At 70.0% G+C, this 54999-nt stretch carries 57 protein-coding genes and 1 other RNA gene (2 of these 58 running past the window's edge); 22 read left to right on the plus strand and 36 right to left on the minus strand.

What is annotated here, in order from left to right:
- A protein-coding gene (locus JOD31_RS13570) for an MFS transporter (protein ID WP_204950872.1) crosses the window boundary here: on the minus strand, nt 1–8 show its 5' portion. The gene continues 1291 nt to the left of window position 1, outside the view; only the first 8 of its 1299 coding nucleotides appear in the window; the start codon lies at nt 6–8; its stop codon lies off the left edge, out of view.
- Nucleotides 9–164: 156 nt separating this feature from the next.
- On the opposite strand from JOD31_RS13570, the gene JOD31_RS13575 reads away from it, so the two are divergent.
- Together JOD31_RS13575 and JOD31_RS13580 are read left to right on the plus strand one after the other, a co-directional pair.
- Nucleotides 165–890 carry a GntR family transcriptional regulator gene (locus JOD31_RS13575; protein ID WP_204950873.1) on the plus strand — a complete coding sequence of 242 codons (726 nt, stop codon included), beginning with the start codon at nt 165–167 and terminating at the stop codon, nt 888–890.
- Nucleotides 891–1129: 239 nt separating this feature from the next.
- Nucleotides 1130–1600, plus strand: coding sequence for a hypothetical protein (locus JOD31_RS13580; protein ID WP_204950874.1), 471 nt, complete (start codon nt 1130–1132; stop codon nt 1598–1600).
- A 63-nt stretch (nt 1601–1663) separates the two neighbouring features.
- Here JOD31_RS13580 and xth read toward each other — a convergent pair whose 3' ends face one another.
- A complete protein-coding gene (xth, locus tag JOD31_RS13585) occupies nt 1664–2491 on the minus strand; it encodes an exodeoxyribonuclease III (protein WP_204950875.1) in 828 nt (275 codons plus the stop codon).
- A 159-nt stretch (nt 2492–2650) separates the two neighbouring features.
- On the minus strand, nt 2651–4648 hold the full coding sequence (locus tag JOD31_RS13590; RefSeq protein ID WP_204950876.1) for a calcium-binding protein: 1998 nt from the start codon (nt 4646–4648) through the stop codon (nt 2651–2653).
- Nucleotides 4649–4960: 312 nt separating this feature from the next.
- Here JOD31_RS13590 and JOD31_RS13595 point away from each other — a divergent pair, with 312 nt between their 5' ends.
- Entirely contained in the window at nt 4961–6208 is a 1248-nt protein-coding gene (locus tag JOD31_RS13595) for a sensor histidine kinase (protein ID WP_204950877.1), read from the plus strand.
- Nucleotides 6209–6317: 109 nt separating this feature from the next.
- On the opposite strand, the gene JOD31_RS13600 is transcribed toward JOD31_RS13595, so the two are convergent.
- Both JOD31_RS13600 and JOD31_RS13605 read right to left on the minus strand, forming a co-directional pair.
- Entirely contained in the window at nt 6318–7361 is a 1044-nt protein-coding gene (locus JOD31_RS13600; RefSeq protein WP_204950878.1) for a ketopantoate reductase family protein, read from the minus strand.
- Nucleotides 7362–7672: 311 nt separating this feature from the next.
- Entirely contained in the window at nt 7673–8329 is a 657-nt protein-coding gene (locus JOD31_RS13605; RefSeq protein WP_204950879.1) for a Spy/CpxP family protein refolding chaperone, read from the minus strand.
- 216 nt (nt 8330–8545) lie between these two features.
- On the opposite strand from JOD31_RS13605, the gene JOD31_RS13610 reads away from it, so the two are divergent.
- From JOD31_RS13610 to JOD31_RS13620, 3 genes are read left to right on the plus strand one after another with little or no spacing between them, the layout of a single operon-like run.
- Nucleotides 8546–9274, plus strand: a complete 729-nt coding sequence (locus tag JOD31_RS13610; protein ID WP_204950880.1) for a response regulator — start codon at nt 8546–8548, stop codon at nt 9272–9274.
- Nucleotides 9271–10563: an ATP-binding protein gene (locus JOD31_RS13615; RefSeq protein WP_204950881.1), complete on the plus strand. Its 1293-nt coding sequence runs from the start codon at nt 9271–9273 to the stop codon at nt 10561–10563. The genes JOD31_RS13610 and JOD31_RS13615 overlap by 4 nt, the downstream gene beginning before the upstream one ends.
- Nucleotides 10560–10865 carry a hypothetical protein gene (locus JOD31_RS13620; RefSeq protein ID WP_204950882.1) on the plus strand — a complete coding sequence of 102 codons (306 nt, stop codon included), beginning with the start codon at nt 10560–10562 and terminating at the stop codon, nt 10863–10865. Before JOD31_RS13615 ends, JOD31_RS13620 begins: the two co-directional genes overlap by 4 nt.
- A 4-nt stretch (nt 10866–10869) precedes the next feature.
- Here the strand turns inward: JOD31_RS13620 and JOD31_RS13625 are convergent, their stop codons facing one another.
- The gene (locus tag JOD31_RS13625; RefSeq protein ID WP_204950883.1) at nt 10870–11370 is read right to left on the minus strand and encodes a GNAT family N-acetyltransferase; all 501 of its coding nucleotides are present in this window, start codon (nt 11368–11370) and stop codon (nt 10870–10872) included.
- Between the two features lie 246 nt (nt 11371–11616).
- Here JOD31_RS13625 and JOD31_RS13630 point away from each other — a divergent pair, with 246 nt between their 5' ends.
- A complete protein-coding gene (locus JOD31_RS13630; RefSeq protein WP_204950884.1) occupies nt 11617–12597 on the plus strand; it encodes a glutathione S-transferase family protein in 981 nt (326 codons plus the stop codon).
- 17 nt (nt 12598–12614) lie between these two features.
- Here JOD31_RS13630 and JOD31_RS13635 read toward each other — a convergent pair whose 3' ends face one another.
- On the minus strand, nt 12615–13076 hold the full coding sequence (locus tag JOD31_RS13635) for an NUDIX domain-containing protein (RefSeq protein WP_204950885.1): 462 nt from the start codon (nt 13074–13076) through the stop codon (nt 12615–12617).
- A gap of 175 nt (nt 13077–13251) precedes the next feature.
- On the opposite strand from JOD31_RS13635, the gene JOD31_RS19650 reads away from it, so the two are divergent.
- Both JOD31_RS19650 and JOD31_RS13640 read left to right on the plus strand, forming a co-directional pair.
- Entirely contained in the window at nt 13252–13377 is a 126-nt protein-coding gene (locus JOD31_RS19650) for a hypothetical protein (protein WP_271206187.1), read from the plus strand.
- 123 nt (nt 13378–13500) lie between these two features.
- A complete protein-coding gene (locus JOD31_RS13640; RefSeq protein ID WP_204950886.1) occupies nt 13501–14382 on the plus strand; it encodes a metallophosphoesterase family protein in 882 nt (293 codons plus the stop codon).
- 8 nt (nt 14383–14390) lie between these two features.
- Here JOD31_RS13640 and JOD31_RS13645 read toward each other — a convergent pair whose 3' ends face one another.
- The 7 genes from JOD31_RS13645 to JOD31_RS13675 form a co-directional block, all read right to left on the minus strand.
- Entirely contained in the window at nt 14391–15032 is a 642-nt protein-coding gene (locus JOD31_RS13645) for a hypothetical protein (RefSeq protein ID WP_204950887.1), read from the minus strand.
- A gap of 69 nt (nt 15033–15101) precedes the next feature.
- Nucleotides 15102–18578: a pyruvate carboxylase gene (gene pyc / locus JOD31_RS13650; protein ID WP_204950888.1), complete on the minus strand. Its 3477-nt coding sequence runs from the start codon at nt 18576–18578 to the stop codon at nt 15102–15104.
- Nucleotides 18579–18746: 168 nt separating this feature from the next.
- Nucleotides 18747–19988 (minus strand): OpgC family protein, encoded by a 1242-nt coding sequence (locus tag JOD31_RS13655; protein WP_204950889.1) that lies wholly within the window; start codon nt 19986–19988, stop codon nt 18747–18749.
- 175 nt (nt 19989–20163) lie between these two features.
- Nucleotides 20164–21339 carry a fumarylacetoacetate hydrolase family protein gene (locus JOD31_RS13660; protein ID WP_204950890.1) on the minus strand — a complete coding sequence of 392 codons (1176 nt, stop codon included), beginning with the start codon at nt 21337–21339 and terminating at the stop codon, nt 20164–20166.
- 77 nt (nt 21340–21416) lie between these two features.
- A complete protein-coding gene (locus JOD31_RS13665) occupies nt 21417–22808 on the minus strand; it encodes an MFS transporter (RefSeq protein WP_210341536.1) in 1392 nt (463 codons plus the stop codon).
- Between the two features lie 56 nt (nt 22809–22864).
- Nucleotides 22865–23860, minus strand: a complete 996-nt coding sequence (gene galE, locus JOD31_RS13670) for a UDP-glucose 4-epimerase GalE (protein WP_204950891.1) — start codon at nt 23858–23860, stop codon at nt 22865–22867.
- A 101-nt stretch (nt 23861–23961) separates the two neighbouring features.
- Nucleotides 23962–24663, minus strand: a complete 702-nt coding sequence (locus JOD31_RS13675; protein ID WP_246482501.1) for a Crp/Fnr family transcriptional regulator — start codon at nt 24661–24663, stop codon at nt 23962–23964.
- Between the two features lie 303 nt (nt 24664–24966).
- Here JOD31_RS13675 and JOD31_RS13680 point away from each other — a divergent pair, with 303 nt between their 5' ends.
- From JOD31_RS13680 to JOD31_RS13715, 8 genes are all read left to right on the plus strand, one after another.
- Nucleotides 24967–25761: a response regulator gene (locus tag JOD31_RS13680; protein ID WP_204950893.1), complete on the plus strand. Its 795-nt coding sequence runs from the start codon at nt 24967–24969 to the stop codon at nt 25759–25761.
- 189 nt (nt 25762–25950) lie between these two features.
- Nucleotides 25951–26460 carry a Dps family protein gene (locus JOD31_RS13685; protein ID WP_204950894.1) on the plus strand — a complete coding sequence of 170 codons (510 nt, stop codon included), beginning with the start codon at nt 25951–25953 and terminating at the stop codon, nt 26458–26460.
- 41 nt (nt 26461–26501) lie between these two features.
- Complete coding sequence (locus tag JOD31_RS13690; RefSeq protein WP_204950895.1) at nt 26502–26849, plus strand: hypothetical protein; 348 nt, start codon at nt 26502–26504, stop codon at nt 26847–26849.
- Nucleotides 26850–27008: 159 nt separating this feature from the next.
- Nucleotides 27009–27209 carry a NepR family anti-sigma factor gene (locus JOD31_RS13695; protein WP_204950896.1) on the plus strand — a complete coding sequence of 67 codons (201 nt, stop codon included), beginning with the start codon at nt 27009–27011 and terminating at the stop codon, nt 27207–27209.
- The gene (locus tag JOD31_RS13700; RefSeq protein WP_204950897.1) at nt 27206–27769 is read left to right on the plus strand and encodes a sigma-70 family RNA polymerase sigma factor; all 564 of its coding nucleotides are present in this window, start codon (nt 27206–27208) and stop codon (nt 27767–27769) included. Before JOD31_RS13695 ends, JOD31_RS13700 begins: the two co-directional genes overlap by 4 nt.
- A 51-nt stretch (nt 27770–27820) precedes the next feature.
- Nucleotides 27821–29176, plus strand: a complete 1356-nt coding sequence (locus JOD31_RS13705) for a histidine kinase dimerization/phosphoacceptor domain -containing protein (RefSeq protein ID WP_271206188.1) — start codon at nt 27821–27823, stop codon at nt 29174–29176.
- 41 nt (nt 29177–29217) lie between these two features.
- A complete protein-coding gene (locus JOD31_RS13710; RefSeq protein WP_204950899.1) occupies nt 29218–31029 on the plus strand; it encodes an ABC-F family ATP-binding cassette domain-containing protein in 1812 nt (603 codons plus the stop codon).
- Nucleotides 31030–31045: 16 nt separating this feature from the next.
- A complete protein-coding gene (locus tag JOD31_RS13715; RefSeq protein ID WP_204950900.1) occupies nt 31046–31864 on the plus strand; it encodes a TrmH family RNA methyltransferase in 819 nt (272 codons plus the stop codon).
- Between the two features lie 193 nt (nt 31865–32057).
- On the opposite strand, the gene recQ is transcribed toward JOD31_RS13715, so the two are convergent.
- Nucleotides 32058–33899, minus strand: coding sequence for a DNA helicase RecQ (recQ, locus tag JOD31_RS13720; RefSeq protein ID WP_204950901.1), 1842 nt, complete (start codon nt 33897–33899; stop codon nt 32058–32060).
- Nucleotides 33900–34067: 168 nt separating this feature from the next.
- Here recQ and JOD31_RS13725 point away from each other — a divergent pair, with 168 nt between their 5' ends.
- A complete protein-coding gene (locus tag JOD31_RS13725; protein WP_204950902.1) occupies nt 34068–35420 on the plus strand; it encodes a PepSY-associated TM helix domain-containing protein in 1353 nt (450 codons plus the stop codon).
- A gap of 48 nt (nt 35421–35468) precedes the next feature.
- Here JOD31_RS13725 and JOD31_RS13730 read toward each other — a convergent pair whose 3' ends face one another.
- From JOD31_RS13730 to tolQ, 9 genes are all read right to left on the minus strand, one after another.
- Nucleotides 35469–35963, minus strand: a complete 495-nt coding sequence (locus tag JOD31_RS13730) for a copper chaperone PCu(A)C (RefSeq protein WP_204950903.1) — start codon at nt 35961–35963, stop codon at nt 35469–35471.
- Between the two features lie 62 nt (nt 35964–36025).
- Nucleotides 36026–36391, minus strand: coding sequence for a hypothetical protein (locus JOD31_RS13735; RefSeq protein ID WP_204950904.1), 366 nt, complete (start codon nt 36389–36391; stop codon nt 36026–36028).
- 9 nt (nt 36392–36400) lie between these two features.
- Nucleotides 36401–37423: a tRNA lysidine(34) synthetase TilS gene (gene tilS, locus JOD31_RS13740; RefSeq protein WP_204950905.1), complete on the minus strand. Its 1023-nt coding sequence runs from the start codon at nt 37421–37423 to the stop codon at nt 36401–36403.
- 84 nt (nt 37424–37507) lie between these two features.
- Nucleotides 37508–38545: a tol-pal system protein YbgF gene (gene ybgF / locus JOD31_RS13745; RefSeq protein WP_204950906.1), complete on the minus strand. Its 1038-nt coding sequence runs from the start codon at nt 38543–38545 to the stop codon at nt 37508–37510.
- Nucleotides 38546–38667: 122 nt separating this feature from the next.
- On the minus strand, nt 38668–39183 hold the full coding sequence (gene pal, locus JOD31_RS13750; RefSeq protein ID WP_204950907.1) for a peptidoglycan-associated lipoprotein Pal: 516 nt from the start codon (nt 39181–39183) through the stop codon (nt 38668–38670).
- 296 nt (nt 39184–39479) lie between these two features.
- Nucleotides 39480–40799, minus strand: coding sequence for a Tol-Pal system beta propeller repeat protein TolB (tolB, locus tag JOD31_RS13755; RefSeq protein WP_204950908.1), 1320 nt, complete (start codon nt 40797–40799; stop codon nt 39480–39482).
- Nucleotides 40800–40952: 153 nt separating this feature from the next.
- Nucleotides 40953–42254, minus strand: a complete 1302-nt coding sequence (gene tolA / locus JOD31_RS13760; protein WP_204950909.1) for a cell envelope integrity protein TolA — start codon at nt 42252–42254, stop codon at nt 40953–40955.
- 9 nt (nt 42255–42263) lie between these two features.
- Nucleotides 42264–42713: a protein TolR gene (gene tolR, locus JOD31_RS13765; RefSeq protein WP_204950910.1), complete on the minus strand. Its 450-nt coding sequence runs from the start codon at nt 42711–42713 to the stop codon at nt 42264–42266.
- Nucleotides 42714–42740: 27 nt separating this feature from the next.
- Complete coding sequence (gene tolQ, locus JOD31_RS13770; RefSeq protein WP_024816461.1) at nt 42741–43418, minus strand: protein TolQ; 678 nt, start codon at nt 43416–43418, stop codon at nt 42741–42743.
- A 259-nt stretch (nt 43419–43677) separates the two neighbouring features.
- On the opposite strand from tolQ, the gene JOD31_RS13775 reads away from it, so the two are divergent.
- Complete coding sequence (locus JOD31_RS13775; RefSeq protein WP_204950911.1) at nt 43678–44418, plus strand: trypsin-like serine protease; 741 nt, start codon at nt 43678–43680, stop codon at nt 44416–44418.
- Nucleotides 44419–44578: 160 nt separating this feature from the next.
- Nucleotides 44579–45361 (plus strand): S1 family peptidase, encoded by a 783-nt coding sequence (locus JOD31_RS13780; protein WP_204950912.1) that lies wholly within the window; start codon nt 44579–44581, stop codon nt 45359–45361.
- 13 nt (nt 45362–45374) lie between these two features.
- Here the strand turns inward: JOD31_RS13780 and ybgC are convergent, their stop codons facing one another.
- Both ybgC and ruvB read right to left on the minus strand, forming a co-directional pair.
- Entirely contained in the window at nt 45375–45815 is a 441-nt protein-coding gene (ybgC, locus tag JOD31_RS13785) for a tol-pal system-associated acyl-CoA thioesterase (protein ID WP_204950913.1), read from the minus strand.
- Complete coding sequence (ruvB, locus tag JOD31_RS13790) at nt 45815–46858, minus strand: Holliday junction branch migration DNA helicase RuvB (protein ID WP_204950914.1); 1044 nt, start codon at nt 46856–46858, stop codon at nt 45815–45817. Before ruvB ends, ybgC begins: the two co-directional genes overlap by 1 nt.
- Before the next feature lie 66 nt (nt 46859–46924).
- On the opposite strand from ruvB, the gene JOD31_RS13795 reads away from it, so the two are divergent.
- Complete coding sequence (locus JOD31_RS13795) at nt 46925–47518, plus strand: Uma2 family endonuclease (protein WP_246482502.1); 594 nt, start codon at nt 46925–46927, stop codon at nt 47516–47518.
- A 3-nt stretch (nt 47519–47521) separates the two neighbouring features.
- Here the strand turns inward: JOD31_RS13795 and ruvA are convergent, their stop codons facing one another.
- The 10 genes from ruvA to JOD31_RS13840 form a co-directional block, all read right to left on the minus strand.
- Entirely contained in the window at nt 47522–48139 is a 618-nt protein-coding gene (gene ruvA / locus JOD31_RS13800) for a Holliday junction branch migration protein RuvA (protein ID WP_204950915.1), read from the minus strand.
- Entirely contained in the window at nt 48136–48657 is a 522-nt protein-coding gene (gene ruvC, locus JOD31_RS13805) for a crossover junction endodeoxyribonuclease RuvC (RefSeq protein ID WP_020186394.1), read from the minus strand. The genes ruvA and ruvC overlap by 4 nt, the downstream gene beginning before the upstream one ends.
- Before the next feature lie 476 nt (nt 48658–49133).
- Nucleotides 49134–50393 carry an Hsp70 family protein gene (locus tag JOD31_RS13810; RefSeq protein WP_204950916.1) on the minus strand — a complete coding sequence of 420 codons (1260 nt, stop codon included), beginning with the start codon at nt 50391–50393 and terminating at the stop codon, nt 49134–49136.
- A 183-nt stretch (nt 50394–50576) separates the two neighbouring features.
- Nucleotides 50577–51323, minus strand: coding sequence for a YebC/PmpR family DNA-binding transcriptional regulator (locus JOD31_RS13815; RefSeq protein WP_204950917.1), 747 nt, complete (start codon nt 51321–51323; stop codon nt 50577–50579).
- A gap of 134 nt (nt 51324–51457) precedes the next feature.
- Nucleotides 51458–52279 (minus strand): TIGR00282 family metallophosphoesterase, encoded by an 822-nt coding sequence (locus tag JOD31_RS13820; protein ID WP_204950918.1) that lies wholly within the window; start codon nt 52277–52279, stop codon nt 51458–51460.
- 108 nt (nt 52280–52387) lie between these two features.
- Nucleotides 52388–52513, minus strand: a complete 126-nt coding sequence (locus JOD31_RS19655) for a hypothetical protein (RefSeq protein ID WP_255400843.1) — start codon at nt 52511–52513, stop codon at nt 52388–52390.
- A 91-nt stretch (nt 52514–52604) separates the two neighbouring features.
- On the minus strand, nt 52605–53186 hold the full coding sequence (locus tag JOD31_RS13825; protein ID WP_246482503.1) for a 5-formyltetrahydrofolate cyclo-ligase: 582 nt from the start codon (nt 53184–53186) through the stop codon (nt 52605–52607).
- A 25-nt stretch (nt 53187–53211) separates the two neighbouring features.
- A non-coding RNA gene (ssrS, locus tag JOD31_RS13830) (6S RNA) lies at nt 53212–53370 on the minus strand.
- A 107-nt stretch (nt 53371–53477) separates the two neighbouring features.
- Complete coding sequence (locus tag JOD31_RS13835) at nt 53478–53849, minus strand: cell division protein ZapA (protein WP_204950920.1); 372 nt, start codon at nt 53847–53849, stop codon at nt 53478–53480.
- A gap of 5 nt (nt 53850–53854) precedes the next feature.
- Nucleotides 53855–54127: a DUF4164 family protein gene (locus JOD31_RS13840; protein WP_204950921.1), complete on the minus strand. Its 273-nt coding sequence runs from the start codon at nt 54125–54127 to the stop codon at nt 53855–53857.
- 345 nt (nt 54128–54472) lie between these two features.
- Here JOD31_RS13840 and tkt point away from each other — a divergent pair, with 345 nt between their 5' ends.
- Nucleotides 54473–54999, plus strand: the start of a protein-coding gene (gene tkt, locus JOD31_RS13845) for a transketolase (protein WP_204950922.1). The gene runs 1462 nt beyond the window's last position; the window shows 527 of its 1989 coding nt (coding positions 1–527); it begins with the start codon at nt 54473–54475; its stop codon lies beyond the right edge, outside the window.

Consider the following 54999-nt stretch of genomic DNA (forward strand, 5'->3'; position numbering starts at 1 on the left):
GAAGCCATCATGTACCCTCCCCAGCGGCCCCCTCGGTTCGATGTGGGAGGCCATTTTGGTATACCAAAACTGACCCAATGCGGCCGTGACGTCAACGTCTCGTTACAATCTGCTCTAACCTCCGGCATGTAGGCCGATCTCGATGTTGTTTTATCGGTATACCAATGAGTGACACGCTGAGGACCGCCCGCCAGCCTGAGCCGGAGGCCGCGCCTGCGGGATCCCCGCTCGCGGCGCATGTGGTCGAGCGTCTGCGGGACCTGATCGTCACGGAGGAACTGCCGCCCGGCGCGCCGCTGCGGGAGCGGGCGCTGGCCGAGCGGCTCGGCGTCTCCCGCACCCCGCTCAGGGACGCCCTGAAGGCTCTGGCGACGGAAGGGCTGGTGACGATCGAGCCGAAACGGGGCGCCGTCGTCGCGCCCTTCTCGGAAGCCGCGGTCGCCGAGAAGCTCGACGTGCTGGCCGCGCTCGAGGGTTTCGCAGGCGAGCGCGCGGCGGAGGCGGCGACGGAGGCCGAGATCGCCGAAGTGCGGGCGCTGCACCACGACCTGCTGGCCGCGTTCGAGCGCCGCGACCGCACGGCCTACTTCCACCTCAACCAGGCGATCCATCGCGCCCTGGTCGCAGCGGCGCGCAACGCCACGCTGACGGCGCTGCACGCCCAGCTCAACAGCCAGCTCTACGCCTACCGCTGGCGCGGCAGCGCCGACCTGACGCTCTGGACCACGGCGATCGCGGAGCACGCGCAGTTGGTCGATCTGCTCTCACGCCGCGACGCCGCCGGGCTGTCGGCCGCGCTGCGCGCGCATGTGGGCAGCACCTGGCGGCAGCTCCGGCGCAAGGGGGACGCGGGCGGAATCCCTCAGGCCGGAGCGAGCGTCGGCGACTGAAGCGCCTGTTCGCCGTAACTGGAGCACGTGAACCACCGCCGTCATGCCGGCCGTAGTGCCGGCATCCAGAACCGCGGACGGCGCGTCATGACTGGATACGACGGGGTTTATGGGTCCCGGCGCTTCGGCCGGGACGACGTGGAGCGTGCTTCAGCCACGAACCGTCGAAGCGCGGCGGAACCGCTCGCGACCGTCGCTTGAGGCAAGACTTCATAACTTATCGGACGTCGGAGGACTTCGTGCGCACACTCTATGAAGGCGAGATCTTCGCGGACTACTTCCAGATCTATCTGCGCGACGAGGATCACGCCGAGCTGCCTGAGGATTACTCGGACGAGAGCATCGCCCGCCGCGTCGTGGCGGGCGCCCATGGAATCGTCGTTCACACCGCCCGCAACATGAGCGTGCCGGTGCGCGTCGAGTGGCTCGACCAGCGCCCCGCGCCGGATATCGACGCTTTTGACCACGTGGCCGACGCCGGGTTCAGCTCTCCGACCGGACGCCTCGTTCTCGCCGGCATGACCGACGATGAAGCGACGGCGCCGCGCCTCGCCGTCCCCGCAGGACCGATCGGCCTGCGCGTGAGCTTTTCCGGCCTCGACACCTTGAGCGACGACGGGCTCGACGGCGCGGATCGATACCTCGTTCAGCTTTGGCCGGAGTCGGAGTGTCCGCCCCTGCTTGTCCTGAAGGCCTCGCCCCTCGGGTAAGAGCGCAGTCGCGCCGGGATGACGCCCGCCCACCTCGACCTTCCACGACGATAGGCCTCACCGTCAGGCGTCCGGCGGGGTCCGCCTGGACGCGCGGGGCTTCCGCTTCGCCTTGGCCGTCGGGGCCAGCCTGATCCAGGCCGGCGCATGGTCGCTGGCGTGCTCCCAGCCGCGCACCTCGCGGTCGACCCCGGCCTCCGTCAGCCGGCCCGCCACCGCGGGGCTCAGGAGCAGATGGTCGAGCCGCAGGCCGGCGTTCCGGTCCCAGGCGTTCCGGACGTAGTCCCAGAACGTGTAGATGCGCTCCTCCGGATGCAGCGCCCGGATCGCGTCGAGCCAGCCCTGCTCGACCAGCTCCCGAAACGCGGCGCGGATCTCCGGCCGGAACAGCGCGTCGTCGGTCCAGCGCTCGGGCTTGTAGACGTCGAGCTCCGTCGGCATGACGTTGAAGTCGCCCACGAGCGCCATCGGGACCTCGGCGGCGAGCATCTCCGCGGCGTGGGCCTTGAGACGCTCGAACCATGCGCGCTTGTAGTCGAACTTTGGGCCCGGCGCGGGATTGCCGTTGGGCAGGTAGAGACAGCCGATCAGGACGCCCTTGACGGCCGCCTCGATGTAGCGGCTCTGCGCGTCGTCGGGATCGCCCGGCAACGCGCCGCGGGTCTCGATGGGGTCGGCGCCGCGGGCCAGGATGGCGACGCCGTTCCAGCTCCTTTGCCCGCGCCAGACCGCGCCGTAGCCCGCCGCGGCGATCTCGCGGACCGGGAACTTGCCCTGCGGCGCCTTCAGCTCCTGCAGGCAGACGACGTCGGGCTGCGCCTGCTCCAGCCACCGCAGAAGCACGGCCAGGCGGCCGTTCACGCCGTTGACGTTGAACGTCGCGATCTTCATCCGTCGCCTGGGCCCGCGCTGCGCACCCAGCGCGAGATAGGTCCCGGACGGCCGACGGCGAGCCTTCTGGCGCGGAGGCGAAACGGCCGAAAGGCCCGCTCGGGAGAGCGGGCCTTTCGGGGCGTGTCCCTTTAAGCTCCGGGAGGCTCGCCTTGCGCCTTACGCCACCAGGAAGTCGGCGGCGGAGAGCGTCGGGGTCGAGGTGAGCGTCGCGAACAGCAGGGCCGCGGAGCCGCCGACGCCGTCGGCGTCGTAGAACAGCGAGCCGGTGCTCGAGTCGTAGAGGATGTGGTCATCCGCATCGAGCGCGGCCGAGCCGAGGACGAACGAGCCGGCGTCGAGCGCGCCCAGCCCGAGCGCGCTGAACACCTTCGAGCTCAGCTCGATCGAATCCTCGCCGGAGGTGAAGTCGGAGATCAGCGCCGCGCTCTTCCGCACGTCGACGGTGAACACGAAGGTGTCCTCGCCTGCCCCGCCGGTGACGGTCTTCTGCCCGGCGTAAGCGTCGAGACGGTTGTCGCCGTCGGAGCCGATGAGGGTCCGGACGTACCGATTCGCCGTCAGATCCGCGTCGGAGCCGTCCGCGGCGATCAGGGATTCAACCGCAACGCGGGCCCCGAGCTTGAAGTCGGCGGAGGCGACGATCGTGTCCCTGCCCTCGCCGGCCGCTTCGATCACCGTGTCGCGCGAGTTGTCGACATAGTAGGTGTCGTTGCCCAGTCCCCCGCTCAGGGTGTCCGCGCCCAGGCCGCCGTCGAGCGTGTCGGAGCCCGCGCCGCCCTCGACCAGGTCCGCGAAGGCGCTGCCCACGTAGACGTCGTCCCCGTCGCTGCCGATGAAGTGCTGCGCGCGCCCGGCGATGAGGTCCTCGAACGCCGAAGCGTCGCCCGCCCGCGCCGCGTTGTGCAGCAGGTGGACGGGGTTGGACGAACCGGCGCCCGGCGCGGCGTCCAGTCCGAGGCCGGTGATCTTCAGCGCCTCGTACAGATTCTGGATCAGGCCGGAGGAACCGACGCCTTCCGTGCCGGTGGTGTCCGCGGTCCAGGCCCCGAACGTCAGGCTGTCGAGGGCGCCGGTGATGCCGTGGCCGTACTGCGAGCCGTGGTGGATGAAGTCGTAGGCGAGCTCTTCGCCGCCGAACACCAGGCGCGCGTCGGTCGCGACGCCGCCTTCCGTGTACTCGTACGCGAGCTGGTCGCCGTTCATGTAGTAGGTGCCGCCGAAGGCCTGGTCCGGCGTGCCGCCATAGAACTTGTAGGCTGCGCCGGAGGCGACGCCCGCGAAGAAGTCGGCCAGGAAGGTCGTCATGTCGACGCCGGTCGACGCCCCGCTGGCGTCCAGGGTGAGCATGCCGCCCGCCGCGATGGTCGAGGCGTCGAGCGCGCCGTCGGCGAATTCGAGCTGCTCGACGTCGACGAGCTGGTCGGCGCCGTCCGAGGTCGCGCCGGTGCGCAGATCGACGACGTGCACGACGCCCGCCAGGTCGCGGGTGATCGCGTAGTCCGCCCGGTTTCCGCTGTAGACCGCCGTGTCGACGCCGCGGCTGCCGTAGATCTTGTCGTCGCCGCCGCCGCCGGTGATGCGGTCGTCGCCGGCGTTGCTCCGGATGACGTCGTTGAACGCCGTTCCGACATAGACGTCGTCGCCGCGCGATCCGAGGAAGGACTGCGCCTGGGAGTCCAGCGCGTCCGCGAAGGTGTCGAAGCGCGCCTGGTCGCCGGAGGCGCCGTACATGTGGGCGAGCGCGAAGTTGTGCACCGGCCCGGTCGCCTCGATCCCGACCGCTTCGGTGTTGTCCGCCGGGACCGGGTTGCTCAGGTCGAGGCCCGTGATCGTCAGGGCGACGTTGCCGCCGGTGAAGTAGCCGTCAGCGTCGTAGGAGCCGTCGCCGATCGTGCCGTACTCGATCGTGTTGATCGTGCCGGCCACGGTGTGCGTTCCGAACGCGTATTCGACCTGGCCGTGCGCCAGGACGTACTTCGACGTCGCCTCGGTCCCGTAGCCGATGAACATCTCTTCGCCGGTGAAGGCGCTGCTGTTGTCGAACACGGGGAAGCCGGAGCCGGTGGTGTCGGCGACGAACTGACCGCGGACGTAGGCTTCGAAATCGATGCCCGTGGCGTCGAAGGCCGCCGATTTGGCGTTGATCGTAATCATGACAGCTCCTGAGAAGGCGGATGTGCCGTAGCGTCCAGATGAAAAGCGCGATCAGATCGTGCGGAGCCGCCGCCAGACCCGCGCGCTCTTCGGCGTGCGGCGTCCGGTCATGGAAGCTGTGCCCTAAAAACGAGCGAGGCCGGCGGATGCGAACGCGCGGCCGGCGACGGCGATCGATAGGGTCGGCTCCGCTGGCGAAGCGGCGCGTAAGTGTGGTTATTGGAGCAACGACCGCAGGCCGATCCGGCGTCTCTCACGAGAGCGGGCGTCCTCCAGAACCGCGCCGCGGCTCCGGGCCCACGAGAACGCGCCATGCATGACGACCCCACGACCGCTCCGGCCGTCGCCCCGGAAGAGGGCGGCGGGGCCGCGGAGGAATTGGCCTACCGGCTTCGCCAGCAACAGCTGACGGCCGAGTACGGGCATTTCGCGTTGCGGACCTTCGACACGCTGGCGTTGCTGCAGGAAGCGACGCGGGTGTGCGCCCTCGGTCTTCACAGCGAGTACTGCAAGGCGATGGAGTTCCTGCCCGAGGAGCAGCAGTTTGTCGTGAGGGCGGGGGTCGGCTGGAAACCGGGCGTTGTGGGCCACGCCCGCATCGGCGCCGACGTTGAAAGCCCGACCGGATACGCGTTCCAGACCGGCGAACCCGTGATTTCAAACCACCTGGAGGGGGAAACCCGCTTCCGCACGCCAAGTCTCCTGCTCGAGCACGGCGTCAGGCGGGCGATCAACGTCGTTGTTCAGGGCGAGGGCAAGCGGTTCGGCATCCTCGAAGTGGACAGCCCGACGGAGGGGCGCTTCACCGAAGCCGACCTCGCCTTCATGCAGGGCTTCGCCAATCTGTTGGGCGTCGCGATCGAACGCCAGCAGTTCGAGGCGGCGCTGATCGCGAGCGAGGCGCGCGCCCAGGCCGGCGAGGCCGAGCTGGAGCGGGCGCTGGCGCATCAGGAGGTGCTGACGCGCGAGATCAGCCACCGGGTGAAGAACAGCCTGTCGATCGTCGCCAGTCTGCTGGCGCTGCAGGGGCGGATGTCGTCCAACGCCGAACTGAAGCAGTCCCTCGCCGACGCGCAGGCGCGCGTCCAGACCATCGCCCAGGTGCACGACAGGCTGTGGCGGCAGGACGAGGTGAAAACCATCAATCTCGCCGATTTCATGGGAGACCTCTGCAACCAGATCCGGTCGACGGCGGCCCCCGGCCTGACGCTGGCCTATGACTTCGCGCCCGTCAGCCTGCCGACGGATCAGGCGGTGCCGTTGGCGCTGCTCATCAACGAACTGGTCACGAACGCGTTCAAATACGCCTACCCCGAGGGAAAGGGCGAGGTGCGCATCGCGATCAAACCGACGCGGGCGGGCCTGCTGCGGCTCGAGGTTCACGATCAGGGGCCCGGCCTGCCCGAAGCCTTCGACGCCCAGACATCCTCGAGCCTGGGCATGAAGCTGATCGCCAGCCTCTCGGGGCAGATCGGCGGGCGGCCGGACTGGCGAAGCTCCGGCGCGGGCGCGCATTTCGCGCTCGACTTCCCGGCCGAAGACGCGCCGCGCGACAGATAGGGCGCGCGGCGACGTCGATTACGTCCTGAGACGGTCCGCCCGGAACGCCGTTCCGCAGCGGCCCGCGGTGATCGGTCGCCGCTGCGGCTCGGGTCAGGTCCGGCGCAGCTTAAACGATGCTCTCGTTCAGCCGGCCGTCGACGGTCCGGACGGTCTCGTCGATCGCCGCGTTGGGCAGGCCGAGCTGGTGCGACACCAGCTTCACCAGCAGGTCCACCCGTTCGATGAACGGGGCGCCGCTCGCCACGGCGCGGGCCGCGGACGAGGGCTTGAGCAGGCTTTCCGCCGCCTTGGCGTACTTCTCGAACGGCACCTGGTCCTGGGGGTCGGCGCCCAGACGGCGGGCGACGGCGTCGACGTGCTCGTAGATCGACCGCGACAGGTCGATGTCGCCGTGCACCGCCTCGCGGATCGACTGGGGCTCGCCGGCGGTGATGCAGCGGTAGTTGCCGGTGAGCAGCATCGACCACTTGGCCAGCGGCACGAACAGCGAGTCGAACACCTTGAGCTTCACGGGCACGTCGTGGCCGTCGAGCCGGACGGCGTCGATGTCCGCCTCAAGCTCGCGAAGCATCCGGTTGTGCGCCTCGTCCGCGAAGGTCGCGGCCTTGAAGTTGGTGGGCAGGCCAACGTGCAGGACGTTCGCGCCCTCTTCCGGGGGCCGGAAGGCCTGCGGGTCCGGCGAGCAGAGCGACATCAGGCCCGGCTCGAAGCGCTCCCAGACCTGCGCGTTGGTGAAGGCCTCCTCGAGATCCATCCCCTCAAGGCCCGGGATCCGCTTGAGGTAGGGCAGCGGCGGCATGTTCATGATCGACAGGCACGGCAGCTTCGCCTCCGCGATCTTGATCATCAGCACGCGGATCGTGTGGTTGGCGTACTGCGGCTCCTGCATCGCAAGGCCGACCAGATCGTAGCGCGAGACGTCGACGTCCTGGGGCGTCGTGGCGTCCAGCTTTCCCGGCAGGTCGCGCGAAAAGATCGCGCGGTGCGTCGGCTCGTCACGCAGCTTGATGCGAACCTCGGTGCCTTCGTCGTTGATGAGGTCCGCGGTCTTCCGACGGCACACCAGGGTGACGTTGTGCCCGGCCATCAGCAACTTCGTCGCGAGCAACGAGCCGTAAGACGCTCCAAGAATTAGAATGTTGTGCGCCACGTTCCCACTCCCGACATTTATGCGGCAAATCTCGTCCTCCCTATCGCAAGGGGATAGGGGGAACAATGAGAGAGCGCCTCGCACGCATGTCATACTTTCGACGGCCCCTGCGATCCCGCTCCGCGACCGCAACCCTTCCGCCGCGACCTATAGCTGCAAGGACGAGGAGCCCGACCCCCGCCCAGCCGGGGGCGGTCCCGACCGCTCGTGGGGACGCCCTCAAACGCAACGGAGCCGACGACCCCGGACGGGGGACGTCGGCTCCGAAACGAGCGGGCGCGCTTAGGACGACGCCCGCTCGGGAAACCCGGTCAGCGGGGGGACGATGGACCGGGTTCCGCTCCCCCAAGGCCCTCGTGCGGGCCTGCGGGAAACTCATGCGGCGCCATACCGGGCGGCGGCGGAGGCGGCGCCATCACCCTGGCCGCGCGAACCACTTGCTCCGGCGTGAGCTGGCTGCGCAGCGTGGCGACCGCCGTCTTGAGCGCCGTTCCGGCCTTGCCGCGCTCTTCGGCATGCGAGGCCAGAGCCTCCGGCAGCGCGAACGGATCCTTCGCCACATCCTTTGACGGCGGAGGCGGAGGCGGCGGCGCGAGCACGGCCTGAAGCGCGTCGGCGTAGTCGCGCCAGGCGTCGAGCTGCGCGGCGCGAATGCCGATCGCCGTCTCCTCGACGCTCAGCTTTGCAGCAAGGCCAAGCGGCCCAAGAGGACCAAACGGACCGTGCGGACGTCCGTGCGGACCGGGCGGCGGACCTTCGCGCCCCGGCGGAGGGAAATCGGCGCCGGGCCCCATCATGCCGCGCGAAGGACGCCCCTCGCCGCTATCGAGCTGGGCCACCTTCATTTCGTGAACCGACGTCTGATCCTTCGAAGCCTCGATGGCCGGGGCGCCCGACGCCACGGCGACGGCCGCGAACGCGGCGACGCCCGCGGACGCGCCGAAAAGAATGGAACTGAGCGTTTTCAACGGAACGCTCCTCTGCTGTTGATTCCGGACGCCGTCACCTTCGGCGTCGACGGTTTCACGCAGAGGTCGTAGCATAATAATACATGTCCGTTTTGTTATAAACCATGTCCGAATGTTGCTCAGGGCCGATCCGCAAGCTTCGGTTACACAAAATCTGGCGCCGCGTGTCCGCGGCGGGCTAGCGATCCTCCGGGACGATCAGCGAGACGGACGATCATGGCCGACGCCACACACATCCTCGTCGTCGACGACGACGAAGAGATCCGGAAACTCCTCAGCCGCTATCTGCTGACGCAGGGCTTTCGCGTCTCCACGGCTTCCGACGGCAAGGAGCTGCGGGAGCGGCTCGGAGACGGCCGCATCGACCTCATCGTGCTGGACGTGCTGCTGCCCGACGCGTCCGGGATCGACCTCTGCCGCGACCTGCGCAAGACCTCGACGGTGCCCGTAATCCTCCTCACGGCGCTGAAGGAGGACGTCGACCGCATCATCGGCCTGGAGATCGGTGCCGACGACTACATCGGCAAGCCGTTCAACCCGCGGGAGCTGGTCGCCCGCATCCGGGCGGTCCTGCGCCGCACGGTCGAGCGCTCCGCCGCCGGGACGACGGCGCGCGGCAAGGTGTTCCGCTTCGCCGAGTTCGTCGTCGACAAGGACGCGCGCCGCGTGGCCGACACCGCGGACGCCGAAATCCCGCTCACGGCGGCGGAGTTCGACCTGCTGATCGCGTTCCTGGAGCGGCCGGGCCGCGTGCTGTCGCGCGAGCAGTTGCTCGACATCACCCAGGGGCGCGGCGCCGGCCCCTTCGACCGCTCGATCGACGTGCTGGTCAGCCGGGTGCGCCGCAAGCTCGGCGACGGCGGCACGTTCCAGATCCTCAAGACGCTTCGCAATGGCGGCTACCAGCTCACGGCCCGGGTCGAGACGGACGGCGCCGACGCATGAGCGGCCTCGGCATCCGCATCGCGGCGCTGCTGACGATCGCGATCGTCGTCGTGATCGCGCTGGTGACGCTTCTCGCGGTCCAGTTGCTTGGCCCTCCCGGCGGGCCGATGGGCGGCGGCTACCGCGCGTTCGACCGCCTCGCGCTCGCAAGCGCGCTGCTGTTCGACGCCTCGCCGGGCGACGCTGATCGGCTGGCCGCCATCCACGGCCTGCAGATCGCCGCCGCGCCGCCCGACGGTCGGGAGCTGCGCCAGGAAAGCGACGCCGCCTCCGCTCTGCTGGCCCGACGCGGCGTCGAAACCTCGGTCGTGATCCTCGAGGCGGAGGACGGGCCGCCGCTGTCGGCCGTCAGGCTGCGGGACGGCCGATGGCTCACCTCCGCCGAAACGCTGCGCGGCGGTCCTCCTCGCAAGGATTGGATCGTGTTCGCGTTCTGGCTGCTCCTGATCGCGACCGGCACCGCCGGCGTCGTCACCTTCGCGGTGCTGCGGGTCACCCAGCCGCTGCGCATGCTGGAGCGCGCCGCCGCGGCGGTCGGCCCGGACGGCGAACTCGCCCCCCTGCCCGAGCGCGGCCCGCCCGAGGTGCGCGCCGCGGCGCAGGCGATCAACCGCCTGTCGTCGGGCCTTCGGAACGCGATGGAGAGCCGCATGCGGCTGGTGGCGGCGGCGGGACACGACCTCCGAACGCCGATGACCCGCATGCGGCTTCGCGCCGAGTTCATTCCCGAGGGCGAGGACCGCGACCGCTGGCTGGCGGATCTGGCCGAACTGGACCGGATCGCCGACAGCGCCATCCGCCTTGTGCGCGAGGAAGTCGACCCCGACGCCCGACATCCGGCGCGGATCGACGCGATGATGGGCGACATCATCGCGGAGCTCGCCGAGATCGGGCTCGACGTGCGGATGACGCGAGCGTCCCCCGCCGTCTCGGATGTCCGTCCCCACGCCATGAAGCGCGCGCTTCGCAATCTCGTCGTCAACGCCGCGACCCACGGGCAGGCGGCAGCGGTCGCCGTGACGGTCACCGCGCAGTCGGTTATCGTCGCGATCGAGGACTCCGGGCCGGGCATTCCGGACGCGCTGCTCGAACGGGTTTTCGAACCGTTTTTCCGCGTGGATCCCGCACGCAAAGCGCCGACGCCCGGCGCCGGCCTCGGCATGGCGATCGCCCGCGAGATCATCCGCCGCAATTCCGGCGAGCTCGCCGTCGCGAACCGTCCGGCCGGCGGGCTTGTCCAGGTCGTCACGCTGCCGCTGTGGCGCGCATCCGAAGAGGCGACGGCATGATCCGCTGCACCACGCTGTTCCGGCTGCTGCTCTGCCTGTCCTGCCTCGCCGCGCCGCTGCGCGCTCCGGCCCACGCCGGCGTCGCCGCAGCCCCCGCCCTGGTCTCGCTCATGGCGGCCGAGGAGAAGAAGGACGACGGCTGCCGCCAGGGCGAGCGGACCAAGGCGTTCGGCTGGATGCTGGTGAGCTACGGGATCGACACGCTGAAGTACGTGGTCGGGCTGTTCCTGATCCCGATCGGCTTGCTGCTCGTCTGCATCGGCGCCGTGATCGCGCTCGCGGAGGCGGCGACCTGCGGCTGAGCCGTCAGGCGGCGCGCCGCGCTTCGCCCGCGACGCCGTCCTCGGCGCCCTCGACAAGCGCCCGCCACAGCACCCGCCGCGGATCGACCGGCCCCGGGAGCGAGACCCGACCGGCCGGCACCCGCGTGAAGCCGACCCGGGCGTAATAGGGCTCGTCGCCGACCAGCATCACGAGACGGTGGCCGTTGGTCGCGGCCGCCTCGAGCGAGGCGTTCAGCAGCGCGAGGCCGATCCCCTTGCTGCGGAAGGCGGGGTCCACAACCAGCGGCCCGAGCAGCAGCGCCTCGCGGCCGCCGATCAGGATCGGCGTCATCCGGTTCGACCCCACCAGGAAGGTGCCGACGCGGGCGACGAACGAGAGGTCGCGCGCCGGCGCCACCCCCTCCCGCAGCCGGTACGCCGAACGGGCGAAGCGGCCGGGGCCGAAGGCCCGCTCCTGCAGATAGTCGATGGCCGCCTCGTCGGACGGCTGCTCGTGGAGGAGCGCTAGCGGAAGCGAAGTCATGGGACGCTCGGACGGATGAGGGAGGCGATCGACCGGCCGGGCGCTCCCCGGCGGTCAGGCGTACGGACGGGGCGCGCCGGCGAGGGCGCGGCGGACGATCCGTCGTCGGGAGATGAGCCTGAGGTCGAGCGTCATGACGGCCGAGCGCGTAGCACGCCGCGCACGCGCACGCAAAGCCCTGCGCCGCCGCACGCCCGTTAACCCGGATGTCGCCTTATGTTAACCCGATCGCTCAGGGAGGATCGCATGGGGTTGCTTGTCGACGGCGTCTGGCGGGATCAGTGGTACGACACGTCGAAGTCCGGCGGGCGGTTCGAGCGGCAGGCCGCGAGCTTCCGCAACTGGATCACGCCCGACGGCGCGCCCGGCCCGAGCGGCGACGGCGGCTTCAGGGCGGAGGCGGGGCGCTACAGGCTCTACGTCTCGCTCGCCTGCCCCTGGGCGCACCGCACGCTGATCTTCCGCAAGCTCAAGAGTCTCGAGGACCTGATCCCGGTGGCGGTGGTCGATCCCCGCATGGGCGGCGACGGCTGGGTCTTCGGCGACTTCCCCGGGGCGACGCCGGACGAACGCAACGGCGCCCGGCGTCTGTCCGACATCTACCTCAAGGCCGATCCCGGCGTGACCACGCGCGTGACCGTCCCGGTCCTCTGGGACGACCAGCGGGCGACGATCGTCTCGAACGAGAGCGCCGAGATCATCCGCATGTTCAACTCGGCCTTCGACGGGCTGACCGGCGACACGACCGATTTCTATCCCGAGCCGCTCCGCGCCGAGATCGACGCCGTGAACGCGCGCGTCTACGACCGGGTGAGCAACGGGGTCTACAAGGCCTGGTTCGCGACCACGCAGGAGGCGTACGCGGAGGCGTTCGAGGCGCTGTTCGCCGAACTCGACGCGCTCGACGCCCGCCTCGCCGACCGGCGCTACCTGCTGGGATCCGAGGCGACGGAGGCCGATTGGCGGCTGTTCACCACGCTCGTCCGGTTCGATCCCGTCTATGTCGGCCACTTCAAGTGCAACCGGCGCCGGATCGCGGACTACGCCAACCTGTCCGGCTATCTGCGCGATCTCTATCAGACGCCGGGCGTCGCCGAGACCGTGAACCTTGCGCACATCAAGACGCACTATTACTGGTCGCACACGACCATCAACCCGACCCGGGTGATCCCCCTCGGCCCGGCGCTCGACTACGACGCGCCGCATGGCCGGCAGGCGCTCGGCTAGCGTCCGGCCGCTTCCCCTTACCAGCGCGGGGCGCCGGCGCCAGCCTCGCTGAGTTCGAGCAGCCGCCTCCGGGTCGCCGGCGTGACGCCCTCTGGCAGGTCGTCGAGCCGGCTCCACCGCCGCTCCACGATCTCGCGGTTCGGCGCCGGCTCCGGCCCGATCCGGACCGCCCGCGTGACGAAGGTCGCGACGTGGTCGCGGCCGCCGAATCCCGGATTGAAATGCAGCCCGTGCAGCGCGAGGTCGTCGCCGGCGACGACGCCGGTCTCCTCAAGCAGTTCGCGGACCGCCGCCTCATGCGCGCTCTCACCGGGATCCACCGCGCCTCCTGGTAGGTGCCAGCCCGGCGCGTACCCGTGACGCACGAGCAACACGCGCCCCTCCGCATCGAACGCCGCCACCCGGACGCCGAGCGTCATGGCGCGCCGCATCCGTCCGTAGCGCGCGACCAAGTAGCTGAGAACGCGAGACTTCAGCATCGAGAACGGCCCGCTTTTCGCATCAGATCACGACGCCGTGAGCCCGCACGGCGAATCCGCATATCGGCCAATCTCGGGCAAGACTGGTGAAAATCGAGGCGGAATGCCTATTTGGGACGCAGGAGATCGAAGGACGCCCCACCGACGGCGCGTCTCTCCGCAAACGAGGCTTATGATGTTTTGGCTGTTTTCGTTCCGTCGCGGCGCTGAAAAGCGGACGGCGGAGTTCGTGTGGCGCCCCTCGCTGAGCGCCCCCAACGGCCGCGCGATCGCCGCGCTGATGACCTTCTCGGGCAACTGAGACCCCGGTCTCGCGCACTCAGTCCCCGTTGAGCGCCGGCCATGCGGAACGCATGCGCCGGCGTCGTCGTTTTTGGAGCGCGCCGGATGCGCATGTGATCGCGAAGCAGCTATAAGGGCGTCCGTGACCGTCATCGCCCACCTTTCCGATCCGCATCTCGGCCCCCTCCCCCGCTTCACCGTCTTCGAGCTCATGTCGAAGCGCGGGCTCGGCGCGATCAACTGGTTCCGCCGCCGACGACGCTGGCACGACATGGCGGTGCTCGACCAGATCGTCGCCGACGTCGTCGACGAGGCGCCGGACGCCGTCGCGGTGACGGGCGACCTGACGAACCTCGGTCTCGAGTCCGAGTTCCTGCCGGCCGCGGCCTTCCTCGGCCGCTTCGGCCCGCCGGACAAGGTGGCGGCGATCCCCGGCAACCACGACGCCTATGTCCGCCGCGTGGCGAGCGCGCCCGCACGCGTCTGGGGCGCGCACATGTCGAGCGACGACGGCGCGCCAGGCTTCCCCTATGTCCGCCGCCATGGGCTGGTGGCGTTGATCGGCCTGTCCTCCGCCGTCGCGACCCTGCCGCTCGCCGCGACCGGCGAGGTCGGCCGGCGCCAGCGCGACGCGCTGGGCCCTCTTCTGCGGAGCCTCAAGGCCGAGGGCCTGTTTCGCATCGTGCTGGTGCATCATCCCGTCGCCGAAGACGGCACGCCCTGGATGCGTCGCTTGCGCGACAAGAAGGAGCTGCGCGCCATTCTCGCGGCGGAAGGCGCCGAACTTGTCCTGCACGGGCACAATCACGAACCGGCCCGGCAGTCGGTCGAAGGGGCGGACGGCGCGATCCCCGTGATCGCGGTGCCGTCCTGCTCCGCCGGGCCGTTCAGCCACGAGCCGCCCGCGGCTTACAATCTCTATGTCGTCTCGGGCGAACCCGGCGCGTGGCGCTGCGAGGCGATCACCCGCGGGTTGAAGCCCGACGGGACCATCGGCGAGACCGACCGTTTTACGGTGGCCTGACGCTCAGCTCAGATGAACCAGGGCATCAGGCCCTTGGCGGCGGCCACAATGACGGCGATCACAAGCGCCGCCCCGAAGGCGCCGCCGACGCCGAAGGCGAACAGCACCGCAAGCAAGCGCGCCCAGACGGGCGAAGGCCGTTTCGGGACCGGGGGCGGAACTGGAGCTGCGGCCGGCTGGTCCACAACCGCGGGGCCGGCGTCGTCGAAAGCGTCGTCCGCCAGCAGGCGCTCGCGCTCCACGAGACGGCGAGCGACATAGGACGTCACGGCGTCGACGATGGGTTGGACCTCAGCGCTTTCGGCGATCGCCGCGCGACCATGCCGGCCGTCGCGCAGGAAGCGGTAGGTCTTTCGATCGCGGGCCATCTCGACGAACGCGACCATATCGACGAAGAGCCGCGGCCGGTCGCCAGGCACGAGGCCGACGTCGAAGATGTCGATCTCGGCGGGGAGATCGGCGAAGACAGGCGCCAGCGCGTCGCGCAGCGCCTCCAGTCGCCCGAACTCAGCTTGCTTGAGGCCGATCACCACGTCGGTTCGTTCCGCCGCTTCGACCCGCGCGCGCCTCAGCGCCTCGCGCAGCGGCGGAACGCCGCCGCGCCGGCCGCCGTTCGCGCATGGGATATCTTGAGGACGCTCGTCACGCATGGCGCCACGATAGCAAGCCGCAGGCCCGCCGCGAAGCCGGGCTGATTCGTCTGCGCACAGGCGCGCGCGTCATTCCTCGATCACCACGAGCAGATCCTTGGCGTCGACCGGCGAACCCGGCGTCACCAGCACCTCCTTGACGATCCCGCCGCGGTCCGCGTGGATCGAAGTCTCCATCTTCATCGCCTCGATCGAGAGCAGCACGTCGCCCTGCGCGATCTGCTGGCCGGTCTTGACCGAGACGGTCGAAATGATCCCCGGCATCGGCGCGGCGACCTGAGCGGGGTTGCCGTCCTCCGCCTTGCGCCGGGCCTCGCGCACGTTGGCGGCGAAGCGGTTCGGCACCTTGATGATGCGCGGCTGGCCGTTGAGCTCGAAGAAGACCTTCACCTGGCCCTCCTCGTCCGTCTCGCCGACGCCGAGGTTGCGGATCATCAGCGTCTTGCCGCGCTCGATCTCGACCGCCAGCTCGTCGCCGGCGGCCAGGCCGTAGAAGTAGACCGGCGTCGGCAGCGCCGAGACCGGGCCGTACTTCTTTTCGGCCAGCGCATAGTCGACGAAGACCTTGGGATACATCAGGTAGGACGCGAGCTCGAAGCTGGAGACCTCGCGCTCGATCTTGGTCTCCACCTCCACCTTCGCGGCGTCGAGATCGGTCGGCGGCATCAGCGCTCCGGCCCGGCCCTCGATCGGCTCTTCACCCTTCAGCACCTTCTGCTGAATGCCCTTCGGGAAGCCGCCGGGCGGCTGGCTGAGCTCGCCCTTCATGAGCTGCACGACGCTTTCGGGGAACGAGACGTCGACCGCCGGATCCTCCACCTCGGCGCGGGTCAGCCCGGCCGAGACCATGGTGAGCGCCATGTCGCCGACGACCTTGGAGGTCGGCGTCACCTTGATGATGTCGCCGAACATGTCGTTGACGTCGCGGTAGATGCGGGCGACCTCGGTCCAGCGGCTCTCCAGCCCCATGGAGCGCGCCTGCTCCTTGAGGTTGGTAAACTGCCCGCCGGGCATCTCGTGCAGATACACTTCCGACGCCGGGGCCAGCAGGTCGTTCTCGAAGGCGGCGTATTGCGCCCGCGCCGCCTCCCAATAGAGCGAGATCGCGCGGATGGCGTCGAGGTCGAGGCCGCTGTCGCGCTCCGAGCCCTTCAGCGCCGCGACCACCGAGCCGAGGCACGGCTGCGAGGTCATGCCGGAGAACGCGTCCATGGCGGCGTCCACCGCGTCGACGCCGGCGTCGATCGCGGCGAGCAGCGTCGCGCCGGCGATGCCGGAGGTGTCGTGGGTGTGGAGATGGAGCGGGAGCCCGGTCTCCTCCCGCAGCGTCTTGACCAGCAGCCGGGCCGCTGCGGGCTTCAGCAGCCCCGCCATGTCCTTGAGGCAGAGCACGTGGGCTCCGGCGGCCTCGAGCTGCTTCGCGAGATCGACGTAGTACTTGAGGTCGTATTTCGCCCGCGACGGATCGAGAACGTCGCCGGTGTAGCAGATCGCGGCCTCGCAGATCTTCCCGGCCTCGTTCACCGCATCCATCGTGACGCGCATGTTGTCGATCCAGTTCAGGCAGTCGAATACCCGGAACAGGTCGACGCCGCCGTTCGCAGCCTGGCCGATGAAGTAGGCCACCGCGTTGTCGGGGTAGTTCGCGTAGCCGACGCCGTTCGAGCCGCGGACCAGGCACTGCAGCAGCAGGTTCGGCGCGGCCTCCCGGATCTTGGCGAGGCGCTCCCACGGATCCTCGGTCAGGAAGCGCATGGCGACGTCGAAAGTCGCCCCACCCCAGCATTCGAGGCTGAGCAGTTCCGGCAGGCCCTGCGCATAGGACGACGCGGAGGCCGCGATGTCGAAGGTGCGGACGCGGGTCGCGAGCAGCGACTGGTGGGCGTCGCGCATGGTGGTATCGGTGAACAGCACGCGGTTTTCCGCGCGCATCCATTCGCCGAACTTCTTCGGCCCGAGCTTTTCGAGCAGCTGGCGCGAACCGGAGGACGGCTGGCCGCCCCCGCCGAACACCGGCGGCGTCGGAACCTGCGCGCCGGGCTTCGGCTTGGCGCGGCCCTTGGCCTCCGGGTGGCCGTTGACGGTGACGTCGGCCACATAGGTCAGCAGCTTGGTCGCCCGGTCCTGCCGCTTCTCGAAGGCGAACAGCGCCGGCGTCTCGTCGATGAAGCGGGTGATGGTCTCGCCGGCGAGGAAGGTCGGGTGCCGAACCACGTTCTCGAGAAACGCGAGGTTCGTGGCGACGCCGCGGATGCGGTACTCGCTGATCGCGCGCTGCATGCGCAGGCACGCCTCCTCGGCCGTCGGCGCCCAGGCCGTCACCTTCTCCAGCATCGGATCGTAGAAACGGGTGATCACGGCCCCGGAATAGGCCGTGCCGCCATCGACGCGGATGCCGAAGCCCATGGCGCCGCGGTAGGCGGTGATCCGGCCGTAGTCCGGAATGAAGTTGTCTTCCGGGTTCTCGGTGGTGATCCGGCACTGCAAGGCATGGCCGTTGAGGCGGATGTCGCCCTGCAGCGGCACGCCTGATTCCGGCGTCCCGATCGTCTCGCCTTCGATCACCTTGATCTGCGCTTTCACGATGTCGACGCCGGTGACGACCTCGGTCACCGTGTGCTCGACCTGGATGCGCGGGTTGACCTCGATGAAGTAGAACTCGCCGGTGTCGGCGTTCATCAGGAACTCGATCGTGCCGGCGCCGAGGTAGTCGGTGGCGCGGGCGATCTTGAGCCCGCTCTCGCACAGCGCCGCGCGGGTCTCGGCGTCGAGGTAGGGCGCCGGCGCGCGCTCCACGACCTTCTGGTTGCGTCGCTGCACCGAGCAGTCGCGCTCGAACAGGTGGACGGTGTTGCCGTGCCGGTCGCCCAGTACCTGCACCTCGACGTGGCGCGCGCGCTCGACCAGCTTCTCGAGATAGACCTCGTCCTTGCCGAAGGCCGCCTTGGCCTCGCGCTTGGCGTTCGTCACCTCCCCGATGAGCTTCGCCATGTCGCGGATGACGCGCATGCCGCGGCCGCCGCCGCCCCAGGAGGCTTTCAGCATGACGGGCAGGCCGATCTCCTCGGCCGCCTTGCGGATGGCGTCGGGATCGTCCGGCAGCGGGGCGGTCGCAGGCATCACCGGCACGCCAACGCTTTCCGCCAGATTGCGCGCCGCGACCTTGTTGCCGAGCGAGCGCATCGTGTCCGGCGACGGCCCGATGAAGAGGATCTTCGCCTCCGCGCAGGCCTCGGCGAACTCCGGGCTCTCGGACAGGAAGCCGTAGCCGGGATGGATCGCGTCGACGCCAGCCTCGGTCGCGACACGGATCACCTCGGGGATCGAGAGGTAGGCCTCGAGCGGGCCCATCCCATGGCCGACCTGGTAGGCCTCGTCGGACTTGAAGCGGTGGAGCGAGAGCTTGTCCTCCTCCGCGTAGATCGCGACGGTGCGGATGCCGAGCTCCGCCGCGGCGCGAAACACGCGGATCGCGATCTCGGAGCGGTTCGCGACGAGGAGCTTACGGATCTTGCGGGGCGGCACGACGGGCGCAGGGGCGTTCATTGAGACGTTCGACCTCCGGATCGTGACGGAAAGCGGCCGAGGCGGCCGGCGGAGCGAAACTCGGATCGCAGGAGACGGGCGGTCGCGCGCACGAGGTTCGTGCCTCGCCTCCGTCGTCGGAGGCGAGGTTATACGAACGCTTCGCGGGATAAAGAGGCCAGCCGCGTGTCAGCTGCGGCGCGGCGCCGGCGGAGCGTTCGCCGGGACGACCGGGGCGCCCTCGCGGGGCTGCGGCGCAGGCGCTCCCGTCGGCGCACGCGCGGGCGTCACGCGCTTGGTCGTCCGCAGCTCCTCGGACACGTAGGCGAGGCCCACGAGGATCAGCGCTCCCAGCAGCGAGAACGTCACCTGCGTGACGACGCCATGGCCGAACCAGTCGAACACGCCGTGGCTCATGGCCGCGAACACCGTGGAGATCACGAACAGCGGCAGGCTTTTGCGGCCGATCAGCACCATGGAGCGGCCGAGCAGGGTGTCGCCCAAACGGCTCTCCTTGCGGATGAACAGCGCAGCGAGATGGGCCATGGCGAGGAAGTGGGCCAGCCGAACAGGTGACGCGTTGGCCTTGTCCGCGATGTCCGTGATGAAGCGGAGCGGCCGCCATTCGTAGAGGCCGAGCGTGGCCCAGGGCGCGGCGGCGATGAAGGCCAAGATGACGATGGTGATGGACAGCGCGATCGCCGCGGGCGCCGCCATCACGTTCCGGAACCACGGCTCCTCGCGTGCGAGGAAGATCGCGAACCCCGCAAGGAACACCGCCTGCCAGGCGAAGGGGTTGAAGGTCCAGAGCCGGGTGTCGGGATAGGACGACAGGGTCGCGCCGGAGACCTGAGCCCAGGTCCAGACCCCGACGGCGAAGGCCGCGTAGAAGAACCACCGGTCCCGGAACAGCCAGAACAGGACGCCGACCATGATCGTGAGCAGGATGTAGAGCGGAAGGATGTCCAGCAGGGGCGGCAGGTAGCCGAGCGTCGCGAGCTTCGGCAGCACCGTCTCGGTCGCGACCAGGAAGGGGCGCACGAACAGGTCCCGCTCCATGATGCTGGAGCCGGCGTACTCGCGGTACAGCACGGCCAGCGTCGCGATCACGACGAAGGCTGCGATGTGGTGGAGGTAGAGCGTGAAGGCGCGCTGGAAGCCGTAGGGAATCGCCATGATCGGGCGATCGAGGAACTTGCCGACGAACATGCTCGCCATCGCGAAACCGGACAGGAACACGAAGAGCTCAGCGGAATCCGAGACGCCGTAGTTCTTCGTCGTGAGCCAGCTCATGACGTTGTTGACGCTGTGGTTCCAAAAGATGAAGACGATCGCGAGCCCGCGCCAGAAGTCCAGCCGCCAGTCCCGCGACGAGACCGGCGCTCCAACCGGGCGCTTCGCAGCCTGCGTCGTCGCACTGCCTTCCGCCAAGACGCCATCCTCGCTGGTTTGAGACGACGTTCGCGCCGCAAGCGCGCCAATCCGCGCGACGAATCGTGCGCGGTCGCGCACAGAACCCTATAATCGGGGACCAAACGTCGCGAGTGTGGCGAAAGTTTCTCCCGGGCGTACGCCTATGGACGCAGTCCCGGTCAAACCTGCGGGATCAGAGCAGCCCGCGCGCGGCGAGGTTCCGCATGAGATGGCCGGCGCCGAAGGTCCAGCGCTCGGCGTCGGGGCACCGGACGACCCGGTTCACCAGCGCGCCGAGGGTCGGGGTCGCGATCGTGACCACGTCGCCCACCTTGTGGGTGAAGCCCTCGCCCGGGGTGTCGCGATCCTCGATCGGCGCGAACATCGTCCCGAGATAGAGAACGAAGCCGTCGGGATACTGGTGGTTCCGCCCGATGGTCTGGCCGACGAGATCCTCCGGATCGCGTGCGATCTGCTCCATGTGGCTGACGCCGCCGAGCGTGAAGCCGTCGTCGCCGACGACCTCCAGCGTCACCGCCGCCTTGCGCACGTCGTCCAGCGTGAAGCCGGCGTCGAACAGGCGGATGAAGGGTCCCACGGAGGCGGAGGCGGTGTTGTCCTTGGCCTTGCTCAGCAACAGGGCGGAGCGGCCTTCGACGTCGCGCAGGTTGACGTCGTTGCCGAGCGTCGCGCCGACGATGCGGCCCGCGCTCGAGACGACGACCACCATTTCCGGCTCGGGGTTGTTCCAGTTGGAGATGGGATGAATGCCGACGTCCGAGCCTGATCCGACGCTCGCCATCGCCTGGGTCTTCGTGAAGACCTCGGCGTCCGGCCCGATGCCGACCTCGAGATACTGCGACCACAACCCCTTCGCGACGAGCACGCGCTTCAGCGCCGCGGCCTCCTCGGACCCGGGCTTCAGAGCGGCAAGGTCGGCGCCGATGGTCGCCGCGATCTCGGCGCGAAACGACGCCGCCTTTTCGGGCGCGCCCTTCGCCTGCTCCTCGACGACGCGCTCGAGCGTCGAGATCGGGAAGGTGACGCCCGCGGCCTTCACGGCCTGCAGGTCGATGGGCGACAGCAGCCACGGCCGGCTGGCGTCGCGACCGTCGGGCGGGGTGTTCGCGAGGATGTCGGCCAGCGCGCCGATATCTTCGCCGGGCGTCGCGGCCAGTTCGCCCGCGGGATCGACCGCCTCGCACAGGTCCCGCGAGGTGGCGAAGGCGGCGGTTACGTCCAGCACGCGATCGTCGCGGACCGTGACCACGCTCGGGCCGCTCACATCCGGCCGCCAGACCCGACCCGCGAGAACCGCCGTCGCGCGATCGGACGGGAGGGACGTTTCCACGACGAGAGAGACCGGCATCCGACGCTCCATTGTTCGGAGACTATACAATTGTTCGCGGACTTTGTGCCGCAACTCGCCGGCTTCGGCAACGGCCGTCAGGCGGCTTTCGAGAGCGGATCGGCGACGTCCTCGAGCGATTTCCCTTCGGCGTCGATTCCCCACACCAGGGCCGCGGCGCCCGCGCCGATCATGAGCAGCGCTGCGCCGGCGTAGCCGAGGAAGATCGGCCAGGGCTGGCCGCCCCCGATCAGCACGCCGAAGACGTAAGGGGCGACGACGCCGCCGAGGCCGGTGCCGATGGCGTAGAACACCGCGATGGCGAGCGCCCTCACCTCGAGCGGAAAGGCTTCGCTGGCGGTGAGATAGGCGGAACTCGCCGCGGCGGAGGCGAAGAAGAAGATCACGCTCCAGGCGAGCGTCTGCGTGACCGCCGTCAGCGCGCCTTGCGCGAACAGCCAGCCCGTGACGAGCAGCAGAAGACCGGAGACGACATAGGTCAGGCAGATCATCTTCCGCCGTCCGACCGTGTCGAACAGAGGCCCGAGGACCAGCGGCCCGATGACGTTGCCGAAGGCGAAGGGAACGAGATAGAGCCCGACGTGGGCGGCCTCGACCGCGTAGAACTTCGTCAGGATCAGCCCGTAGGTGAAGAACACGGCGTTGTAGAGGAACGCCTGGGCGATCATCAGCGCGAGCACCAGGGCGGATCGACCGCGATAGACGCCGAAGATCGCGCGGAAGATCACCCCGAAACCGAAGGTGCGGGCGGGATGGATCTTAAGCGATCCGCGCGCCGGCGGCAGTGTCTCGCCCGTCTCGGCTTCGATGCGCCGCTCGATGTCGGCGACGACCGCCTCGCCTTCTTCGATCCGGTCGTGGCAGGCGAGCCAGCGCGGACTTTCCGGCACGTGCCGGCGGGTGAACAGGATGAGCAGCCCCAGCACGGCGCCGAGGCCGAAGCCGAGCCGCCAGCCGAGATCGACCGAGAACCACCCGGAGTCGAGCAGGACGACGCTCGCCAGCGCCCCGACGCCGGCGCCGGCCCAGAAACTACCGTTGATGATGATCGCGATCCGGCCGCGCAGCCGCGCCGGCATCAGTTCGTCGATCGCGGAGTTGATCGCGGCGTACTCGCCGCCGATGCCGACCCCGGTGATCAGCCGGAACAGCGCGAGGCTCCAGAAGTCCCAGGCGAAGGCCGAGAACAGCACGCCGACGATGTAGACGCCGAGCGTCGTGAAGAAGATCAGCCTGCGGCCGAGCCGGTCGGTCAACCACCCGAATCCCAGCGCGCCGCCGACCGCGCCGATGAGGTAGGCCGAGGCGAGCGCGCCAATGTCGGCGTCGCTCAAGCCCAGCGCGCCCGGATCCTGCAGGCGCGGCGCGAGCGCCCCGACGATGGTCACCTCGAGCCCGTCGAGCACCCAGGTGACGCCCAGGGCGAGCACGATCAGGCGGTGGAGCCGCGACCACGGCAGCCGGTCCATGCGCGCGGGAATGTCGATCTCGACGGCCTCGCGGCCGCCGAGCACGGCGTTGGCGTTCAAGCCTGACCGGCGCCGCGCTCCGCCACCTGACGCTCCCAGGCCAGCGCGTGGCCGACAATCGAGTCGAGGTCGTCATGGCGGGGACGCCAGCCGACCGTCTCGCGGATGCGGGTGGGGTCGGCCACCAGCGACGCCGGGTCGCCGTCGCGGCGCGGGGCGACGTGCACGGGAAAGTCGACGCCGGCGCAGCGCTTCACGGCGTCGATCACCTCAAGGACGGACGCGCCCCGGCCATAGCCGCAGTTCGCGACGAAGCTGTCGCCGCCGGCCTCGAGGTGATCGAGCGCCAGAAGATGGGCGTGCGCGAGGTCGCTGACGTGGATGTAGTCGCGCACGCAGGTGCCGTCCGGCGTCGGATAGTCATCGCCATAGCATTCGAGGTGATTGCGGCCGCCGAGCGCCGCCTGGGCCGCGACCTTGATCAGATGGGTCGCGCGCGGGCTCGACTGGCCGGCCCGGCCATCGGGGTCGGCGCCCGCCACGTTGAAGTAGCGCAACGCGGCGTAGGAGAGGCCATAGGCGCGCGACATGTCGGCCAGCATGCGCTCGGTCATCAACTTCGAGGCGCCGTAGGGCGAGATCGGATCCAACGGCTCGTCTTCGGTGAGCGGCTCGTCCGATCCTTCGCCATAGACCGCGGCGGTCGACGAGAACACCACGCGCTTCACGCCGCCGGCGACCGCGGCGGCCAGCAGCGCGCGCGAGCGGACGGTGTTGTTGAGGTAGTAGTCGAGAGGGTCCCGCACCGAGTCCGGAACGACGATCGATCCCGCGAAATGGACGATCGCGTCGACGCCATGCTCCATGATCGTCTTCGCGACGAGGCGCTCGTCGCCCACGCACCCCTTCACGAAAGGCACGGTCTCGGGCACCGCCCGGCGAAAGCCCGTGGACAGATCGTCGATCACGACGACGCTGCGTCCGGCGTCCTTGAGCGCAAGCACCATATGGCTGCCGATGTAGCCGGCGCCGCCCGTCACAAGAACAGCCATCAAATCCCTCCTTCGACGTCGTTTGGACAATCTCAGGTGGGTCATCTCGGCGCGGAGCTCGCCTCTTCAAGTGGTCGAAAGCTAATAATCGAAGCCAAGACTCACAGGATCGGGCGGGGCGAAAGCTCCTTCTCGAAGTGCTGCGCAAACCGGGCCATCGCGCGCGGATTGTCGATCGTGAGCTTGCCGTCGGCGAGAGCGAACAGGCCCAGGCTCTTGAGGCGGGCCATGGTTTTGTTGGTGTGCACCAGCGACAGGCCGAGCGCGTCCGCCACGTGCTGCTGCGTCAGCGGGAAAACGAGCGTCCGGTCGTGCACGAGCCCGAGCGCCTCGGCGCGCTTGAACAGCCCCGCGAACAGCGAGGCGATGCGTTCCGCCGCGCTGCGCCGCCCGACGGTGAGCAGGTTTTCGTCGAGGATCGCCTCGGACTGCGCCGCAAGCCACGTCAGATCGTACGCGAAGGCCGGCATGCGCTCGAAGATGCTCCAGAGCTTCCGCCGCGGGATCAGGCAGAGTTCGACGTCGGTCAGGGCGATCGCGCCATAGAGCGCCTTCTCGAACAGCGAGGCCTGCAGGCCCAGAAGGTCGCCGGGAAGCGCGATGCTGAGAATCTGCCGCCGTCCGTCCGGCAACTCCTTGTACCGGAAGGCCCAGCCGGAAAAGACGGTGTAGAGTTCGGCGCCGTTCTGCTCGGGATGGATGATGTCCGCTCCCGCCGGCAGGCGGAGATGTTCGGACTTCAGCGTTTCCAGGAAAACGACCTCCTCCTCGGTCTTCGGGCGGAAGGCATTCCTTTTTCGCAAGGAGCACTGGGAGCAGCGCACGAACATGGTCACGCTCGGCAGATTGGCTTAGGACGGCCGCGGCTCGCGGCAGCTGTAGAGACCTCAATCGACACGACGCCGCTATGTGAAAACACACATTGGCGCCCGTCGATAGGGGATAAATTCCACCCGCATCGGCGTGCGTATGCGAAGATCGTCCTTTCGCTGCGTCGTTGACATCCGCACGCAGGACTTGCTCATTCCACTCGCCGCGCCATTTCGCTGCCACAGCGCTTCCGCTGCGTTCCTGCACCGACACCGCTTGTCCGGATTATTCCCGTCATGGCTCTTGCCGACACGATCGCACCTCACCTGCCCTTTCTCCGCCGTTACGCCCGCGCCCTGACCGGGCGGCAGGACAGCGGCGACGCCTACGTCGCGGCCGTGCTCAAGGCGCTGATCGCCGACCCGCGGATCTTTCCTTCCGACACCGACCCGCGCGTTGGGCTTTACGCCATATTCTCGCGGATATGGTCGTCGGTGGCGCTGAACGTCGAGACCGGGCTAGAGGCCGCGCAGGCGGAGCGCACCATCGAGGCGCTCACGCCTCGGTCTCGTCAGGTGTTCCTTCTCGTGTCCGTCGAAGGGTTTTCCCCGGCCGAAGCCGGCCAGATCCTCGGCCTCTCCCACAGCGAGATCAACACCGCGATCGACGAGGCCGGGCGTGAAATCGCCGAGCAGGTCGCAACGGACGTGCTCATCATCGAGGACGAGCCGATCATCTCCATGGATCTCGCCAAGCTGGTCGAAGATCTCGGTCACCGGGTGGTGGGCACGGCGCGCACGCACACCGAAGCCGTCGCCATGGCCGCGAAGACGAATCCCGGGCTGGTCCTCGCCGACATTCAGCTCGCGGACGGCAGCTCCGGCCTCGAGGCCGTTCAGGAGATGCTGCCGAAGCTCGAGGTGCCGGTGATCTTCATCACCGCCTACCCCGAGCGCCTGCTGAGCGGCACGCGGCCCGAGCCCGTGTTCCTCGTCACGAAGCCCTTCCAGGCCTCGACGGTGAAGGCGATCGTCAGCCAGGCGCTGTTCTTCGGCGCCCGTGCGCGAAACCCGGGTCGCGCCCCCGCCTGAGGGCCGCTCTCGCGGTTTTGTCCAGAACGAACACGGGCCGGATCGGTGATCCGGCCCGTGTTCGTTCTGGACGGTCGCATACCGCCGCACGCTCCCTGAAACTTTCCTGTCATCTCCGCGTTATCGCTCCGACGACGTCAGAGAGCCCGATCGAAATGGGCCGGCGCGGCGACAGGCCGGGAGACGAAGATGGCGAAAGCGACGGCGCTCAAGGTAGCCGCTTCAAGCGAAGAAAAGATCCGGACGGGCTTGGGCGACTCCGATCGAAAGATCATCGCGGAGACGCTGACCGACCTGACGGTGCAGACCTATCGTCTGTTGCTTCGCTCTCAGGTGGTCCACTGGAATGTCACCGGGCCGCTTTTCCAGCCGATCCATACGATCACCCAGCAGCACTACCGCGACCTGTTCGCGGCGATCGACCAGATGGCCGAGCGCATCCGCGCGCTTGGGCATGTCATGCCGACCGGGAAGGCGACATCGGGCCTCGACAAGGCGCTGTCGCTCGGTTCGCGGACGACCGCGCAGGCGATGATCGAGGAACTCGCGGACGACCACGAGAGCCTTGCGCGCGTCATACGCGAAGGCGCCGCCGAAGCGGAGGATAGGCAGGATTTCGTCACCCACGACCTGCTCAGCGCTCGGCTAGCGTTCCACGAGAAAGCCGTCTGGATGCTGCGAGCGATCGCAGAAAACTGAGAACGCCGCCCGCTCCTCCGAACCCACTAGAGGACACGATCATGGCTTACCTGACCCACAGTCCATATCGTGCGTATCCCGTCTTCGGCCGTCGCGATCATGCTGCGGAGAACCACCGCCGGATCGGGCGGTGCTTGATCGCCGCGCTTGGCGTGTCGGTCGCAGTTTTCGCCCTTTCGTCGGGCGGTGTGCCCGCTGATCAGATTTCCACGGTTTCGAAGGCGGACCGTCTGGTCGCGGCCGGCGTCGGGCCTACATCCGAGGTCGCGGCGTCCGGAGTGAACGTGACCGTCGCGGTTCGACACGACGACAGGGTGGCGCGCGTGACCACCGTGAGCAAAGGCGAGGTTGCGGGTCTGAACGAAGGATCGCCGTTTGCATCGCGCTGACGAGCAGGCGTAGGCGAACGAACGGTTTGGGTTCATCGATTTTTAGCGTTAGCGGAACGTCAAGCGTTGGACGTCATGCTTGGCCGTTGCGTTCGGGGGCGTGCGCTGCGATGGCGCAGAACGTGAAAGCGGGCTTCACGTTCGCATGAAGGTGATTTGATGACTCAACGAAAGGCGGACGACACGAAGCTTGATACGGATGTGCAGTCGCACATCGGACGTCAGCTCCGAGCCGGATATGTCGACATTCTGAACCAGCCTGTGCCGGATCGTTTTCTTGAACTGCTAGCCGAACTTGACGCCAAGCAGGTTGATCCGCCCGCCGACGATACGGACGCGCGTCAGAACGGTGCGCGATGAGCGAGGCGCAGCCGCGGCCCCCGCGCGACGAACTGCTGATTCACATACCTAGCCTGCGCGCCTTCGCCGTGTCGCTTTCCGGCCAGATCGACCGAGCGGACGACCTGGTTCAGGAAACCCTGGTCAAGGCTTGGCGGAACCTCGGAAGCTACACCGAGGGCACGAACATGCGCGCCTGGCTCTTCACCATCCTTCGCAACGTCTACATCTCGGATATCCGGCGGCGGAAACGTGAGGTGCAGGACACCGACGGCGTGTTCGCCGAAAGCGTCGCCGTCGCTCCGGCCCAGAACGGCCACATGGATCTCGTGGACTTCCGGAAGGCGCTCGATGGTCTCCCGGAGGAGCAACGCGAGGCGCTGGTGCTGATCGGCGCCGCCGAATTCTCCTACGAGGAGGCCGCCGAGATCGCGGGCTGCGCCGTGGGAACCGTCAAAAGCCGCGTCAACCGCGCTCGCAACGCGCTGGCTCGGAAGCTCAATCTCGATGTCAGCGAGATCGGGCTCGAGCCCGCCCTTCGCGCGGCTCTCGGGCCGCAGGATCGGTCTGGCGTCGCTTGACCTCGCTCTGTTAAGGCCGTTCGACGCTCGTTCGCCGGTCCGGTGCCCCCCGTGTTGAAGACGCTGCGCAGCCGTATCGCGCTCCTACTGATCGCGGCCAATCTCCCGGTGATCGTTCTCGCCGTATGGATCGGCGTGCGCGATTTCCGGGCGGCCGATCTGGTCGATCGCGACCGGCTGGTTCAGGCCGCGAACCTCGTGGGCGCGCGCGCCAAGGGGCTCGCCGCTGAGAGCCGGCTCGACGACGACGCCCGGCGGATCGTGTTCCAAGACGGCGACTCCCGAGCGATGATCGCCGCCGCGATCCTCGATAAAAGCGGTCAGGTGCTCGCGGAGGACTCGCCCTCGTCGTTTGGGGGGGCGTGGCTGCCGCCGGACGGAGCGCCTCGCGATCCGCTCGCCAGCGACTCGCGGATCCGAAAGGCGCGTGGCGCAGACGGACGGCCCTATCGCTACGCGCTCGCTCCGGTGCCGGGAAGCGACGCTGTGGCGATCGCCGCCGCGCCGTTCGACTTTATGGGGCGACGCCAGACGCAGTGGCTCCTGCTGGCGCTGGGCATGCCGGCGCTGATGAGCCTGCTCTGCATCGGCCTCGTTCTGTTCGGCATCGAGCGCTTCGTCCTCAAATGGCTTCGCGCGCTGCGCGTGACCGCTGAAGCAAGCCAGGGCGACCGGATGGACGTGCGCGCCGTGGACTTCGAGAAGGCGCCGCTGGAGATCGCGCGCCTTGGGGACGCGCTCGACGCCATGTCGGGGCGGATCGAGGAGCGGTCGCAGGCGCTGACGACGGCGCTCGACGAGCGCGACCGGCTTCTGCGCGAGCTTCATCACAGGGTGAAGAACAATTTCCAGATGATCGCCAGCCTGCTCGCCCTGCAGCGGCAGGAAGCGCCGCAGTCGCTGTCGGCGGTGCTGCGCGCGCCGGAAGACCGGGTGCGCGCGATGGCCGCCGCCTACAAGGCGTCCTACGCCAGCGGCGAGATCGGCCACGTCGAGGTGGGCGAACTGATCCGCGATGTGGCGCTGCAGGCGCGCGACGCCGTGGGCGAACGCCGCTTCGAGGTGACGATCCTGACGCCCGGCCCGGTCGGCGAAGTCGATCTGGATCGCGCGGTGCCTCTGTCGCTGCTGGTGATGGAGCTGCTGAGCGCCGCGGCCGCGGCCGGCGGCGACGCGACGCTCTCGATCGTCCAGCGCCCCGGCCGGCGCCTGGCTCTGATCATCGAATCGCAGAACCAGAACTGGCTGCCCACGACCGGCCTGCCGCTGCGGCTGATCCGCGCCTACACCGAGCAGATCGGCAGCGCGGTGGGCGAATGGGACCAAGGCCGCGTGGAGTTCGAAGTCGCGCTGGCCTCCGAGGAGCCAAAGATCGGAATGGCGCGTTCCGAGACCGCGAAGCGCTGACGCCCTTGCGGGCGCGTGCCGCGTGGGCCTAATTGCCGCCCATGGCTCCTCCCCTTCTTCTGCTCAAAGATGTCCGCCTCACCTTTGGCGGCCGCCCGCTGCTCGACGGCGCCGAAATCTCGGTCTCGGCCGGCGAGCGCCTTGGCCTCGTCGGCCGCAACGGCTCGGGCAAGTCCACCCTGCTCAAGATCGCGGCCGGGCTGGTCGAGGCCGACGGCGGCTCGCGCTTCGTGCAGCCCGGCGCGACGATCCGCTACCTCCCGCAGGAGCCCGACCTCTCGGGCTTCGCCACCACGCGCGCCTATGTCGAGGGCGGGCTGGCCCCCGGCGACGACGAGCACCGCGCGTCCTACCTGCTGATGGCGCTCGGCCTCACCGGCGAGGAGGCGCCCGCCACGCTGTCGGGCGGCGAAGCGCGCCGCGCCGCGCTCGCCCGCACGCTCGCGCCCGAACCCGACATCCTGCTGCTGGACGAGCCCACCAACCATCTTGATCTTCCTGCGATCGAATGGCTGGAGGCGGAGCTCCGGAACTCCCGTTCGGCGCTCGTGCTCATCAGCCATGATCGCCGCTTTCTCGAGACGCTCACCCGCGCGACGCTCTGGCTCGACCGCGGCCGCACCCGCAAGCTCGACAAGGGGTTCGGCGTGTTCGAAGCCTGGCGCGACGAGCAGCTCGCCCAGGAGGAACTGGACCGCCACAAGCTCGACCGCCAGATTGAGCGCGAGAAGGACTGGCTGCGCTACGGCGTGACTGCCCGGCGCAAGCGCAACATGGGACGGCTGCGGGCGCTCGACGACCTGCGCGAGAAGCGCCGGACCCAGCGCAAGGCGCAAGGGTCGGTGCAGCTGACGGTGACCGAAGGCTCGACCTCCGGCGCGCTGGTCGTCGAGGCGAAGAACGTTTCCAAGGCCTACGACGACCGCCCGATCGTCGCGGACTTCTCCACCCGCATCGCGCGCGGCGACCGCATCGGCCTGGTGGGCGCGAACGGCGCGGGCAAGACCACGCTGCTGAACCTCATCACCGGCGCGCTCGCGCCGGACGAAGGGGTGATCCGGATCGGCGCCAACGTCGAGATCGCGACCCTCGACCAGAAGCGCGCGAGCCTCGACCCCTCGACCACCCTGCGCGAGGCGTTGACCCATGGCCGCGGCGACACGGTGGAGGTCGGCGGCCAGACCAAGCACGTCGTATCCTACATGAAGGACTTCCTGTTCGGCCCGGAGCAGGCCGGCTCGCCGCTCTCGGCGCTCTCCGGCGGCGAACGCGGCCGCCTGCTGCTGGCCCGCGCGCTGGCCCAGCCCTCGAACCTGCTGGTGCTCGACGAGCCCACCAACGACCTCGACCTTGAGACGCTGGACCTGCTGCAGGAGATGATCGGCGAGTATCCCGGCACCGTGATCCTCGTCAGCCATGACCGCGACTTCCTCGACCGCACGGTCGACGCCGTCATCGCCTCCGAGGGCGACGGCCGCTGGCAGGAGTATGCCGGCGGCTACGCCGACATGGTCAACCAGCGCGGCCGCGGCGTCGACGCGCGCGGACCGGCGGCGCAGCAGGGGTTGGGCCGCACGAAGGGCGCGGCCTCCCCTTCCGCCCAGCCCGCCGCGCGGAAGAAGCTGTCGTTCAAGGACCAGCACGCGCTCGAAACCTTGCCCAAGCGCATCCAGACGCTCGAGGCCGAGATCGCGAAGCTCGCCGCCAAGCTCGCCGACCCTCAGCTCTACGCCAAAGACCCGAAGGCCTTCGCTAAAACGAGCGACGACCTCGCGAAAGCGGAGGCCGAAAAGGCCGCGTCGGAGGAGCGCTGGCTCGAGCTCGAGATGATGCGCGAGGAGCTGGCGGGGTGAGCCGCGAGGCCGCGCCATGACTTCGATCCCCATAACCGACCCCGACGACGCCCGCGTCGCCCCCTACCGGGCGGTGCGCGAGCGCGATGTGGTGGGGCGCGGCGAGCGCTTCGTCGCCGAGGGCGAGGTGGTGTTGCGCCTGTTGATTGAGGGCGGACGCGGCGCGCCTTCCGCCCACGCGCCCGAAAGCCTGTTGATCGCCGAGAACCGGCTCGATGCGCTCGGCGACCTGCTCACGAAGCTGCCGCCCGAGATCCCGGTCTACGCGGCGGGACAGGTCGTGATGGACGCCGTGGTCGGCTTCCACATTCACCGCGGCGTCCTCGCCATCGCCCGCCGTGCGCAGCCCGAAACTGCAGCGGAGCTGCTCGCGCGCCTGCCGGCGAAGGCCCTGGTCGTCGCGCTGGTCGGCGTCGCGAATCACGACAACGTCGGCGGGATCTTCCGCAACGCCGCGGCTTTCGGCGCGGACGCGGTGCTGCTCGACGAGACCAGCTGCGACCCGCTCTACCGCAAGGCGATCCGGGTGTCGGTCGGCGCGAGCCTCGTCCTGCCGTTCGCCCGCGGCGGTTCGGGACACGCGTTGCTGGACGCGCTGGCGGCGGGAGGATTTCGGACGCTGGCGCTGAGCCCTGCGGGGACGCACGACATCGCCGCGGTTCCGCCCGCGCCCCGCACCGCGCTGCTGCTGGGCGCGGAAGGCCCCGGGCTCCCCGCGGATCTGATGGCGCGGACGACCACCGCGCGCGTGCCGATGGCCACGGGCTTCGACAGCCTGAACGTGGCGACGACGAGCGGAATCGCGCTCTACGAGCTGACGTGCGCCACGCCGTAGAAGGCGGAAGAGACTTCGGACGTAAAGCGCCCCGTCGTCCTCCGGCTTGACCGGAGGACCCATCGCAGGCGTGGAGCTCTGCCTCGGACATGGATGGTCCGGTCAAGCCGGACCATGACGGCGCGTTTTACGACGCGCGTTCGATCACGGCGCGTTAGATGAGCCAGGGCGACGGACCCCTACCGCCGTCGCCTTACCCGCCGTTCAGAACCTTCAGAAACACGTCGCCGAATGCGTCGAGCTTCGCCGCGCCGACCCCCTTCACGCGGGCGAGCGCGTTCGGGGTCTGCGGCTTGGTGGCCGCCATCTCGACCAGCGTGCGGTCCGCGAAGATCACGTAGGCCGGCACCGCGCGGGCGATCGCGAGTTCACGCCGCAACGCCTTGAGGCGGCCGAGGAGTTCGCCGTCCACCCCGTCGAAGCCGGCGCTCTCGGCGACCATGCGGCGGCGCTCGCGCTTCTTCTCCTTGGGCTTGGCGATCGTCACCGTCTCGGCGCCGTCGAGAATGCGGCCGCCCTTCGGACTGAGCTGCAGGCCGCCGTAGGCGCCAGCCTCGACCTTGAGCGCGCCCAGCGCCACGAGCTGCCGCACGATGCCGCGCCACTCCGCCGCCGGCCGTTCGGCGCCCTTGCCGAAGCCCGGCAAACGGTCGTGGCCGCGGGCCTCCACCGTCTCGGACATGTGGCCGACGGCGAGCGCCACGATGTGCGCCGCGCCGAAGCGTTCGCCGGTGGCCGCGACGAGGCCCAGCAGCAGCCGCGCCTCCCGCGTGCCGTCGATCACCTCCGGCGGGTCGAGGCAGACGTCGCAGTTGCCGCACGGGGCGGTGGTTTCGCCGAAGTAGGCGAGCAGGGTCTGGCGGCGGCAGGAGGTGGTCTCGCAGAAGCCCACGAGCGCGTCGAGCCGGCGCGCCTCCACCCGCTTGCGCTCGTCGTCGCTCTCCTGCTCGTCGATGAAGCGGCGGCGGGTGCGCACGTCCTCGAGGCCATAGAACATCAGCGCTTCAGCGGGCGCTCCGTCGCGGCCCGCGCGGCCGATCTCCTGGTAGTAGGCCTCGAGCGAGCCCGGGATGTCGCCGTGGACGACGTAGCGCACGTCGGATTTGTCGATGCCCATGCCGAAGGCGACGGTCGCGACCATGACGATGCCGGGCTCGGCCAGGAACGTCTCCTGCGCCGCGGCCCGTTCGGAGGCCTCGAGCCCCGCGTGGTAGGCGAGCGCGTTGACGCCGGACTTCCGGAGGTTCGCGGCCGTTTCCTCGACCTTCTTGCGCGAGAGCCGGTAGACCACGCCGCTCATCCCCGGCCGCGCGGTCACGTAGCGCTCGATCGCGGTCCCGACGTCGCGCTTGTCGGCGACGGAAATCGCGATGTTGGGGCGGTCGAAACCGGACACGAAGGAGTCCGCCTTACCCGAAAACAATTTTTCGATGATATCGGCGCGGGTGGCGTCGTCGGCGGTCGCGGTCAGCGCCACGATCCGGGCGCCGGGCAGCGCGTCCCTGAGCCGCCCGAGCGTGAGGTACTCCGAGCGGAAGCTGTGGCCCCATTGCGAGATGCAGTGCGCCTCGTCGATCGCCACCAGCGACACCGGCAGCCGGCCGAGCGCCCCCAGCATGCGCTCGGTCATCAGCCGCTCGGGCGCCATGTAGACCAGCTTGGCTTCGCCCGAGGCCACCCGCCGCCAGGAGGCGACGTTCTCGTCGCGGGATTTCCCGGAGTGGATCGCCTCGGCGCAGACGCCGTCGAGCCGCAGCCCCGCGACCTGGTCGTCCATCAGAGCGATCAGCGGCGAGACGACGACCGCGAGCCCCCCGGAGACCAGCGCCGGCACCTGATAGCAGAGCGACTTGCCCGCGCCGGTCGGCATCACAGCCAGCACGTCCCGGCCGGCGAGCAGCGCGTCGATCACGCGCTCCTGGCCGGGACGGAACTCGTCGAAGCCGAAGGCGGTCTTCAGCACGCGCCGCTTCTCCGCCTCGAGCGCGGGCTCGAGGGCGACGGACGACGGAAACGTCAGGGCGGCGGAGGACACCCGCCATCTCTAGCGGATTCGGGGGGCGCATGCGCGGGTGGAAGGCGGATTGCTTCTGGATAACGCTGCGTGAGCGTTTCGCGGCGAACCGCTTACCTCCGCACAGGTCGCATCCCACCAAGGCCCGACTTATGCTAGCGAACGGCTGATCCGGGGAGCCCGCCGCCGATGACCGACGCCACTCTGCAAGCGCCCGCCCGCGCCGCCGTAACGCGCGAGAACGTCTACCGCGCCGTGTGGCGCTGGCACTTCTACGCCGGGCTGTTCACGCTCCCCTTCCTATTCATTCTCGCGGTCACCGGCGGCGCCTACCTGTTCCGCGATGAGATCGACGGGCTGGTCTACGCCGATCTCAAGACCGTCGAGGCGCGTGCGGCGGCGCCGTTGCCGCCGGGCGACATCATCGCGGCCGCGGTCCAGGGCCGTCCCGGCAAGGCCGCCGCCTTCCGGGGGCCGGCGACGCCGGACGGCTCGGCGGAGGTGACGCTGCGCGGCGGCCACGGTCCGGGCGAGATCGTCTACGTCGACCCCTACGACGGCCGCGTCCTCGGCGCCCTGCCCGAGGGCGGCTCGGTGATGGGCTATGTCCGCCGCCTGCACTCGCTGGCGCTGTTCGGGCGCCCCGCGAACGCGCTGATCGAGATCGCGGCGGGCTGGGCGATCGTGCTGGTGGCGACGGGGATCTACCTGTGGTGGCCGCGCGGCCACCGCGGCGGCGTGGTCACGGTGCGCGCGACGCCGGCGAAGCGCGTGTTCTGGCGCGACCTCCACGCCGTCACCGGCGCCTTCGCGGGGCTGTTCATCGCCTTCCTCGCGCTCACGGGCATGCCGTGGTCGCTGGTGTGGGGCGCGGGACTGAAGACCGTGCTGTTCCAGACCGGCGGCGGCTACCCCAGCGGCGTCCGCGCCAACATCCCGATGTCGCCGGTGCCGACCGGCGTCGCCATCCCCGGCACGGGCTGGACCCTGCAGGCCGCGCCCATGCCGCAGTCCACGCCGCAGGACGCCCCGCCGCTCGGCGTGGACGCCGCCGCGACGATCTTCGCGGGCATGGGCTTTCCCGCCGGCTATGGCCTCGCGCTGCCGGCCGGCCCGAACGGCGTCTACTCCGCCTCGGCCTACCCCGACGACGTGAGCGGCCAGCGCGTCGCCCACATTGACCAGTACTCCGGCATGACGCTGGTCGACGCGCGCTTCGCCGACTACGGCCCGGCGGCCAAGGCGATCGAATGGGGCATCAGCGTCCACATGGGCCAGGAGTACGGCCGGGCGAACCAGCTCTTCATGCTCGCCGTCTGCATCGCCCTCGTCGGACTCTGCGTCTCGTCCGCCGTCATGTGGTGGAAGCGGCGGCCGAAGGGCTCGCTCGGCATTCCGCCGCCGCCGCTCGACAGCCGCGCGACCATCGGCGTGGTGGCGATCGTCGCGGTTGCAGGCGCGCTGTTCCCGCTCGTCGGAGCGTCGCTGCTGGCGATGCTCGTCGTCGACGCGCTGCTGACGCGGCGCAAGAAAACCACGTAGAACCAGCGGGCTTCGAGACGAATCGCGCCTCGAAGCCCGCAGCGCGCCTCAGTGCCCCATGTGCATCTCGGCGCCCTTCGGCTCGCCCGCCGGACGGTAGCCCACGGCCTCGACGGCGAACTCGACGTCGACCGTTCCCGCCTTCTCGAACGTCAGCGTGGCCTTCAGCTTCTCACCCTGTTTGAAGGGCTGCTTGAGCCCGACGAACATGATGTGCTTGCCGCCGGGCGTGAACTCCAGCTTGCCGTCGGCGGGCGCCTCGGCGCCGTTCACGAGAGGGCGCATCTTGGCCACGCCGTCTTCGGTGAGGCTCTCGTGCAGTTCGGTCTTGTCGGCGAAACTCGCGGCGACGGAGACGAGGCGGTCGGCCTCCTTGCCCGTGTTCGTGACGACCAGGAAGCCGCCGCCGACCTTGGCGCCCGGCGCCGTGGCGCGGACCCAGGGGTGGGCGATTTCGAGCGTGCCGGCCTTGTACTCGTGGGCGGACGCGGCGGCGGCCATGAGGCCAAGGGCGGCGACAGCGCCGATAACGGTGCGGATCATGATCTCGTGCTCCGGGCGGAGGGGCTGACGCCTCGGCTCCGCGGGATGAAAAGGGGTGTGGCTCAGGCGGGACGCGCCGGCGCCGGCGGCCCGCGGGCCATGCCCATCCGCCGCGGCGCGCCGGGGATCGCGCTCGCGACGCCGACGTCGGAGACGCCTGACGACGTCGTCGCCAGCGCGCCGACGGCGGGCGACGCGGCGCCGAGGACGGCGGAGGGCGGGAGGCGGCAGAGGTCGTCGCAGGCGCAGAGCGCAGCCGGATCCTCGGTCGACGCCGGACCCGCCCCGCAGAGCGCGGCCAGGCCGTCGACGCTCGCCATGCGGCCAGCATGGGCGCTGGCGGCGGCCGACGCGACGACGCCCTCGACCGCCAGCAGATAGGCGGCGACGAGCGCGAGCGCGCGGAAAAGGCGGCTGACCCGGGTCATACGTCAGTCTTAGCCGCGCTTAGGCTCCGACGCCACGTCCCTGCGAGGCGGCGCCGCGGTGACGACGATCCGGCCGTCCACGGTCCAGGCCACGCGCGCTCCGGCGAGGGTCGCGGCGCCGGAGGCGGTCGCGGAGGTTCGTTCGAACAGACGCTCAAGACGGTCGAGCCGGACGCGGCCGGCCCCGAGCGCGGCCACCGCGCGGGCGAGCAGCCTGAGGCGGATCTCGGCGGGCAGAGCCGATGCCTCGGGAGCGATGACGGCGCGGTTCGGCGCGAGGCTGAGATGGGCCGCCGCCGCCTTCTCCTCGACGGCCAGGAGAGCGTCCTCCGCGCGGGCGGCGCGGCGGGCGAAGACGCCGAGGCGTTCGGCCGTCAGGCCTTCGTCCGCGAGGACTGCGCGGCTGGCGCGGAGGCGGGCGCGGCAGAAGGCGGGATCGGCGTTCATGGCGTCCTCGGACCAGCCCCAGCCGCGCGCCCGCAGCGTCGCCACCAGCCGGGCCTTCGGCACGCCGAGCAACGGCCGCAGATGGACCAGCCGCCCCCTCATGCTCTTGGGCCGCATGGCCGCGAGCCCGGCGGGGCCGCTGCCGGCGGCGAGCCGCATCAGCACCGTCTCGGCTTGGTCGTCGAGCGTATGGGCGGTGGCGAGGGCCTCGGCGCCGATCGCGGCGGCGTGGGCGGAGAGCGCGGCGTAGCGGGCGTCCCGCGCCGTCTCCTCGACCCGCGCGCCGCGGCCTAAGGGCGCCTCCAGCCGGGCGTGCGGCAGGCCGAGCGCGGTCGCGGCCAGGGCGACGGCGCGGGCTTCGGCGGCGGATTCGGGACGCAGGGAATGGTCGACGGTGGCGACGGACAGCCGGGTTCCGGTCCTCGTCGCGGCCCAGTCGGCGGCGAGCGCGAGCAACGCCATCGAGTCCGCTCCGCCGGACACGGCGATCAACACGAGGTTAACTTCGGCGAACGCCGGGGTTAACAGCGCGTCGATCTCGTCCGCGCCGAGCGGCGCGGCTTCGCCGCAGCGGCCGTCGAGCACGAAAACGGTCTCCTCGCGCGTGGTCGGCGCCAGCTTAGGCGTCCGAAGGGCGCGGCGTAAGCCCGGCGAAGGGCCCGCCCGACGTCAGCAAGAGATGCGCTTCAGCTCGCGGTCGGTCTGCGGCTTGATGCGGGCGTACTTCTTGCCGGCCTCCGCGATGGTCGCGCAGGCCTCGTCCTTCTTGCCCATGCCGTTCAGCGCCATCCCGAGCTTCATCATGCTCTCGGGCGCCTTGGCGGACTGCGGGGCGTCGACGTAGATCTTGTAGAAGCTGTCCGCGGCGTCGGTGTACTTCTTGCGCTGGTAGAGGCTCTCGCCCAGCCAGTACTGCGCTTCGGCGGCGCGCGGGTCCTTGGGATAGGCACGCAGGAAGTCGCGGAAGGTCGAGTCCGCCAGCTCGTAGTCGCGGCGCTGGATGAAGCCGACGCCCATGTCGAACTGGTCGCGCGGATCGCCGGTGCCGACCGACATGCCGCCGCCGCCCTGAGGCACGGCGCCGGTCGGGCCGACGGCCGCGCTCTGGCGGGCGCCGGGCGGGCGGATGCTCATCGGCGCGTTCGGGTCGTCGCCCGGGCCGCCGTCGTCGATCAGGCCGCCGATGGTGTCGCCGCCGCGGGGCGCGCCGAGATTGGAGGGCGCGGCGCCGGACGAACGCCCGGCGGGCGGAGCGCCGAGGTCGCCGACCGTCGCGCCGCCGCCGGCGTCGCCCCGCCTGCCGGGCTTCGCGCCGCCGCCCTTGCCGCTCTCGAGGTCCTGCAGGCGGAAGTCGACGTCGCCCTGGAAACGCTTCAGGGCCTCATCGTTGCGCTTGGTCTGGAACTGGATTTCGTCGAGCCGCCCGTTCAGCTGCCGCATCTGGTTCTCGAGCCGGTCGAGCCGGACCGCGATGTCGGCGAGCGAGGACGACTGCGCCGGCTGCACCGGCGAGGAATAGGCCGGGCGCTCCTCGCGGCCGGCCCCGAAGAAGGCGAGCCTGGTCTCGAGACCCTCGACGCGGGTCTCCAGCCAGGACGGCGCGGACCCGGCGTCGGCCTCCATCGCCGCGGCGGCGAAGGGCGCGCACGTCAGGACGGCGCCGAGCGCCAAGCGTCGGACGAACGGTGAGCGCGCGGCTTTGAACATGGGTGCGACGAATCCGAGCTGATAGAGCAACGATTTCACGCGGTTAAGCGTCCAGTTCGGCCGAATTAGGGCCGGGTCCGGCGGCGGACGGCCGAAGCCGCGGCCGCCGGACCCGAAGTCGATCACATTCCGGCGCCGCCCTGCAGCACAGTAACCGCACGGCGGTTCTGCGACCAGCAGGAGATGTCGTCGCACACCGCGACCGGCCGCTCCTTGCCGTAGGACGTGGAGCGGACGCGGCCGCCGCCGACGCCGCGGGCCGCGAGGTAGTCGCGGGTGACCTGCGAACGCCGAGCGCCGAGCGCGAAGTTGTACTCGCGGGTGCCGCGCTCGTCGGCGTGGCCCTCGATCAGGATGCCGTAGCGCGGGTAGCGCGAGAGCCACTGGGCCTGCTTGTCGAGCGTCGAACGCGCGGTGGTGGTGAGCTCGGTCGAGTCGGTCTCGAAGAAGACGCGGTCGCCGACGTTCACGACGAAGTCCTGCTGGCTGCCGGGAGGGCCGCCGCGGCCGCCGGCGCCGTAGCCGCCCGACCCGTTCATGCCGTCCATGCCGTCGCCGGCGCCCTTTTTCGCGCAGGCTGCCAGAAGCAGCGTCGCGCAGATCGCGGCCGCGAGCTTTCCGCCCTGGCCGATACGCATGGCACGCAACATCCCCGATGACTCCTTGTGGCTTTCGGTTGCCGCAACCATAGCCGTCTCCCAGTTAACCGAAGGTTCCGTTAGGCTTAAACGTTGGTTACCGGACCCTGCGCGGCCGATCGTGTCGGAGCGATGGCCGCGCCAGCTCTCGCCCGCGTTTTCGGCTCGTCTGAGTCTTTGGAGACACACGCCCGGTCGTGCGCCCCAGTCCGCAGACTAGGAACCCGCCGGGACCGCCATGTCATCGGAAGGGGATGGCCCAGCGGCGCCGGGCCATTTCGTCAGAGACCGTCGCCTCAGTTCAGCGGGGGCGACCAGGCGGGATCGGAGGCGAAGCCCGGGGTGGGGACGACCTGCTCGTTCCGGCCGGTGACGTCGATGGAGTAGATCTTCGGCCCAGCGCCCTGCTCGCGGAAGAACATCAGCACGCGGCCGTTCGGCGCCCAGGTCGGGCCTTCGTTGTGAAAGCCCTCGGTGAGGATGCGCTCGCCGGAGCCGTCGGGGCGCATCACGCCGATCGCGAACTTGCCGCCGGACTGCTTGGTGAAGGCGATCAGGTCGCCGCGTGGGCTCCACACCGGCGTCGAGTAGCGCCCCTCGCCGAAGGAGATGCGCTGCGCCCCGCCCCCGCTCGCGCTCATGACGTAGATCTGCTGGTTGCCGCCGCGGTCGCTCTCGAACACGATCCGGGCGCCGTCCGGCGAATACGACGGCGAGGTGTCGATCGCGCCGCTGTCGGTCAGGCGCGTGGTGGCGCGCGAGCGCAGGTCCATGGCGTAGAGGTTGGAGTCGCCGCCCTGCTGCAGGCTCATGATCACCTTCTGCCCGTCGGGCGAGAAGCGCGGCGAGAAGGTCATGCCGGGGAAGTTGCCGACGACCTCGCGCTGGCCGGTCTCGATGTTCAGCAGGTAGACGCGCGGCTCGGCGCGCCCGAACGCCATGTAGGTGATTTCCTGGCTCGTCGGGCTAAAGCGCGGCGTCAGCACCAGCTCGTCGCCGCCCGTGATGTAGCGGGAGTTGAAGCCGTCCTGGTCCATGATCGCGAGCCGCTTGACGCGGCGGTCCTTCGGGCCGCTCTCGTCGACATAGACGACGCGGGTGTCGAAGTATCCCTTCTCGCCCGTCAGCTTCTCGTAGACCATGTCGGCGATCAGGTGCGCCACGCGGCGCCAGTTCTTGTCGGTGAAGAACTGCTGGCCGTCGAGCTGGTTGCCCGCGAACACGTCCCACAGCCGGAACTCGGTCCGCACGCGGCCGTCGCCCTGCCGCACGACGCGGCCCGTCACCAGCGCCTGGGCGTTGATGATGCGCCAGTCGCCGAAGCGCGGCGCCGCGTCGGTGTTGCTGATCTTCTCGATGAAGGCCTTGTGGTCGATCGGCGCGAACAGCCCCGAGCGCTTCAGGTCGGCCTCGACGACGCTCGCGATGTTGCGGGCCATCTCGGCGTCCGCCCCCTGCCCGAGGAACTCGGGGATCGCGATCGGCATGGGCTGAACGTTGCCCTGGTTGAGGTCGATGTTCACGTCCGCGCGCGCGGCCGGGGCCATCGCCGCGAGCCCGATCAGGGTGGCGATGACGGCCAGGGCGCGGAGGAGCTGAGCAAGTGAAAGCGACATGAGGGCTATCCGTTTCGGGCGGCCGGGGCGGCCGGCGGAGACAGGACGAAGAGGATGGGCGGAGCGGGGGCTACGCGCACGGTCGGGCGGAGGGCGCGCCCCGGAGGGCGCCGTTCTGAGGGGCGATCGGCTGGGCGAACGGGACGAAAGCGCTCATCCGCCGGCCATGTCGCGGGGATCGAAATTGATCGTGACCTGCTTCCAGTAGTCGTATCCGGAGGCCGGCAGCTTCAGAGGGGCGCAGCGCTGGACCGCGCGCGTGGCGGCGCTGGCGGCGGCGCGGAACGCCGGGTGCGACGACGAGTTCACAACCGTCGGTCCGTCGGCGAGCGAGCCGTCGGCGTTCAGCGTGAACTGCACGCGGACCGCGAGCGACTCCGAGCCGGACGCGCCGAGCGGCGGGCTCCAGCACTGCATGACCTGTTCGCGCACCGCGTTGTCGATGCCGGTGCGCTCAGACATCGAGAGCTTGCTCGCCGCGCCGCGCGAAGTGCCGGCGGTGGTCTCGGGTGCGGCGTCGCGCGCGGACGCGGCCTTGCGGCTGGGATCGCGGACATCCTTCAGCGCGCTGTCGCTGGACGAAGCCTTGTTGCCGAGCAGGCTCGCAATCTTGTCCGGGTCGAACTTGCGTTCCGCGGCCTTCGCCGCCTTGGCGGCCTCGGCCTTCTCCTTGGCGGCCTTCTCGGCCTTGGCGAGCTTCTCGGCTTCCGCCTTGGCGAGCTTTTCAGCCTCGGCCTTCGCGGCCTTCTCCGCGTCGGCCTTGGCCTTGGCGAGCTTGTCCGCCTTTTCCTTCGCAGCCTTCTCGGCGGCCGCCTGTTCGGCGGCGGCTTTTTCCTGAGCGGCCTTTTCCTGGGCCGCCTTCTCCGCGGCGGCGGCCTTCTCGGCGGCGGCCTTGGCGCGCAGTTCGGCGTCGGCGGCCTCCGCCAGCTTCTCGGCCTTCTCGGCGGCGGCCTTGTCCTGCGCCGCTTTCGCCTGAGCGGCCTGAGCGGCTTTTTCCTGGGCGGCCTTGGCCTGAGCGGCCTTGTCGGCCTCCGCCTTCGCGGCGGTCTCGGCGGCGGCCTTCTCCTGCGCGGCCTTTTCCGCCTTCTCCGCCTTGGCGGCCTTCTCAGCGGCGAGCTTCGCGGGGTCCGGCTTCGGCGGCGCCTCGGCCTGCGCAGGCGTGGGCGGAGCCGGCGGCGGAGGGGCCTTCACGTCTTCCTTGGCGATGGGCGTATCGTCGTCGACCGGCTCGGACTCGGCCTCCGCGACCTGCTCGGCCTTCTGCTTGGGCGCGTCGACCTTCTTCGAGGTCTTCGAGCCCTTGGTCATGGCGTCGAATTCCTGCGGGGTCAGAATCTCGACCGGAAGCGCCTCGGTCGGCCCGACGTCGAAGGGCTTGGCGACGCCAAAATTCCAGATCCCCCAGGCGAGGACCAGGGCGTGCGCCGCCGAGGAGGTGACGAGGCCGGCACGCATGGCGTCAGATCAGCTCCCCTGCTCCAGCTCGGTGACGAGCGCGACTCGACGGAAGCCCGCCCCGGACAGCGTGCCCATCACCTTCATCACCTGCCCGTAGTTCACGTTGCGGTCGCCGCGTACGTAGATGCGCTCCTCGTAGCCGGAGTTCGTGATGGCAATGAGGCGCGGCGCGAGGTCTTCGACCGCGACCGGGGTTTCCTGAAGAAAGACCTCGCCCTTGGTGTTCACCGTGATCGTCAGCGGCTCCTTCTCCTCGTTCAGAGGATTGGCCGAGGTCTGCGGCAGGTCGATCGGAACGCCGACGGTGAGCAGCGGCGCCGAGACCATGAAGATGATCATCAGCACCAGCATCACGTCGACCATCGGGGTCACGTTGATCTCGGACATGACGGCGCTGCGCCGGCGGCGTCTCGCCCCGTGCGCGCCGCCTCCGCCGCCGCTGCCGCTCATGCCCATGAGATCGCTCCCGCGCGGCTCATCGCGTCAGCCCCGCTCGTCGAGCTGGCGGGACAGGATGGCGGAGAACTCGTCGGCGAAGCCCTCCATGCGGCTCGCCTGGCGCGTCACCTGGCTGGAGAACTTGTTGTAGAAAATGACCGCGGGAATGGCGGCCACCAGGCCGATCGCGGTGGCGAACAGCGCTTCGGCGATGCCGGGGGCCACGACCGCGAGCGAGGTGTTCTTCGAGGCGGCGATCGACTGGAACGAGGTCATGATGCCCCAGACCGTGCCGAACAGGCCGATGAAGGGGCCGGCCGAGCCGACGGTGGCGAGCACGAGCAGCTTGGACTCCAGCCGCTCGACCTCGCGCGAGATCGTGACGTCGAGCACCTTGTCGATGCGCTGCTGGAGGCCGGCGACCGATCGGCCGCCGCTTTCGTAGGAGCGCTTCCACTCCCGCATGGCGGCCACGAACAGCGCGGCCATCGAGGTGTTCGGCCGGTTCGACAGCGAGCGGTAGAGCTCCTCGAGGCTCTGGCCGGACCAGAAGATCTTCTCGAAGCGGTCCATGTTGCGCTTGGTGCGCGAGAACAGGAGCTGTTTGTCGACGACGATCGCCCAGCACCAGACCGACGACGCGAGCAGTCCGAGCATCACGAACTTCACGACGAAGTGGGCCTGCAGGAATAGGCCCCACAGCGACATGTCTGGCGTAGGCATCGTCCGGTCGTCTCCACGCTCCGGTGTGGCGGGCGTCGCGTTTCGCCGCGCGGGCGGCTTGGAAGAAAGCCGGCAGCGCCGGTCATCCTCGGGACGTCGGGCTCGGAGCGTCCGCGCTAGTCGCGCGCTAATGTGTTGAAACTGCGACCCGGACCCGCTTCCCCACGTCGTTAATGACTTGTCAGGGTTAATGACGCGTTACCAAACCGGGCTGTGGCGCTTGCGCCGCAGCATCGCGCCGCACCGAGGTCGTCCCGCCATGTTCCGCACGTTCGCCGCCGCTTTCCTCCTCGCCCTCCCGGCGGCCCCCCTGCTCGCAGCCGACGACGGCCTCGGCGCGGCGACGGTCGCCGTGCAGGCGATCGCGCCGACCGCGGACGGGCGCGCGCGGGTGTCGGAATGCACCGGCGCGCTGATCGCGCCCGACCTCGTGCTGACCGCCGGCCACTGCCTCGACGGGATCGCCGCCCCCTCCCAGGTCGCGGCCTTCGCCTATGACGGCGACCGGCCGAAGGCGCCGCCGCTGCGCGTCGTGCGGTTCGCGCGGCATCCCGACCACGTCGTCGGTTGGCGTGAGCGGGCCGGCGATCCCTCCACGCGCCGCGCCGAGATCGCCGCCGATCTCGCGCTCCTGAAGCTCGCCGCGCCGGCGGCCGCGCGGCCGCTCGCGCTTGCGCCCGCCTCAGCGGGAGCGCCGTCGCTCGCGGCGGGGACGGGCCGCGACGGACCAGGCGCCGACGCACGCTCGGGCCGGCTCAAGCTCACGGCGGCGACCGAGGTGCGCTTCGCGACCGGCGAGGGCCCGCGCATCGCCTTCGCGAGCCTCGCGCGGCCCGCCTGCCGCGGCGACTCCGGCGGCCCCGTGGCGCGCGACGGCGCGGTCTGGGGCGTGGTCGCGGCGATCCTCAAGGCGCGCGGCGGCTGCGGCGCGCGGATCGTCGTCACGCCGGTCGACCCGGCCTCCGACGGCTTCCGGCGCATGCGCGCCGCCGTCGACTGAACCGGCCCGGGGTGGTGGTTGTCGCCCGACGGACACAGACCCTCCGCCGAAACGCCGGGGCGCCCGGCGTGAACGGACGTTTGGGATTCGACGTGCCATGGTGGCGCTCGAGACCTGCCCGCAGCCTCGCCCTGGCGGCGCCCGATCCGGATTTGTGTTCATGCGTTCCAGCCTGCTCCGCGCCTTCGCCGCCCTCGCCGCCGCAGGCGTGATGGCGACCCCGGCGCTCGCGCTGTCCGGCGGATCGCCGGCGCCGGCGGGCGACCGGCTGACGCGCGCGACCGTGTTCATCACCAGCCTGACCCCGACCGCCCGCAACCGCGCGCAGGTCGCGAACTGCACCGGCGTGCTGATCGATCGCGACCTCGTGCTGACCGCCGGGCATTGCCTGGCCGACCTCGGCGGCCCGAGCCTCGTGGTGGCGCAGTTCTTCGACCGCTCGAACCGGATCGCCGAGACGATCGAGGTCGCGGCCGGCGCCATGCATCCGGACTTCGCCGGCCGCGGCGACGCGGAGAACCCGCGGCCGGACCTGCTGGGCGCCGATCTCGCGATCTTGAAGCTCGCCACGCCCGCTCCGAAGAGCCGCCGGCCGATCGCGCTCGCGAAACGTCCGGTCGAGGCGTCGAAGCTCAAGTCGATCCTGGCTGGCGCGGGCCTGCGCACGCCGGCCGACGAAGCCTCCGCCGGTCAGCTCCGCTTCGCCCGCGTGAACGCCGAGGTGGTGACGGACGGCCCGACCGCGGTCGCCCTCGGCACGACCGGGGGCGCGGTGTGCCGCGGCGATTCCGGCGGGCCGGTGATCAGCTCCGGCGGCCTCTGGGGGGTGGTGATCGCGATCGTCCGTCGCAAGAACCTCTGCAACTCGACGATCTTCATGGCGGTGGTCGACCCGCAGTCGCGCGGCTTCCGCAACATGCTGGCGCGCGCGCGGCGGGGCTGACGCGCGGCCGCCGCTACTCCGTCCGCGCCATCTCCTTGCGCATCCGCTCGGGCATCCGCACGGGCCGCCCCTCGCGCACGTAGGCGCAGACGGCGAGGCCGGTGACGAGCGTCTCGCCGTCGCGGGTGACGGACTGGCCCAGCGTCAGCGACGCCTGCTTCACGTCGTGCACCCAGGTGGTGATGGCGACGACGTCGTCCATCCGCGCCGGCCGCAGGTAGTCCACCGTCATCCGGCGCACCACGAAGCCCTCGCGCACGGTCTCCCACAGTTTGCGGTGGTCGAAGCCGATCGCCCGCAGGATCTCGGTGCGGCCGCGCTCCATGTAGCGGAGGTAGTTGGCGTGGTAGACCGCGCCGGAGAAGTCGGTGTCTTCGTAGTAGATGCGCAGCGTCAGCACATGGCGGACGCCTTCGAGGCGCCCCCCGAGGCCGTCGTCGAGATTAGCGGTCATCAGTCCTCGCCGAGGTCGAACAGCGGCGCCTGCGACGTGGCGCTTGGAACGCTCAGCCCCAGGTGCCGGAAGGCGTGCGCGGTGAGCATGCGCCCCCGCGGCGTCCGCTGGATGAAGCCCTGCTGGATGAGATAGGGCTCGATGATCTCCTCCACCGCGTCGCGCGGCTCCGACAGGGCGGCCGCGATGGTCTCCACGCCGACGGGGCCGCCGTTGTAGTGGGTCGCGATCATCGAGAGATAGCGCCGGTCCATGGCGTCGAGGCCCAGGTCGTCCACGTCGAGCAATCTTAGCGCCCGGTCGGCGCTTTCGCGCGTCACTTCCGCGTCGCCCGACACCGCGGCGAAGTCGCGCACCCGGCGCAGCAGGCGGCCGGCGATGCGCGGCGTGCCGCGGGAGCGCCGCGCAATCTCCCGCGCCGCCTCGGGCCGCATCGGCAGCCCCAGCACCCGCGCGCCGCGCCGCACGATCAGCTCCAGTTCGTCGACTTCGTAGAAGTTCAGCCGGATCGGGATGCCGAAACGATCGCGCAGCGGCGTCGTCAGCAGGCCCGCGCGGGTCGTCGCCCCGACCAGCGTGAACTTCGACAGGTCGATCCGCACCGAGCGGGCGGCCGGGCCCTCGCCGATGATGAGGTCGAGCTGGAAGTCCTCCATCGCAGGGTAGAGGATTTCCTCCACCGCCGGATTGAGGCGATGGATCTCGTCGATGAAGAGCACGTCGCGCTCCTCGAGGTTGGTCAGCAGCGCCGCGAGGTCGCCGGCCTTGGCGATGACCGGCCCCGAGGTGGCGCGGAAGCCGACCCCGAGCTCGCGCGCGACGATCTGGGCGAGCGTGGTCTTGCCCAGCCCCGGCGGCCCCGCGAACAGCACATGGTCCAGCGCCTCGCCGCGGGCTTTCGCGGCCTGGATGAACACCGAGAGGTTTTCGCGGGCCTGCTTCTGGCCCGTGAAGTCGGCGAGCGTCTGCGGCCGGATCGACGCCTCGAGGTCGAGGTCGTCGTCGCGCAGATGCGGGTCGCGGACGGGGCTTTGGGCGGTCATGCGTCCGTTCGATGCGGCGGAGGAGAACCCGTGATACGGTATCCGCGGACTTCAGGAAACACGGCCATGCCCCTCCGCGCCGAGACGCCGGGATACGAGTACATGTCCCTCGACGACTTCGAGGAGTTGCTCGCCGACAAGCCTGCGCACGAGAAGTGGGAGCTGATCGGCGGGCGCGTCGTGCGCATGATGGTCGGCGCGCGCTGGGAGCACGCGCGCATCGTACAGAACATCGCGCGCCATCTCGGCAACCGGCTCGACGCCGCCGGTTCGCGCTGCCAGGTCTTCGCCGAAACCTTCTTCATGAAGCAGGCCGAGCTGGAGGCCGCCACGCTTCCCGACGTCATGGTCGTCTGCGGCGACCTTACCCCGGGCGCGACGTCGACGGACGCTCCCGTCGTCCTGTTCGAGGTGATGTCCGCCGGCTCCGAGGCGCGTGACCGGTTCGAGAAATGGCATGTTTACCAGCGCCTTCCCTCGCTTCAGCATTACGTTCTGGTGACCCGCGATCGGCCCATGATCGAGGTTTTCGACCGCGAGGGCGGCGTCTGGTCAGGCCTTCGGCTGTTTGAAGGCCTCGACGGCGTGGTCAAGCTCGACGCGCTCGGCGTCGAGCTCCCCCTCGCGGACATCTATCGAGGCGTTCTCTCCGGAGGCTAAGCCTCACTTCGCCAGCTCCTTCAACCCGGCCCGGATCAACTGCTCCGTGGTCGCGCCGTCGCCCGCCGTCTTCAGCGCGGCGGCGATGGCGCCGCTGGCCTGCGGGGCGGCGTAGCCGAGATTGACGAGGGCGGAGACCGCGTCGCGCGCGGGCTGAGGCCCGCGGGCCTCCGCGACCTCGCCGGCGAACCGCGCGAGCGCCGGGTCGACGTCCGCGAACAGCGGCGCGCGGTCCTTCAGCTCGGCCGCGATGCGCATGGCGACCTTGGGGCCGACCCCCGGCGCGCGGGAGATCGCCGCCTTGTCCTGTAGGGCGATCGCGGTCGCGAGATCCGACGCGTCCATCACCGACAGCACGCCGAGCGCCACTTTCGTGCCGACGCCCTGCACCGTGTTCAGCAGCCGGAACCACTCGCGCTCCAGATCGGCCATGAAGCCGAACAGCTGGATGCGGTCCTCGCGCACATGGGTCTCGATCGAGAGCCGCGCGATCTCGCCGGCCTTCGGCAGCCGCTGCAGGGTGCGGGCGGAGCAGTGCACGAGGTAGCCGACGCCGCCGACGTCGAGGATTGCCCAGTCGGGCCCGACGGAGTCGACCGTGCCGGTGAGCTTGCCGATCATGCGCTCATCCTCGTCGCCGCCGCGAGGCGCGCGCGGGCGCCCCGGTGCTGGGCGTGGCAGATCGCGACGGCGAGCGCGTCGGCCGCGTCGGCTCCCTTATAGGTCGCCTTCGGCAGCAGGATGGCGATCATGGCCTGGATCTGCCGCTTCTCGGCGTGGCCGGCGCCCACCACGGTCTTCTTCACGAGGTTCGGCGCGTATTCCGCGACCGCGAGCCCCGCGAGCGCCGGCACCAGCATCGCCACGCCGCGGGCCTGTCCGAGCTTGAGCGTGGCCGACGGGTTGTTGTTGACAAAGGTCTCCTCGACCGCCGCCTCGTGCGGCGCGTGCTCGGCGAGAACGGCGGAGAGCCCAGCGTGCAGGGCCGCCAGCCGGTCGGCGAGATCGCGCGTGTCGTCGGGCGTGATCACGCCCGCGGCGACGAAGGACAGGCGGGACCCTTCGGCGACGATGATCCCCCAGCCGGTGCGGCGGAGGCCCGGGTCGACGCCGAGGATGCGAATCGGTGCGAGGCTCATGACGACCGATGTAACGGCCGAAGGTTTACGGAACACAAGCAGAACGTCCGCCACGGCGGAAATTCCGGAGCCCTTCCGCCTCGAACCTCCCTTCCCTTCTCCCCTTGCGGGAGAAGGTGGCGCGAAGCGCCGGATGAGGGGTCGTCCGGGACATCCTGAAACGTTGGAGGGCGTCCCGGACGACCCCTCACCCCTACCCTCTCCCGCAAGGGGAGAGGGGGACCGCGACGGCGCGCATCATCCCCCCGCGACCAGCCTAGCTCCGCCGTCGAAGCCGCGCGCTCTTCCCTTCTCCCCTTGCGGGAGAAGGTGGACGGCGGCGTCAGCCGCCGGCCGGATGAGGGGTCGCCCGGGCCATCCTGAACGTTGGAGGTCGTCCCGGACGATCCCTCACCCCTACCCTCTCCCGCAAGGGGAGAGGGGGACTACGACGTTGCGGGTCATTTGAAAGTGATGGAGCCGAGCTTCGCGCCCGTCTACGCCGCGGCCATCGCCCCATAGCGGCGGGCGGCTTCGAGGGTGAGGCCGGCGCCGACCGCGCCGAAGACGTCGCCCTCCACCACACGGACGCCTGGCAGGCCGCCGAGGATCGCGGCGCGCACGTGCGGCACGCGGGTGGAGCCGCCGGTGAGGAACACGGCGTCGATCTCGCCGGCGCCGACGCCGGCCTTCGCGAGGCAGCTCGCCACGCAGGCCGTGATCTTCTCCGACTGGTGACGGGTGTGGGCGATGAAGCCGTCGCGCGTCAGCTCCGCCGCGAGACCTCTCTCCACCACGTCCAGCGGCAAGGTCGCGCGCTCGGCGTCGGAGAGCCTGATCTTGCCCGCCTCGACGTCGGCTGCGAGGCCATGGCCGGCCTCGGCCTCGATCACGGTCAGCAGGCGGTCCAGCAGCTCGGGCTTCGCCGCCTCGCGCCGGACCTCGCGGACCTGCCGCGCGGTTCGGCCGTCGTAGAGCTTGTTGATGCTCGACCAGGTGGCGAGGTCGTGGAAATAGGTCGAGGGGACCTCGAGCTCCTTGCGCTTCATGGGCGAGCCGAGGCCCAGCAGCGGCATCACCGCGCCGAGGCTCAAGCGGCGGTCGAAGTCGACGCCGCCGACGCGCACGCCGTCGTTGGCGAGGATGTCCGAGCCGCGCTCGGCGCGGCCGTGCCGGTCGGGCGAGAGCCGGATGACCGAGAAGTCCGAGGTGCCGCCGCCGATGTCGGCGATCAGCGCCAGCTCTTCGCGCGCGACCTCGCGCTCGTAGTCGAGCGCGGCGGCCACCGGCTCGTACTGGAACGACACGTCCTTGAAGCCGACCGAGAGCGCGATCTCGCGCAGCGTCGCCTCGGCGCGGGCGTCGCCCTCCGCGTCGCCGTCGACGAAGTGCACGGGACGGCCATGCACGACGGCGTGGAGCGCGCGGCCCGAGGCCGTCTCGGCGCGGCGCTTCACGATGGCGAGGTAGCGCGCGACGACGTCGCGGAACTTCACGCGCTCGCGGCCGATCACCGTCGCCTCGTCGATCAGCGCGGTGCCGAGCACGGACTTGAGGCTGCGCATCAACCGGCCCGGCTCGCCGGCGAGATAGGCCGCGAGCGCCGCCCGGCCGACGCGGGACTCGCCCGAGGGCGCGAAGAAGATGGCGCTCGGGATCGTCAGCTCGTCGCCTTCGAGCGGCGCAAGCCGGGCCTGCGCGCCCGCGAGGCCGAGCGTGGTGTTGGACGTGCCGAAATCGAGGCCGCAGGCGGTCATGGAATGCGCCGGTGCTGGGACGGGGGCGCGTCTTCTAACCGCGTCGGCTGGCCGCGTCCATGCCGGGGGAGCGGAGGAGGGCCGCAGCTGCAGGGCGACCGGGCATTCGCATCAAGTTCCGCGACGGAAGATCGTAAGGCGTCGTCCTCCGGCTTGGCCGGAGGGCGACGGCCCGAGGACCGTTCAGCCGCTGATCTTCGCCATGATCTCGTCGGAGATCTCGTAGTTGCCGAACACGTTCTGGACGTCGTCGTCGTCGTCGAAGGCGTCGAGCAGCTTGAGCAGCGAGGCCGCCTTCTCCTCGTCGAGCGGCGTGGTGGTGGTGGGGCGCCACACGACCTTGGTGCTCTCCGCCTCGCCGAGCGCCGCTTCGAGCGCCTTGGAGACCTCGTTCAGGTCCTCGAAGGCGCAGGTGACGACGTGGTTCTCGGCGTCGGACTCCACGTCCTCCGCGCCGGCCTCGATCGCGGCCTCGAGCACGGCGTCGGCGGTGCCGGCCTTGGCCGGATAGACGATCTCGCCCACGCGGTTGAACATGAAGCCGACCGAGCCGGTCTCGCCCAGCGCGCCGCCCGACTTGGTGAAGTAGGAGCGGACGGCAGAGGCGGTGCGGTTGCGGTTGTCGGTCAGCGCCTCGACGATGACGGCGACGCCGCCCGGGCCGTAGCCCTCGTAGCGGACCTCCTCGTAGTTCTCGCCGTCGGCGCCCGAGGCCTTCTTGATGGCGCGCTCGATGTTGTCCTTGGGCATGGACTGCGACTTGGCGGCGCTGATCGCGAGGCGGAGCCGCGCGTTCATGTTGGGGTCGGGCAGCCCGGCCTTCGCCGCCACTGTGATCTCGCGCGCGAGCTTCGAGAACAGCTTCGCCCGAACCGCGTCCTGGCGGCCCTTGCGGTGCATGATGTTCTTGAACTGCGAATGACCGGCCATGGTCCGCTCCGACGTCGTCTTCTTATTGGGGGACGCGTCCGGTCGCCGATGTTTCAGGCGCGCGCGGCGGATCACGTCCGGCGATTGAGGTGCGCGGCGTTATAAGACCACGTTTTTGGGAAGGAAAGTCCGGCTTAGTCCCAGAAGTCCGGCCGCGCCTCGCTGAGCGCCCCGCCGATCCGCACCGGCGCGATCCGCGCGGCGAGGCCGCGCCCGTCGACCTCGACGGCGAGTCCGGAGAGCGTGCCCTCGCCTTCCGCCGGCTCGAACCGGCCGGAGGGCAGCTTGCGCAGGAACCGCTGGATCGGCTCGTCTTTCTTCATGCCGAGCACGCTGTCGTAGTCGCCGCACATGCCGGCGTCGGACATGTAGGCCGTGCCGCCGGAAAGGATGCGGTGGTCCGAGGTCGGCGTGTGGGTGTGGGTGCCGACGACGAGGGTGGCGCGGCCGTCGAGGAAATGGCCGAAGGCCTGCTTCTCACTGGTGGCCTCGGCGTGGAAATCGACCACCACGGCGTCCGCGGCCTCGCCCAGCGGGCAGGCCTCGAGCTCGGCGTCGATCGCGCGGAAGGGATCGTCGAGCGCCGTTCCCATGAAGACGTTGCCCATGACGTTGACGACGAGCACGCGGGCGCCGTCGCGCGCCTCGATCAGCTGCGCGCCACGGCCGGGGGTGCCCTTGGGGAAATTGACCGGCCGCACCAGCCGGTCCGCGCGCTCGGCGAACACCAGCGCCTCGCGCTGGTCGAAAGCGTGGTTGCCGAGCGTGACCGCGTCGCAGCCGGCGTCCAGCAGGTCGTTGTAGATCGCTTCGGTGATGCCGAAGCCGCCCGCGGCGTTCTCGCCGTTGATCACGACGACGTCGAGCGCCCAGCGCTCGCGCAAAGCCGGCAGCCGCTCGGCCACCACGTTGCGCCCGGCGCGGCCGACCACGTCGCCCAGAAACAGAAGTCGCATGCGGGGACCCCGGATGACGGTGACGCGCGCCGGCCCTCAGGACCGACGCGCTTCACTATCCGAGCTTTGGAGCGCCGTCATCGCAGGAATGCGCGGCGCGGGCCGCAATCAGCGGGCGATCGCCTGGCCGGTGGCGGTGACGTCGCGCTTGGCGCCGCGCACGGTGTTGGCGCAGGCGGCCATCGAAACGGAGAAGGCGATGAGAACAGTGAAAGCGACCAGACGACGCGCCATGTGGCGAACTCCCGAAAAACGATCAGCCGGCGTCAAAGTGCCCGGCGGTCATGAACGCACGAACACACGCCTTGGTTTCGCCTTGGGATCGCTAAATCGGCGCCGTGTGGCCACGCTCGGTCAAAAGACCGTCCAGACGCTGGTCGTAGGCGTCGGTGGGCACGCGCTCCACCTCCTGCGCGGCGAAGGCGAGCCCGACCGCGATGGTCGGCCGCGACGCCCTGAGCTTCTCCAGCGAGCGGTCGTAGAAGCCGCCGCCGTAGCCCAGGCGGAAGCCGCGGGCGTCGAAGGCGGCGAGCGGGGCGAACAGCAGGTCGGGCTCGACCTCCTCGGCGGCATCGCCCGGCTCCAGAAGGCCGAAACGGCGGGTCTCGAGCGGCTCGCCCGGCGCCCAGGCGCGGAACACCAGCGGCGCGTCCTTGCGCGCGATCACGGGCAAGCAGAGGGGGACGCCCATGGCGTGGAGCCGCGCCATCAGCGGCGCGGTCCCGATCTCGCCGCGGATCGCGACGAAGACGGACACGCGCCGGGGCCGCAGTCGGCCCACGAGTTCGGCGCCGATCTCGGCGACCGCCTCCGCCGCCCGCGCGCGTTCGTCGGGCGGAATCGCCGCCCGGCGCGCGAGCGTCTCGGCCCGGAGCGCCGCCTTGAGGGCGGCGGGGTCGGTGGTCATCGTTCGTGTCATGCGAGATGAGAAGCGCGGAGCCGCAGAGGCCGTTGGATGTAAGATCCCGGGACACCTACATAGTAGGTGGGCGCCGTTGTGACCAAGACCACGGTCGAGACCAGTGACAGCTCCCGTTCGGAATCGTAAGGGCCCGGGGATTCAAGTCTCCTGACGCACCCCGCAGCACCGCAACGCCAATGTAAGCGAGCGGAGGGAGAAGCGCCAGTGGCGTCTCGAAGCAAGGCACCAAGCCGACCGAATGCCAAGTCTTGACAGCCTTCGAACGTGCGCCCCGCCCTACTCCCGCCGCACCCCGTCCGACAGCTCCTCCGCCAGCCGCTCCAGCCGTTCGGCGGCGGCGGCGATCTCGTTCGCGACGTCGGCGTGGCGGCCGTCGAGCGCGGCGCCGGCGTCCGCGTGGGCGGCCCTGAGGCCGGCGATCTCGGCTTCGAGCGCGGCGTGGCGCTTCTTGGCCTCGCTCAGCTCGTCCGCCACCATGATCGCGGTCATGATCGACAGGCGGACGTCGCCGACCTCGCCGAACGTGCCGCGCAGGTTGGAGAAGCGGCCGTCGACCTCGCGGCCGAGCGCGAGAAGGTGCTCCTCCTCGCCCTCCCCGCAGGCCATGCGGTAGTCGCGTCCGCCGATCGTGACCTTGACCTGCGCCACCGCGATCAGCCCTCCGTCTCGGCGAGCGCGGCGCGCACCGCCTCCATCGCCGCGTCGATGCGCGTCGCGAGCTCGCGGTCGCCTTCCCCCGCCGCCTCGGCGCGCTGGGCGGCCTGGTCGAGCAGCTCCGCGAGGCGCAGGCGATCGTCGGCGAAGGCGCCGAGTTCCTCCTCGCGGGCGCGGGCGGCGTCCGCCGCGTCGAGCGCCCGGCCGACCGCCGCCTCGGCCGCGTCGAGCGCGGCGTCGAGACGTTTCAGCGCGGCGTCCAGCTCGCTCACCCCTTGGCTCCCCCGGCGTCGGCCGCGACCAAACGCGAAAGCGTCGATCAGGCAAGACCTTGCGCGCCCGACTTTAAGAGCTGCGTCGAAGTTGCGTCAATCGCGCGCGCCCCGGCGTCCACGGCTTTCGCGGAAACCACGCCGGCCGCTGCGTATTGACATGTTTGGGCGCCCCTTTAAACGTCCGGGCAACCTCGGCGTCCGCCGCAGTTTCGAGGGCGACGGCGTCTCCCCGGAGCGTCCGTCCGACGACCGCGCGGCCGGTCGACCCGTCTTTCGTAGGGATCGCTTCGTCCGGCGAAACGTTCTCCGCGGAGACAGAACTCAAGGATCGGATCTCCCACGATGACCGACGCGATCGACACCCGCCGGCTGGCCAACGCCATCCGCGCCCTCTCCATGGACGCGGTCGAGAAGGCGAACTCCGGCCATCCCGGCATGCCGATGGGCATGGCGGACGTGGCGACCGTGCTGTTCACCAAGGTCCTGAAATTCGACGCCGCCGATCCGCACTGGTTCGACCGCGACCGTTTCGTGCTCTCCGCCGGCCACGGCTCGATGCTGCTCTATTCGCTGCTGCATCTCACCGGCTCCAAGGAGATGACGATCGAGGAGCTGAAGCGCTTCCGGCAGGTCGGCTCGCGCACGCCAGGCCATCCCGAGCGCGGCCACACCGAGGGCATCGAGACCACGACGGGCCCCCTCGGCGCGGGCATCTCGAACTCCGTCGGCCTCGCGCTGGCCGAGCGCATCCTCGCCGCGCAGTACCCGACGCTGACCGACCACCGCACCTTCGCGATCTGTTCGGACGGCGACCTGATGGAGGGCATCAGCCAGGAGGCGATCGCGATCGCGGGGCACTACAAACTGAG

The sequence above is a fragment of the Methylopila capsulata genome, from assembly GCF_016907975.1.
Lineage (GTDB): Bacteria > Pseudomonadota > Alphaproteobacteria > Rhizobiales > Methylopilaceae > Methylopila > Methylopila capsulata.

Bases quoted from the DNA above. Each gene is read 5' to 3' on its own strand.
- JOD31_RS13665 (WP_210341536.1), bottom strand. From the start codon at position 22,808: ATGGACCGGCTGCCGTGGTCGCGGCTCCACCGCCTGATCGTGCTCGCC.
- JOD31_RS13730 (WP_204950903.1), bottom strand. From the start codon at position 35,963: ATGATCCGCACCGTTATCGGCGCTGTCGCCGCCCTTGGCCTCATGGCC.
- JOD31_RS19650 (WP_271206187.1), top strand. From the start codon at position 13,252: ATGTTTTGGCTGTTTTCGTTCCGTCGCGGCGCTGAAAAGCGGACGGCG.
- JOD31_RS13630 (WP_204950884.1), top strand. From the start codon at position 11,617: ATGGGGTTGCTTGTCGACGGCGTCTGGCGGGATCAGTGGTACGACACG.
- JOD31_RS13810 (WP_204950916.1), bottom strand. From the start codon at position 50,393: ATGACCGCCTGCGGCCTCGATTTCGGCACGTCCAACACCACGCTCGGC.
- tolQ (WP_024816461.1), bottom strand. From the start codon at position 43,418: ATGCCTACGCCAGACATGTCGCTGTGGGGCCTATTCCTGCAGGCCCAC.
- JOD31_RS13725 (WP_204950902.1), top strand. From the start codon at position 34,068: ATGACCGACGCCACTCTGCAAGCGCCCGCCCGCGCCGCCGTAACGCGC.
- pyc (WP_204950888.1), bottom strand. From the start codon at position 18,578: ATGAACGCCCCTGCGCCCGTCGTGCCGCCCCGCAAGATCCGTAAGCTC.
- JOD31_RS13595 (WP_204950877.1), top strand. From the start codon at position 4,961: ATGCATGACGACCCCACGACCGCTCCGGCCGTCGCCCCGGAAGAGGGC.
- pal (WP_204950907.1), bottom strand. From the start codon at position 39,183: ATGCGTATCGGCCAGGGCGGAAAGCTCGCGGCCGCGATCTGCGCGACG.
- JOD31_RS13815 (WP_204950917.1), bottom strand. From the start codon at position 51,323: ATGGCCGGTCATTCGCAGTTCAAGAACATCATGCACCGCAAGGGCCGC.
- JOD31_RS13590 (WP_204950876.1), bottom strand. From the start codon at position 4,648: ATGATTACGATCAACGCCAAATCGGCGGCCTTCGACGCCACGGGCATC.
- JOD31_RS13695 (WP_204950896.1), top strand. From the start codon at position 27,009: ATGACTCAACGAAAGGCGGACGACACGAAGCTTGATACGGATGTGCAG.
- ruvA (WP_204950915.1), bottom strand. From the start codon at position 48,139: ATGATCGGCAAGCTCACCGGCACGGTCGACTCCGTCGGGCCCGACTGG.
- galE (WP_204950891.1), bottom strand. From the start codon at position 23,860: ATGGCTGTTCTTGTGACGGGCGGCGCCGGCTACATCGGCAGCCATATG.
- JOD31_RS13735 (WP_204950904.1), bottom strand. From the start codon at position 36,391: ATGACCCGGGTCAGCCGCCTTTTCCGCGCGCTCGCGCTCGTCGCCGCC.
- JOD31_RS13610 (WP_204950880.1), top strand. From the start codon at position 8,546: ATGGCCGACGCCACACACATCCTCGTCGTCGACGACGACGAAGAGATC.
- ybgC (WP_204950913.1), bottom strand. From the start codon at position 45,815: ATGACCGCTAATCTCGACGACGGCCTCGGGGGGCGCCTCGAAGGCGTC.
- xth (WP_204950875.1), bottom strand. From the start codon at position 2,491: ATGAAGATCGCGACGTTCAACGTCAACGGCGTGAACGGCCGCCTGGCC.
- tolR (WP_204950910.1), bottom strand. From the start codon at position 42,713: ATGGGCATGAGCGGCAGCGGCGGCGGAGGCGGCGCGCACGGGGCGAGA.
- tolA (WP_204950909.1), bottom strand. From the start codon at position 42,254: ATGCGTGCCGGCCTCGTCACCTCCTCGGCGGCGCACGCCCTGGTCCTC.
- tolB (WP_204950908.1), bottom strand. From the start codon at position 40,799: ATGTCGCTTTCACTTGCTCAGCTCCTCCGCGCCCTGGCCGTCATCGCC.
- JOD31_RS13690 (WP_204950895.1), top strand. From the start codon at position 26,502: ATGGCTTACCTGACCCACAGTCCATATCGTGCGTATCCCGTCTTCGGC.
- JOD31_RS13625 (WP_204950883.1), bottom strand. From the start codon at position 11,370: ATGACTTCGCTTCCGCTAGCGCTCCTCCACGAGCAGCCGTCCGACGAG.
- JOD31_RS13660 (WP_204950890.1), bottom strand. From the start codon at position 21,339: ATGCCGGTCTCTCTCGTCGTGGAAACGTCCCTCCCGTCCGATCGCGCG.
- JOD31_RS13700 (WP_204950897.1), top strand. From the start codon at position 27,206: ATGAGCGAGGCGCAGCCGCGGCCCCCGCGCGACGAACTGCTGATTCAC.
- ybgF (WP_204950906.1), bottom strand. From the start codon at position 38,545: ATGTTCAAAGCCGCGCGCTCACCGTTCGTCCGACGCTTGGCGCTCGGC.
- JOD31_RS13635 (WP_204950885.1), bottom strand. From the start codon at position 13,076: ATGCTGAAGTCTCGCGTTCTCAGCTACTTGGTCGCGCGCTACGGACGG.
- JOD31_RS13795 (WP_246482502.1), top strand. From the start codon at position 46,925: ATGCCCCTCCGCGCCGAGACGCCGGGATACGAGTACATGTCCCTCGAC.
- JOD31_RS13685 (WP_204950894.1), top strand. From the start codon at position 25,951: ATGGCGAAAGCGACGGCGCTCAAGGTAGCCGCTTCAAGCGAAGAAAAG.
- JOD31_RS13780 (WP_204950912.1), top strand. From the start codon at position 44,579: ATGCGTTCCAGCCTGCTCCGCGCCTTCGCCGCCCTCGCCGCCGCAGGC.
- JOD31_RS13825 (WP_246482503.1), bottom strand. From the start codon at position 53,186: ATGACCACCGACCCCGCCGCCCTCAAGGCGGCGCTCCGGGCCGAGACG.
- JOD31_RS13645 (WP_204950887.1), bottom strand. From the start codon at position 15,032: ATGCGTGACGAGCGTCCTCAAGATATCCCATGCGCGAACGGCGGCCGG.
- JOD31_RS13820 (WP_204950918.1), bottom strand. From the start codon at position 52,279: ATGCGACTTCTGTTTCTGGGCGACGTGGTCGGCCGCGCCGGGCGCAAC.
- JOD31_RS13710 (WP_204950899.1), top strand. From the start codon at position 29,218: ATGGCTCCTCCCCTTCTTCTGCTCAAAGATGTCCGCCTCACCTTTGGC.
- JOD31_RS13680 (WP_204950893.1), top strand. From the start codon at position 24,967: ATGGCTCTTGCCGACACGATCGCACCTCACCTGCCCTTTCTCCGCCGT.
- JOD31_RS13620 (WP_204950882.1), top strand. From the start codon at position 10,560: ATGATCCGCTGCACCACGCTGTTCCGGCTGCTGCTCTGCCTGTCCTGC.
- ruvB (WP_204950914.1), bottom strand. From the start codon at position 46,858: ATGACCGCCCAAAGCCCCGTCCGCGACCCGCATCTGCGCGACGACGAC.
- JOD31_RS13575 (WP_204950873.1), top strand. From the start codon at position 165: ATGAGTGACACGCTGAGGACCGCCCGCCAGCCTGAGCCGGAGGCCGCG.
- JOD31_RS13715 (WP_204950900.1), top strand. From the start codon at position 31,046: ATGACTTCGATCCCCATAACCGACCCCGACGACGCCCGCGTCGCCCCC.
- ruvC (WP_020186394.1), bottom strand. From the start codon at position 48,657: ATGAGCCTCGCACCGATTCGCATCCTCGGCGTCGACCCGGGCCTCCGC.
- JOD31_RS19655 (WP_255400843.1), bottom strand. From the start codon at position 52,513: ATGGCGCGTCGTCTGGTCGCTTTCACTGTTCTCATCGCCTTCTCCGTT.
- JOD31_RS13775 (WP_204950911.1), top strand. From the start codon at position 43,678: ATGTTCCGCACGTTCGCCGCCGCTTTCCTCCTCGCCCTCCCGGCGGCC.
- JOD31_RS13615 (WP_204950881.1), top strand. From the start codon at position 9,271: ATGAGCGGCCTCGGCATCCGCATCGCGGCGCTGCTGACGATCGCGATC.